The sequence below is a fragment of the Calothrix anomala FACHB-343 genome (assembly GCF_014696435.1).
GTDB classification, from domain to species: Bacteria; Cyanobacteriota; Cyanobacteriia; order Cyanobacteriales; family Nostocaceae; genus Aulosira; species Aulosira anomala_A.
Genome location: NZ_JACJQG010000012.1, coordinates 1 through 57,671, shown reverse-complemented (window position 1 = coordinate 57,671; position 57,671 = coordinate 1). Strand labels below are relative to the sequence as shown.

Annotated in this window: 47 protein-coding genes and 1 pseudogene (1 of these 48 running past the window's edge); 33 read left to right on the top strand and 15 right to left on the bottom strand. The window is 40.1% G+C overall.

The genetic code is table 11. From position 1 onward, the window contains the following. On the bottom strand, positions 1 to 248 hold the 5' portion of the coding sequence (locus tag H6G08_RS08945; RefSeq protein ID WP_190540634.1) for a YggT family protein. It extends 46 nt beyond the left edge of the window; 248 of the gene's 294 nt are visible here — the first part of the coding sequence; its start codon is at positions 246 to 248; the stop codon falls past the left edge of the window. Positions 249 to 504: 256 nt separating this feature from the next. Here H6G08_RS08945 and psbX point away from each other — a divergent pair, with 256 nt between their 5' ends. The 3 genes from psbX (at position 505) to H6G08_RS08930 (ending at position 2,390) form a co-directional block, all read left to right on the top strand. Continuing rightward, entirely contained in the window at positions 505 to 624 is a 120-nt protein-coding gene (gene psbX, locus H6G08_RS08940) for a photosystem II reaction center X protein (RefSeq protein WP_086681980.1), read from the top strand. Positions 625 to 878: 254 nt separating this feature from the next. Continuing rightward, on the top strand, positions 879 to 1,790 hold the full coding sequence (locus H6G08_RS08935; protein WP_190540632.1) for a Ycf66 family protein: 912 nt from the start codon (positions 879 to 881) through the stop codon (positions 1,788 to 1,790). Between the two features lie 30 nt (positions 1,791 to 1,820). Beyond that, complete coding sequence (locus tag H6G08_RS08930) at positions 1,821 to 2,390, top strand: TolB family protein (protein WP_190540630.1); 570 nt, start codon at positions 1,821 to 1,823, stop codon at positions 2,388 to 2,390. Between the two features lie 168 nt (positions 2,391 to 2,558). Here the strand turns inward: H6G08_RS08930 and H6G08_RS08925 are convergent, their stop codons facing one another. Next, positions 2,559 to 2,654 (bottom strand): hypothetical protein, encoded by a 96-nt coding sequence (locus H6G08_RS08925; RefSeq protein WP_242045746.1) that lies wholly within the window; start codon positions 2,652 to 2,654, stop codon positions 2,559 to 2,561. Positions 2,655 to 2,730: 76 nt separating this feature from the next. On the opposite strand from H6G08_RS08925, the gene H6G08_RS08920 reads away from it, so the two are divergent. Both H6G08_RS08920 and H6G08_RS08915 read left to right on the top strand, forming a co-directional pair. Next, positions 2,731 to 3,855 carry an RNA-guided endonuclease InsQ/TnpB family protein gene (locus H6G08_RS08920; RefSeq protein WP_190540776.1) on the top strand — a complete coding sequence of 375 codons (1,125 nt, stop codon included), beginning with the start codon at positions 2,731 to 2,733 and terminating at the stop codon, positions 3,853 to 3,855. A 67-nt stretch (positions 3,856 to 3,922) separates the two neighbouring features. After that, entirely contained in the window at positions 3,923 to 4,447 is a 525-nt protein-coding gene (locus H6G08_RS08915) for a TolB family protein (protein ID WP_190540773.1), read from the top strand. Positions 4,448 to 4,602: 155 nt separating this feature from the next. Here H6G08_RS08915 and H6G08_RS08910 read toward each other — a convergent pair whose 3' ends face one another. Further along, entirely contained in the window at positions 4,603 to 5,610 is a 1,008-nt protein-coding gene (locus H6G08_RS08910; protein WP_190540626.1) for a succinate dehydrogenase/fumarate reductase iron-sulfur subunit, read from the bottom strand. Positions 5,611 to 7,297: 1,687 nt separating this feature from the next. On the opposite strand from H6G08_RS08910, the gene H6G08_RS08905 reads away from it, so the two are divergent. The 4 genes from H6G08_RS08905 (at position 7,298) to rpmB (ending at position 11,677) form a co-directional block, all read left to right on the top strand. Next, a complete protein-coding gene (locus H6G08_RS08905; RefSeq protein ID WP_096644565.1) occupies positions 7,298 to 7,741 on the top strand; it encodes an AbrB/MazE/SpoVT family DNA-binding domain-containing protein in 444 nt (147 codons plus the stop codon). Positions 7,742 to 7,931: 190 nt separating this feature from the next. Beyond that, positions 7,932 to 8,813: a CPBP family intramembrane glutamic endopeptidase gene (locus H6G08_RS08900; RefSeq protein WP_190540624.1), complete on the top strand. Its 882-nt coding sequence runs from the start codon at positions 7,932 to 7,934 to the stop codon at positions 8,811 to 8,813. 352 nt (positions 8,814 to 9,165) lie between these two features. Further along, positions 9,166 to 11,154: a molecular chaperone HtpG gene (gene htpG / locus H6G08_RS08895; protein ID WP_190540622.1), complete on the top strand. Its 1,989-nt coding sequence runs from the start codon at positions 9,166 to 9,168 to the stop codon at positions 11,152 to 11,154. 286 nt (positions 11,155 to 11,440) lie between these two features. After that, positions 11,441 to 11,677, top strand: coding sequence for a 50S ribosomal protein L28 (gene rpmB, locus H6G08_RS08890; protein ID WP_096644563.1), 237 nt, complete (start codon positions 11,441 to 11,443; stop codon positions 11,675 to 11,677). Between the two features lie 483 nt (positions 11,678 to 12,160). On the opposite strand, the gene H6G08_RS08885 is transcribed toward rpmB, so the two are convergent. From H6G08_RS08885 to hpsC, 3 genes are all read right to left on the bottom strand, one after another. Further along, a complete protein-coding gene (locus H6G08_RS08885; protein WP_190540620.1) occupies positions 12,161 to 13,120 on the bottom strand; it encodes an ATP-grasp domain-containing protein in 960 nt (319 codons plus the stop codon). Positions 13,121 to 13,228: 108 nt separating this feature from the next. Beyond that, positions 13,229 to 13,825 (bottom strand): pilus assembly FimT family protein, encoded by a 597-nt coding sequence (locus H6G08_RS08880; RefSeq protein ID WP_190540618.1) that lies wholly within the window; start codon positions 13,823 to 13,825, stop codon positions 13,229 to 13,231. A gap of 167 nt (positions 13,826 to 13,992) precedes the next feature. Then, complete coding sequence (gene hpsC, locus H6G08_RS08875; RefSeq protein WP_190540616.1) at positions 13,993 to 14,979, bottom strand: hormogonium polysaccharide secretion pseudopilin HpsC; 987 nt, start codon at positions 14,977 to 14,979, stop codon at positions 13,993 to 13,995. Between the two features lie 270 nt (positions 14,980 to 15,249). Between hpsC and cas5 the strand changes: the two genes are divergently transcribed. Further along, positions 15,250 to 15,417, top strand: a complete 168-nt coding sequence (gene cas5, locus H6G08_RS38660; RefSeq protein ID WP_190540770.1) for a CRISPR-associated protein Cas5 — start codon at positions 15,250 to 15,252, stop codon at positions 15,415 to 15,417. A gap of 1 nt (position 15,418) precedes the next feature. Here the strand turns inward: cas5 and hpsB are convergent, their stop codons facing one another. Together hpsB and hpsA are read right to left on the bottom strand one after the other, a co-directional pair. Continuing rightward, positions 15,419 to 16,090, bottom strand: coding sequence for a hormogonium polysaccharide secretion pseudopilin HpsB (hpsB, locus tag H6G08_RS08865; protein WP_190540614.1), 672 nt, complete (start codon positions 16,088 to 16,090; stop codon positions 15,419 to 15,421). A gap of 57 nt (positions 16,091 to 16,147) precedes the next feature. After that, positions 16,148 to 20,863, bottom strand: coding sequence for a hormogonium polysaccharide biosynthesis protein HpsA (hpsA, locus tag H6G08_RS08860; protein ID WP_190540612.1), 4,716 nt, complete (start codon positions 20,861 to 20,863; stop codon positions 16,148 to 16,150). A 795-nt stretch (positions 20,864 to 21,658) separates the two neighbouring features. Here hpsA and hpsE (H6G08_RS08855) point away from each other — a divergent pair. The 10 genes and pseudogenes from hpsE (H6G08_RS08855) (at position 21,659) to nusB (ending at position 32,110) form a co-directional block, all read left to right on the top strand. Continuing rightward, positions 21,659 to 22,651 (top strand): hormogonium polysaccharide biosynthesis glycosyltransferase HpsE, encoded by a 993-nt coding sequence (gene hpsE, locus H6G08_RS08855; protein WP_190540610.1) that lies wholly within the window; start codon positions 21,659 to 21,661, stop codon positions 22,649 to 22,651. Continuing rightward, positions 22,644 to 23,612 (top strand): hormogonium polysaccharide biosynthesis glycosyltransferase HpsE, encoded by a 969-nt coding sequence (gene hpsE / locus H6G08_RS08850; RefSeq protein WP_190540608.1) that lies wholly within the window; start codon positions 22,644 to 22,646, stop codon positions 23,610 to 23,612. Before hpsE (H6G08_RS08855) ends, hpsE (H6G08_RS08850) begins: the two co-directional genes overlap by 8 nt. A gap of 36 nt (positions 23,613 to 23,648) precedes the next feature. Next, the gene (locus H6G08_RS08845; protein WP_190540605.1) at positions 23,649 to 24,605 is read left to right on the top strand and encodes a glycosyltransferase; all 957 of its coding nucleotides are present in this window, start codon (positions 23,649 to 23,651) and stop codon (positions 24,603 to 24,605) included. Positions 24,606 to 24,788: 183 nt separating this feature from the next. Then, entirely contained in the window at positions 24,789 to 25,307 is a 519-nt protein-coding gene (locus H6G08_RS08840) for a GspH/FimT family protein (RefSeq protein WP_190540603.1), read from the top strand. An 86-nt stretch (positions 25,308 to 25,393) separates the two neighbouring features. Beyond that, positions 25,394 to 26,062, top strand: a complete 669-nt coding sequence (locus H6G08_RS08835; RefSeq protein WP_190540765.1) for a TIGR04282 family arsenosugar biosynthesis glycosyltransferase — start codon at positions 25,394 to 25,396, stop codon at positions 26,060 to 26,062. A gap of 335 nt (positions 26,063 to 26,397) precedes the next feature. Next, positions 26,398 to 27,237, top strand: a complete 840-nt coding sequence (hpsJ-B, locus tag H6G08_RS08830) for a hormogonium polysaccharide biosynthesis protein HpsJ (RefSeq protein ID WP_190540601.1) — start codon at positions 26,398 to 26,400, stop codon at positions 27,235 to 27,237. 264 nt (positions 27,238 to 27,501) lie between these two features. Continuing rightward, positions 27,502 to 28,392, top strand: coding sequence for a glycosyltransferase family 2 protein (locus tag H6G08_RS08825; RefSeq protein WP_190540600.1), 891 nt, complete (start codon positions 27,502 to 27,504; stop codon positions 28,390 to 28,392). A 533-nt stretch (positions 28,393 to 28,925) separates the two neighbouring features. Beyond that, positions 28,926 to 29,630: pseudogene (locus H6G08_RS08820) on the top strand (DUF502 domain-containing protein); the annotation flags it as partial. A gap of 233 nt (positions 29,631 to 29,863) precedes the next feature. Then, positions 29,864 to 31,108: an RNA-guided endonuclease InsQ/TnpB family protein gene (locus H6G08_RS08815; RefSeq protein ID WP_190540599.1), complete on the top strand. Its 1,245-nt coding sequence runs from the start codon at positions 29,864 to 29,866 to the stop codon at positions 31,106 to 31,108. 372 nt (positions 31,109 to 31,480) lie between these two features. After that, on the top strand, positions 31,481 to 32,110 hold the full coding sequence (nusB, locus tag H6G08_RS08810) for a transcription antitermination factor NusB (RefSeq protein WP_190540597.1): 630 nt from the start codon (positions 31,481 to 31,483) through the stop codon (positions 32,108 to 32,110). A 24-nt stretch (positions 32,111 to 32,134) separates the two neighbouring features. Here nusB and H6G08_RS08805 read toward each other — a convergent pair whose 3' ends face one another. Then, positions 32,135 to 33,328, bottom strand: coding sequence for an RNA-guided endonuclease InsQ/TnpB family protein (locus tag H6G08_RS08805; protein WP_190540595.1), 1,194 nt, complete (start codon positions 33,326 to 33,328; stop codon positions 32,135 to 32,137). A gap of 309 nt (positions 33,329 to 33,637) precedes the next feature. On the opposite strand from H6G08_RS08805, the gene ftsY reads away from it, so the two are divergent. After that, the gene (gene ftsY, locus H6G08_RS08800) at positions 33,638 to 35,380 is read left to right on the top strand and encodes a signal recognition particle-docking protein FtsY (protein ID WP_190540593.1); all 1,743 of its coding nucleotides are present in this window, start codon (positions 33,638 to 33,640) and stop codon (positions 35,378 to 35,380) included. Between the two features lie 1,301 nt (positions 35,381 to 36,681). Next, positions 36,682 to 38,073, top strand: a complete 1,392-nt coding sequence (locus tag H6G08_RS08795) for a PP2C family protein-serine/threonine phosphatase (RefSeq protein WP_190540591.1) — start codon at positions 36,682 to 36,684, stop codon at positions 38,071 to 38,073. Positions 38,074 to 38,157: 84 nt separating this feature from the next. On the opposite strand, the gene H6G08_RS08790 is transcribed toward H6G08_RS08795, so the two are convergent. Then, positions 38,158 to 39,156, bottom strand: coding sequence for a DUF2278 family protein (locus H6G08_RS08790; protein WP_190540589.1), 999 nt, complete (start codon positions 39,154 to 39,156; stop codon positions 38,158 to 38,160). A gap of 300 nt (positions 39,157 to 39,456) precedes the next feature. After that, positions 39,457 to 40,095, bottom strand: coding sequence for a hypothetical protein (locus H6G08_RS08785; protein WP_313941625.1), 639 nt, complete (start codon positions 40,093 to 40,095; stop codon positions 39,457 to 39,459). A 155-nt stretch (positions 40,096 to 40,250) separates the two neighbouring features. On the opposite strand from H6G08_RS08785, the gene psbP reads away from it, so the two are divergent. Both psbP and H6G08_RS08775 read left to right on the top strand, forming a co-directional pair. Beyond that, on the top strand, positions 40,251 to 40,796 hold the full coding sequence (gene psbP, locus H6G08_RS08780) for a photosystem II reaction center PsbP (protein WP_190540587.1): 546 nt from the start codon (positions 40,251 to 40,253) through the stop codon (positions 40,794 to 40,796). A 111-nt stretch (positions 40,797 to 40,907) separates the two neighbouring features. Further along, positions 40,908 to 41,522 (top strand): Maf family protein, encoded by a 615-nt coding sequence (locus tag H6G08_RS08775; RefSeq protein ID WP_190540585.1) that lies wholly within the window; start codon positions 40,908 to 40,910, stop codon positions 41,520 to 41,522. A 7-nt stretch (positions 41,523 to 41,529) separates the two neighbouring features. Here the strand turns inward: H6G08_RS08775 and H6G08_RS08770 are convergent, their stop codons facing one another. After that, positions 41,530 to 41,787, bottom strand: a complete 258-nt coding sequence (locus H6G08_RS08770; RefSeq protein WP_190540583.1) for a hypothetical protein — start codon at positions 41,785 to 41,787, stop codon at positions 41,530 to 41,532. Between the two features lie 1,001 nt (positions 41,788 to 42,788). Here H6G08_RS08770 and H6G08_RS08765 point away from each other — a divergent pair. The 3 genes from H6G08_RS08765 (at position 42,789) to H6G08_RS08755 (ending at position 46,459) form a co-directional block, all read left to right on the top strand. After that, complete coding sequence (locus H6G08_RS08765) at positions 42,789 to 44,207, top strand: HlyD family efflux transporter periplasmic adaptor subunit (RefSeq protein ID WP_190540581.1); 1,419 nt, start codon at positions 42,789 to 42,791, stop codon at positions 44,205 to 44,207. A gap of 165 nt (positions 44,208 to 44,372) precedes the next feature. Continuing rightward, positions 44,373 to 45,566, top strand: coding sequence for an ABC transporter permease DevC (devC, locus tag H6G08_RS08760; protein WP_190540579.1), 1,194 nt, complete (start codon positions 44,373 to 44,375; stop codon positions 45,564 to 45,566). A gap of 167 nt (positions 45,567 to 45,733) precedes the next feature. Then, a complete protein-coding gene (locus H6G08_RS08755) occupies positions 45,734 to 46,459 on the top strand; it encodes a DevA family ABC transporter ATP-binding protein (RefSeq protein WP_096644540.1) in 726 nt (241 codons plus the stop codon). A 213-nt stretch (positions 46,460 to 46,672) separates the two neighbouring features. Here the strand turns inward: H6G08_RS08755 and H6G08_RS08750 are convergent, their stop codons facing one another. Next, the gene (locus H6G08_RS08750) at positions 46,673 to 47,488 is read right to left on the bottom strand and encodes a hypothetical protein (protein ID WP_190540577.1); all 816 of its coding nucleotides are present in this window, start codon (positions 47,486 to 47,488) and stop codon (positions 46,673 to 46,675) included. A gap of 108 nt (positions 47,489 to 47,596) precedes the next feature. Here H6G08_RS08750 and H6G08_RS08745 point away from each other — a divergent pair, with 108 nt between their 5' ends. Both H6G08_RS08745 and H6G08_RS08740 read left to right on the top strand, forming a co-directional pair. Further along, positions 47,597 to 48,409: an HAD family hydrolase gene (locus H6G08_RS08745; RefSeq protein WP_190540576.1), complete on the top strand. Its 813-nt coding sequence runs from the start codon at positions 47,597 to 47,599 to the stop codon at positions 48,407 to 48,409. A 166-nt stretch (positions 48,410 to 48,575) separates the two neighbouring features. Beyond that, a complete protein-coding gene (locus tag H6G08_RS08740; RefSeq protein ID WP_190540574.1) occupies positions 48,576 to 50,141 on the top strand; it encodes a HEAT repeat domain-containing protein in 1,566 nt (521 codons plus the stop codon). Between the two features lie 186 nt (positions 50,142 to 50,327). On the opposite strand, the gene H6G08_RS08735 is transcribed toward H6G08_RS08740, so the two are convergent. Further along, complete coding sequence (locus H6G08_RS08735) at positions 50,328 to 50,810, bottom strand: hypothetical protein (RefSeq protein WP_190540572.1); 483 nt, start codon at positions 50,808 to 50,810, stop codon at positions 50,328 to 50,330. A 382-nt stretch (positions 50,811 to 51,192) separates the two neighbouring features. Between H6G08_RS08735 and H6G08_RS08730 the strand changes: the two genes are divergently transcribed. Further along, positions 51,193 to 52,842 carry an alpha/beta hydrolase gene (locus H6G08_RS08730; RefSeq protein WP_190540756.1) on the top strand — a complete coding sequence of 550 codons (1,650 nt, stop codon included), beginning with the start codon at positions 51,193 to 51,195 and terminating at the stop codon, positions 52,840 to 52,842. 205 nt (positions 52,843 to 53,047) lie between these two features. Here H6G08_RS08730 and H6G08_RS08725 read toward each other — a convergent pair whose 3' ends face one another. Next, positions 53,048 to 53,473: a GNAT family N-acetyltransferase gene (locus H6G08_RS08725; protein ID WP_190540570.1), complete on the bottom strand. Its 426-nt coding sequence runs from the start codon at positions 53,471 to 53,473 to the stop codon at positions 53,048 to 53,050. Between the two features lie 267 nt (positions 53,474 to 53,740). Here H6G08_RS08725 and argZ point away from each other — a divergent pair, with 267 nt between their 5' ends. The 3 genes from argZ to H6G08_RS08710 all read left to right on the top strand — a co-directional run bounded on the left by argZ (position 53,741) and on the right by H6G08_RS08710 (position 57,601). Further along, positions 53,741 to 55,852 carry a bifunctional arginine dihydrolase/ornithine cyclodeaminase gene (gene argZ, locus H6G08_RS08720; protein WP_190540568.1) on the top strand — a complete coding sequence of 704 codons (2,112 nt, stop codon included), beginning with the start codon at positions 53,741 to 53,743 and terminating at the stop codon, positions 55,850 to 55,852. A 36-nt stretch (positions 55,853 to 55,888) separates the two neighbouring features. Continuing rightward, positions 55,889 to 56,392, top strand: coding sequence for a DUF2085 domain-containing protein (locus tag H6G08_RS08715; protein WP_190540566.1), 504 nt, complete (start codon positions 55,889 to 55,891; stop codon positions 56,390 to 56,392). 462 nt (positions 56,393 to 56,854) lie between these two features. Beyond that, a complete protein-coding gene (locus H6G08_RS08710) occupies positions 56,855 to 57,601 on the top strand; it encodes a PEP-CTERM sorting domain-containing protein (protein WP_190540564.1) in 747 nt (248 codons plus the stop codon). The last annotated feature ends 70 nt before the right edge of the window (positions 57,602 to 57,671 follow it).

Genomic DNA, 57,671 nt, shown 5'->3' with positions numbered 1-57,671 from the left:
AGAATTTCCCGTAGCAAACTGAAAATCCCGACCCAAATAATCGGGGTAATATCTACTCCACCGATGGGTGGTACTAGCTTTCGCAACAATGCTAAAAAGGGTTCGGTAGGCCAAGCTACAAGATTAGTGGGGAACCGATTTAGATCCACTTGCGGATACCAAGTGAGAATGATGCGAAAAATGAACAAAAATATCATCAATCCCAATAAAGGATTGAGAATCCAAGTAATTAGGTTAACACCAGTCATTAGTTTGAAGTACTATCTGTGAACGCAGAAAAAACCTGGGCGAGATTGGAAAAATTTTAAGCATTGTAAAGCACTCTCTATAATTTTAACCAAATGCTGTCACTTCCTTTGAAGCATTGAAAAGTAAATATATGCGAGCGTTCAGTTCATCATTTACCAGGGGACTGGTGTGTTGTATCTCACGATCTAGTGCCTTCTCAAGGAACTGATACACCATTAGAATTATGATGAAGTATGTAAAAAATGGTTGAGAACTATGACACCTGCTTTAGCAAATTTTCTTTGGAGTCTGTTTTGGGGTGCTGTGATTGTCGTTATTCCAGCGACAGTTGGTTTGATTTTCATTAGCCAAAAAGATAAAATCCAACGTTCATAATCTTGGCAGGAGTCAGTTTGACTCTGATAACTGCTGGTCTGTTAGCTATATACCTAATTGCAGCGTACACAGCAATTTCTCTTACAAGAGACAGGGTATACTTAGCTGACAGACACAAAATTGTTTAGCTTGTGGTGAATAGCTTCAAAGCTTCTTTACCTGATGCTTTGAAGCTTAAATATTATTGTGCCTAATTAGAGTAGTGATTTTAATTGTGACTCGCTAACATAGATTTGATATTGGGATATAGATCAATGATAAATTTTGGGCTGAACTCAGTCAGTATTCTGGCTCAGGTAAATTTTGGGACAAACTCAGCCAGTATTCTAGGAATTTTCCTGGCTGTGTCTGGGGCAGCACTGTATTTTTTGCGGACTGTGCGTCCTGAGCTGTCTCGAGATCAAGATATATTTTTTGCAGCAGTAGGCTTACTTTGCGGCTTTATTTTAATTTTCCAAGGTTGGCGACTAGACCCAATTTTGCAATTTGGTCAGCTACTTTTAGTGGGTACAACTGTATTTTTTGCCGTCGAAAGTATTCGCTTGCGTAGTATTGCGACTCAACAAGCCAAGCGCAATACTCCAATTGTGGATGAAGAGCGAGAGGTCAGCAATAAATATACTTATGACAGGCGGCGAAGACAAGGGTATCAAGCTGAGGTGGATGATGATTTAGATCCCCTACCTTATGAGGAAGAAGAACGCCCTGTACGTCCCCGAATTAGAGCTAGCAGAGAAGAGCGTTCCTCGCGTGATGATTACTACACAGATTCATCTCCCCGACGTTCAGAACGTCCTAGTAGTAGTGACAAACAAGATTCAGGGGATAGAAGCCGACGCCGTAATTCTGGGCGTTCTGTGAGCCGTCCCGCAGATACTTTGGAACAAGAAGACTGGGGTTCGGCTTCGAGAGAAGTTGATGATTGGGACAGTTCGGAATCAGAAGTCAGAAAACCTTCTCGTCGTCCAAATAACCGACCACAGCGTTCCGAACCCCGTGATGAAGATGTCACACCCAGACCAAGGAGACGCCGTCCAGCTACCGATTCAGCTCCACGCAGAGAACGTAATGATGATGAGGCGATACCAACTGATTACGTAGAATATAAACCTCTGGAACGACCAGATGTAAATTCTGATGATTCCAACAATTTTGATGATATTTAAAACTGTCAGGGGCGATGGAAATAAGGTGAGGTGAAAAAAGTTACACCAGTATTTTGGCTCCAAAGACCGATTCATTGGAGCCTAGTTTTTAGCTTGGCAACTGTGCTTGGATCTTGCAGTTCCGGTAACATACCAATTGGCCCTACTTCTCTCAACAGTCGCTACACAGAAGAGCAACCAAGTTTGAGTGGCAATGGGCGGTTTTTAGGGTTTGTTTCTAATCGCAATGGCAGTCACCAAATTTTAGTATACGACTTAGAAAGGCAAAGTTTTATACAGACTCCAGGCTTAAATAGACCGGAAACTATTGCTGAAAGTCCTAGCCTGAGCTATACAGGACGTTATATTGCTTATTTAACTAGCGACCAAGGAAGACCTGTTGTAGCTCTTTACGATCGCGCTACCCAACAGTCACAAATTATGACACCAATTTATCGCGGCTGGGTGAGAAAACCAGGAATCAGCCCAGACGGGCGTTACATAGTATTTGAAACCGCTAGCCGTGGTCAGTGGGACATTGAAGTTCTCGACCGGGGGCCAAATATTGAGTTAGATATTCCTAATGGTGCCACTGTCGCTCCACCACCTACAGCACCATAGGTAATGTATTGTCATTGGTCATTTGTCATTGGTCATTGGTAAAGATTTCAATTTTATTAAGCTTTATTAAGCTAGTTTGGTTGATTTTTATTGGCTTACTTTAGAAAAAATATGAGTTATTAGTTACTAGACTATTTACCAAGAAACTGTGTCTAAAGCCCCGTGCTTCTAGCACGGCTTGATCTTGAGCTTCCTGATCGCTTCCCTCAGAACGTCTGTTTGAGTTCTTCCAGTTTGATCGCAAAACGCTTTAAGAATCTTCATCTCTGATTCTTCAATTCTTATTGTCAAAGGAACTTTAGTCATGGCTTTGTACTTATTATTGCAGTACAATATTAGCATGAAGACACTGAAGTTTAAGCTCTACCAACACAAGCGCAATAAACATCTAAAACGCACAATTAACGCTGCTGGGGTGATTTATAACCATTGCATTGCCCTACATAAACGGTACTATCGGATGTTTGGCAAGCATTTACCCAGCGCAAAACTTCAGTCACATATTGCCAAATTGAGAAAGCGTAATTCTCTGTGGCAATCGGTAGGCTCTCAGGCAGTACAAGATATTTGTCAACGCATCGAAAAAGCCTACCAGTTATTTTTTAAGCACAACAAAACAGGAGTAAGACCACCGGGGTTTAAGAAGGTTAAGAAATACAAATCTTTCACCCTCAAGCAAGCAGGTTATAAGTTTTTGGGTGGGAACAGCGTAAAAATTGGCCTGCGTGTTTATCAATTTTGTCGGTCGAGAGAGATTGAGGGAACAGTCAAAACCCTAACTATTAAACGCACCCCATTAGGTGAGTTGTTCATGGTTTTGGTTGTTGACGATTGTCGCAACCCAGAAGTTGAAGTGAAGACAGGTAAAATCGCTGGCTTTGACTTTGGGTTAAAGACATTCCTCACTTGCTCGGACGGCTCCAAAATTGAATCTCCCCTATTTTTCCAGCAGTCGCTCAATGCTATTAAAAAAGCCAGCAAGCAGCATTCTCAAAAGTTAAAAGGCTCATCAAATAGAGAACGAGCAAGGAAGAATTTAGTCCGCAAATATGAGGAGATTTCTCATCGTCGGCGGGACTGGTTTTGGAAGTTAGCCCATGAGTTAACAGACAAGTTTGATATTCTCTGTTTTGAAACGCTCAACCTCAAAGGAATGCAACGGCTTTGGGGTAGGAAGATATCAGATTTGGGTTTTGGTGAGTTTCTTCAAATTCTAGAATGGGTTGCCAAAAACAAGAAAAAGAGGGTTGTTTTCATCGACCAATGGTATCCCAGTAGCAAGACTTGTTCTAGTTGTGGGCACCTTCTAGAGAGTTTAGATTTGTCCCTTAGAGAATGGCGTTGTCCTTCCTGTCAGTCAATTAATGGAAGAGATGAAAACGCCAGTCGTAATATTTGTGCAGTCGGGGCATCGACTGTTGGGTTAGGTGATGTCAGACTGGCTACGCCAGCAATTGCTGTTTGACCCCAGAATCCCCATGCCTTCAGGCTGGGGAGTATGTCAAGATTTACTAATGACTAATGACTGCTATATGAAAAAATCTATTTTTATATCTGTAATTGCCTGCGCAAGTTTATTGACTGGCTGTTTTGGCTATCCCCGCCTTTTGAGTTACCCGTTCGATCCAGGTGGGCGCAGTCTTAACAGTTTAGCCTCTGAATCAAACCCGCAAATGGCTGGCAGATATATTGTTTTTACTAGTGACAGACGGGGTAGCCAAGATGTTTACTTATTCGATCGCATAACTGGTAATTTAGTTGATTTACCTGGTTTAAATTCCTTAGATACGATCGCATCTCATCCCAGCGTATCTGAAGACGGGCGTTATCTAGTTTTTGCTGCTAGTCGTCAAGGGCGATCGGCGATCGTCCTCTACGATCGCGAAACACGCCAATCGCGGAACTTAACTGCGAATTTGCAAGCAGAAGTCCGCAATCCCACGATTAGCGCTGATGGTACCAGAATTGCTTTTGAAACTACTAATAATGGGCAATGGGATATTTTTGTTTATAACCGTTTCGGACAACCGATTAATGTCCCTCAAGATCCAAGGTGAGGGAATCAATGGGCATTGGGCATTGGGCATTGGGCATTGGGCAATTCAATTTTGGATTTTGGATTTGCGATTTTGGATTGGGTTTGAATCTAAAATCTAAAATTTAAAATCTAAAATTCCTTGTACCCCTGCACCCTGCCCCCTGCTTTATCTTCCTAGCCCCTAGCCTCTACAGTTTCCTGCACAGCTTCAATGAGCGATCGCACTTGTTGTGTACCTTCAGAAGATTCAAAGGAAAGTGGGAATTTGCCTTTGGCGATCATTCTTAAACCTAAAGGTGCCAAACTCAGTAATCCGCGCAGATCGCGAAAATAATTGCCGACAACATGTAAACCAAATTTACGTTCATCGATCCAGCCGCCTTCTTTCACAAGTTCGACTAACACTTTTCGGTGACGAATTGAGCGCCCATCGCTGGCTTGCTTGCGAGTGAGAATTTCTTGTTTAATTTTTGTAATTTGTTCTAGTGGTGCTACTTCCATTGGACAGACAGAATCACAGTACAAACAACGGGTACAACCCCACACTCCTTTAGTCCCTTCGTTGTAATTTTCTAGGCGATTTTCGGTGTCTTGGTCGCGGGAGTCAGCTACCATTCGGTAAGCTTTGGCGAGTGCATGGGGGCCGACAAAATCTGAGTTAACTTCCCGGGCATTGCATTCTGAGTAGCAAGCACCACACATAATACAATTACCAGTTTGGTCGAGCAGCGATCGCTCTTGGGGAGTTTGTAAAAATTCTCTTTCGGGGACTTGTCTGGCTGCTGTGCTGACATAAGGAGTCACCGCTTCTAAATTGTTCCAGAAGCTGCTCATATCCACAACTAAATCCTTAATGACTGGCATATTTCCCAGAGGAGCGATCGTGATTTCGGGAATGGTATTGTCAGAAAACGCAGGCGATCGCATTTTTTGTAATCTGCTAATTTCACTGCCAACATTTTCCTTACAAGCTAAAGCCGAGCGTCCATTAATTCGCATCGCACAGCTACCACAAATTGTATTGCGACAATTTTTGCGATACGCTAAAGTGCCATCTTGCTCCCATTTAATCCGATTGAGACAATCCAATATGGTATTGCCTGGTTCTACCTCTAAAAGGTAAGTTTGTAAAACAGGAGACGAATTGTGTTGCTGGCGAATAACCTTAAACAGAACTTCCATATATTACCAACCAAAATTTTTAAATTCTCCTACCTACCTGAGCAACTTCAACTACAGACAGGTGACTGTGAAAAATCGGCTATACTCTTGTTGCCCTGGATGAGAACTAGATGTTAATAGGCTGATGATTAAAGACCTACTGATTCTAGTACAGTAACCCAGCAATCGAGTCATCCCTACAAATACCTCAAAATACTAAAATATAAGTTTTTGTCTTTGCCCTGATACTGAGCGATCCCAAAGTATGATCAATTTTGCAGCTACCTCTAGCTTAGTTTTCCGCAAGATATTTTGCATCAGACACAGAAGTACCACTACAGCAAGCACGTCAATCAGCCCACCATTTAAAACCTGACTAGAGCCGAGAATCAAAGTCTTTTGACTTGTGAATCAGTGACTTTTGACTTACTTGAGAGTTCTACTAGTTTGAGGATAACCATTAAGATTTTCGTTTTTTAGGTCAGGCAGGTAATATTTGTCTAGTTCTCTTGAGCCTACATCAAAAAAATTATTACTGCTTTACATTTGATTGACCTGTTTGGCAGCATAGGTGAGAAATGATTAGCCACAGATGGACTTGTGTAAATTACCGTCCTAGCAAAAATTAACAAACGAAATCTACCTGAGGTTAGCACTACATCTTAATGTCAACAGCAGTCACGACCTGAGAGTATAGATAGCTCAAAAGGTTATGAATTGCGAACTTTTTGTAGATTTATAACTGTGACAGCCATAATCAACATCTAGTAGTGGCAATAATGCAATAGACAGATGGAGAAAAACTAATCTTCCCCTAGACAGACGAAAAGAATCCTCTGCCTGCTTTTTGTCCGTTGTCTAATAATAGGGAGGGACATCCTCATAACTTTTTGTGTCTTCACAATCAAGGAAATCTGAGATAAACTCACTTGTCAAAACTCACAGTCTAAATTAAAGTAATTTTGAGAAAACCACGGCTACAATCCTCATAACCCCAATCAAGCGCAAGAAAAATCCTCATCGTTTTTTAATTCCTGGAGCTAAGAGATTTCCATAAAAATTTACCAGTAAGTTTAATTATAAATAAAACAACTATTTTGCTATTATTAGTCCATGCTAGTATTTAATATAAAATTACGCAGGAACAAAACCAGTATCAAGAGCCGTATAAGCGCGGCTACTACTGCTTTGTTGATCTCGTAATGTAGAGACAAGAAATTTTACGTCTCTACTAGCAGGCCAAAAGGGTGTATGCCTGTATGACCATATTCAAATCTCATGCTGTCTAAAGCCTCAGAGTAATATTAGGGTAAACCCTATAACTTAAGGGCAATAATGGCAAGCATTGATAGTGGAAAATCTGCAATTTATTGGTCTATTGGACTGATTGCAGTACAACCCACAAAATTTGTAAAGGTGGCTTAAAGTTACACCGCTACATTAGCGCCAAAAGAAAAAATAATTTCATTTTCGTTGGCGAATCCTGGTTAAAAGTGACGTAAAATCACCAAAATTAATGCCTGCGATTACCAGGGCCTCCAATCTATTTATGGGCAACCATAAAAGAGGTGCTTGGGCTTACTCATAGCAGCAGGAATTTACCCAAAAATGTCATGACCAGATTGGCTCTGTGCAGATGCTAAAAGGCTAAATTCTGGCAGAAGATACCGTTTGTTAGTTTGGAGAAATTAAGGAAATTTTGAGCATAATGACTGAAACTGCAACCGCACCATTAACCGGAAAAGCATTGCTTGCTAAAGTGAAAGAGCTTTCCAATTTACCACGTCGAGAACGAGCAAAGCAGTGCGGCTATTACACGGTCACTAAGAATAATCAAGTTCGTGTTAATCTCACCGATTTTTATGACGCTTTGCTATCTGCTAGAGGAATTCCTCTCAGCCCAGAAGCACCCAAAGATGGCCGGGGTCGCGAACCGACATATCGAGTTAGCGTTCATCAAAATGGTCAAATTGTCATTGGTGCTACATACACCAAAGCAATGGGCTTAAAACCAGGTGATGAATTTGAAATCCGCTTAGGATACAAGCACATTCACTTGATTCAACTTGGTGAAAGTGACAAAAAATTAACCTCAGCAGATTTAGATGTTGACGATTTAGACGAAGAAGATTTAGAAGACGACGAAGATTAAGTTGTTTTGATGATAGGGATAGGTTAAAGCTAATGCTGAATAACTTATCTCTAGCAACATAACAAACTGACCACTGTCGTTGGAAAACTTGTCGTATCGGAAAAAATACGATTATACCTCTTGCATAAGTGACTAATTTTATTAGAGTCTTGATTAAAATCAAGAAATCTATTGTTGCAAGAAGTTAGTCGTGTTTTTTGTGCCTATTTTTATCACATTGTTGCAGCCATCAGCCGACACTCTACTGGTATTTCTCAAAGATGCACCAGTATTAGTTGTAGTGATGGCTTTTTTTAGCTTGTGGGTATTGTGTTGGTTACCAATAGCAGTAGTAATAGCGATCGCACTTAAATGGCAACCTGGTAAAAGTTTACAACCCGAACAAAAGCTACCCTTATTAATACCCCTGTATTTATTAGCACCATTGATTTTATGGGGTATGAATTCTCTCGCTGGAGGATCTTTCGCTAATTATGGCTTGGTTGTTAATCTTTCCCTTTTCACTTCTTTACTTTTTGGCTTTGGCTTAGGAGTAATTAGCCTAGCTATTGTCTTTGCTGGACAATTCTTGCTAGGTTGGTGCCAATGGCAAACAGAAAATAACAAGTTAGTACTAGCCAACTTACTACCAATTCCCTTGATAGCCTTATTAGTAGGTGCTATCGAAGAATTAATTTTTCGCGGCTTCTTAATCACAGAGTTAACTCAACAATACCCAATTTGGTTAGCAGCAGTCATTTCTAGCGTCATTTTTGCCCTGCTGCATTTAGTTTGGGAACAAAAAGAAACCATTCCCCAACTCCCAGGACTGTGGCTAATGGGGATGGTGTTGGTATTGGCGAGGTTAGTTGATGGCGGTAATTTAGGTATAGCTTGGGGATTACATGCTGGTTGGGTATGGGCGATCGCTACTTTAGACACAGCAGAACTAATTACCTACACAGGTAAAGTATCCGAATTGTTTACGGGTAAAAACAAAAAACCCCTAGCAGGTGTAGCAGGAATTGTCTGTGTCTTGCTAGCTGGGGGAATTCTCTGGTTACTTTCTAGTTTGGCGATCGCCAAATCATAACACGAACAAGAAATCATACTAACAGCAGATTGAATAAGCTAATCATCATTTCAATTGCTCAATTTTTATGCTTGTGAAAGCTGCAAACCCTCTCCCTTGCTCCTTGCTCCCCTACCGTCTCAATGTGCAAATTCAATGGTTAACATGCTTATTCTTGCTCTAGGGTAGGGAAATCCGCATCTCAGTATGGGGGAAACAATGCTGAAAAAACAAGCGATCGCCTAAGTTATACATTTAAAATCCTAATTGGTATCATCCCCTGATCCATTTTCCGGATCGCTCCTAGAAGCAGAGGGGTGAGTTGTATTTGCTATATTCATCATTTAGATCCTTGCATTGAAGATTACCCAACATGCTAGAACAAGGCACTATCAGTATTCATACTGAGAATATTTTTCCCATCATCAAGAAATCCCTGTACTCAGATCATCAAATCTTTCTGCGGGAACTGGTATCAAACGCTGTAGACGCAATTCAAAAGCTAAAAATGGTATCCCGCGCCGGAGACTATGCGGGAGAGATTGGCGAACCAGAAATTGAAATAGCCATAGATAAAAACAACAAAACCCTCTCTATCTCCGATAATGGTATCGGCATGACAACAGAGGAAGTAAAAAAATATATCAATCAGGTTGCTTTCTCTAGTGCGGAAGAATTTATTCACAAATATGAAGGAAAATCAGATCAGCCGATCATCGGTCACTTCGGTCTAGGTTTTTACTCCTCCTTCATGGTGGCGCAAAAAGTCGAAATCGATACCCTCTCCTACCAAGAAGGAGCGCAAGCAGTACATTGGAGTTGTGATGGTTCCCCAGAGTTCACCTTAGATGAATCATCCCGCACAACTCGCGGTACTACCATTACCCTCACCCTGCAAGCGGAAGAAGAAGAGTATTTAGAATCATCACGAATCAAAAATCTTGTTAAAACTTATTGCGACTTCATGCCAGTACCCATCAAACTGGATGGTGAAGTCTTAAATAGACAAAAAGCACCTTGGCGGGAATCTCCAAATAACCTCAGCAAAGAAGATTATTTAGAGTTCTATCGCTATCTCTATCCGTTTCAAGAAGAACCCCTACTTTGGGTACATCTCAACACTGACTACCCCTTCATTATTAATGGGATTTTGTATTTTCCCAAAATGAGACCGGATGTTGATGTCACAAAAGGTCAGATTAAGCTATTTTGTAACCAAGTGTTTGTCAGTGACAACTGTGAAGAAATTATCCCACAGTTCCTCATGCCCATGCGAGGGGTAATTGATAGTACCGATATTCCCCTTAATGTATCCCGGAGTGCATTGCAAGGCGATCGCACTGTCCGCAAAATTGGTGACTACATTGCCAAAAAAGTAGGCGATCGCCTTAAGGAACTTTACCGCGACAACCGCGAACAATACATCAGCGCTTGGAAAGACTTAGGCACTTTTGTTAAATTTGGCGTACTCAACGATGACAAGTTTAAAAAACAAGTAGAAGACATCATCGTTTTCCGCACTACCGCAAAAGTTGCTGAAAAAACGGCAGATACTCCAGCCGTAGAAGTACAATCTGCTGAAGGCGATGTTTGGCAAGATGTGACTCCATCTGCATCCAGCAAAGATAATTTAGCTACCAGCACACCTTATACCACACTCAAAGAGTACTTAGAACGTAACAAAGAACGCCACGAAAACAAAGTATTCTACTGTACCGATGAAGCGACCCAAGCTACATACGTAGAATTACACAAAAATCAAGGATTAGAAGTCCTATTTATGGACTCCTTCATTGATACCCATTTCATCAACTTCTTGGAACGGGAATATAACGATGTTAAATTTACCCGTGTAGATTCCGACTTAGATAATACCCTGTTGGATCAAGATAAATCTGGGGAAATCGTAGATCCGACAACCAACAAAACCAAGAGTGAAGTCATCAAAGAATTATTTGAGAAAGCCCTCAACAAACCCAAAGTCAATATCCGTACCGAAGCTTTAAAATCGGATAATCCCCAAGGAACTCCACCAGCAGTGGTATTGCTACCAGAAATTCTGCGTCGTTTGCGGGAAATGAACGCCATGATGCAGCAGCAAACCACAGAATTCCCCGAAGATCATATTTTGTTGGTAAATACCGCACACCCCCTAATTCAAAATTTAGCTAATCTCAGTCAAGGTAGCATTATTCAAGGTGAGGGCTTATCTCCCAGCGCCCAACTAGCGAACATGATTTGCCAACATGTCTACGATTTAGCCCTCATGTCACAAAAAGGATTTGACGCTGAAGGGATGAAATCCTTTGTCGAACGGTCAAACGAAGTACTTACTAAACTCACAGAACAGGTAAGTAAGTAAATCTCTTACAGCGAATTATAAGTTGGTGAGGTACAGATAATCATTTATTGTAGGGGCATTGGCACTGCCATGCCCCGAAGCGCGTACCTCATTTACCTGAAATATGCTGTAGCATCAATCATGACAAATTATCGGGGCGGGGGTTTCCCGTTCTGAAAGATAACAATCCTGGTAACCTGATAATTGGGATATTTTATCTATTTTCCCATTTCCCGATCCAAATCTTCATCACAAACCTCTTAGAATAGAAAGGTTGTATTGAAATAGCAATCTGGAGAAACAGGCTATGTCTCGTCGCTGCGAACTAACAGGTAAAAAGGCAAATAACGCCTTTGCAATTTCCCACTCCCACCGCCGTACTAAACGCCTTCAGCAAGCTAACTTGCAAATCAAGCGCGTTTGGTGGCCAAGTGGAAATCGCTGGGTTAAACTCAAGCTATCTACCAAAGCAATTAAAACCTTGGAAATCAAAGGTATAGAAGCAATGGCTAAAGAAGCTGGAATTAACCTCAATCATTACTAATCGCGATTTCCCGCAAAACCGCTACATATTTTATCCTCTCATTACCTCCTCAGTACTGTTGCCAGAGAGATTTTTTCTCATGGGGAGGTTCGGGGGAAAATAGCAAACATTTCCCCTGGCGATCGCAATTCACGAAAATCTTGATACATATAGATTTTTCGTAGGCGCATAGTAATACCATCGGTGTAAACTTAGCGCCAAATTTCTTTTAGATACAGATGTGAGAGATTCTCTCGTTCCCAGTCCCAGACTGGGAATGCTATCATCCCAAGTTATACCATTTGCGGATGAATGAGTAAGCCAAACATCCTCTCAATGCTTGATGAAATCAAAATTTCAGAATTTGGCTTTGATTATTGTTTTTTGAGAGTGACAAAATAGAGATCAAGCCTTTGACTCTAGACTCTGGATTTTTGACAACCTCAGTGCAAAACATACAATTTAAATGCCTAACAGCTGATGCTTAATACTATCAATGGAAACTTATGCACAAGCATTAGTCTTTGAATCTATAAATATTATCTTAAATGATTTGCTTAATTTGGTTAGTGCTATTTTTTCTAAGCTTTTCGACATATGATCGGAATTCAGTCCCCAAGGTGTATTATTAGCATCAATGATATAGATTTTATTGTCTTCCCTATCTCTGAGAATATCTAAATCGCCATAATCCAGACCTATTGTGCGGGCAAAATTAATTATTTTTTTAATTTCTTCCTGTGTAAATATCTCTTCTGGCGCAGAGATTTTAGCATAACTTTTTATATTAAAACGATTTTGAATAGGTCTGTATTTAAGGGCTAAATAGGTAATTTTATCCTTAAAAATAGTTACTCTTATATCCTGGACAAAATTTTCATCTACTTCGTTATGAATCAATTTTTGATATAGGTATCCACTTTCAGTTTCTTCTAACGGGGCATCTATAATCTTGCCATCATGAGTAGCATTCATGTTAGATTTACGAACTATTTTCCCTTTAAATGTAAAAGGATCAACTAGAGAACTATAGCCAAAAATATCTTTAAATATTTTATCAACATGATTTTTGCTAATATCATTGCAATTAATATTGAAAACTTCAGTCCGAGCGGCTAGTTTTTGTAAAAAATTATCTGGTTGTGAAAACGTTGAATCCTGCCATTTAAAAGCCAAATCAAATTTTTTAGTAGGGTCATTGGTTATAGAGTACCCTAAATGAAGACATATTTTATATATTACTGTCCCTGGATAAGGCTTATCTGGATAAAAAAGAATTGTCTTTCTAGCTAAAAAAAAATTTACAATGGTGATTCTAATGATGTATGAAATAATAATAATAATTCCAGTAACATCTTTTTTATCAAGCCAGTGATAGTAGGTTCTATAAATTATTTTATATTCACTAAAAAGTTCAGCAATACTTTTAGGCAAAAGCTCTTTAAATTGCTTTGTTAACTCCATTTTTCTGAACCAACATGTTTCTATACTCTGCCTTCATTCTCTACTTAATATATTTTTCATAGTTCAGTGTTTATACTTATTTTTTATTTTGATTAGCACACAATTAACTCAATTACAGTCACTATCTTTAGCAGTCCGCATTCCCCCAATTAAAGTTTCTATAATTACGCATCGTTTGCTATTGCTAGGATTTGTAGAGTTTGCAGGCCGAGGATTTGCTACAACAATTTTAATACCCGTACTAGGACTAGTACCTGCCAAAGCACCCATATAGTCAAAAGTAACAGTTTTGGCAGTACTTAAATTATTAAAAACAACAGTAGCAGGGGATGTGACAGTATTCGCTGTTGTATCTAAATTTGTTCCCACAATAACTTCCCCTGATTTGATTCCTAATTCTTGGGTTAAATTTCTCCACTTGGGTGTAGAGCCAAAATACACAGACATTTGGGGAATACCGCTATTAGTTTGAAAACTCACACTGTAATTCCGCTTATTTTTTTTAGCTTCTCGTTGTGCTTCTTGTAAAGCAGCTAAAACTATGTCGTTAGCCTTGTTTAAACGCTGTCGCTTGAGAAAGCCAAGCCAACCAGGAGATGAAATTGCTGCTAAAATTCCTACCATAAATACCACTACCAAAACTTCTAACAATGTAAAACCATCATCTTTTGATTTAGAGAAAATTTTCCAAGTATCTTGACTCATATAATTTGCAGAGATTAATCTGGTTTAGTAGTTTATTGAGCGAAATTTAAATTCTTATCTGTCAAAACAGCAGATAGATATTTTCCTTTTTTTAAAGTTTATTTCCCAGTTGATTATTGAACTAAAGGATATTAGTGCAAGTTGATAGATGTCAATTAACCTAACATTTACTGTGTAAACAAGAATCCTCGTCCTTGTACCCGTACAGTTACTTCAGGGAAATAATTTTTTTGACTACTGCTGTAATTGATGTTGCTGCTTTTTAGCCTAGCTAAGGCATTACCTCGTAAGAATACTTGTGCAGCCGTATTAGTTGTATCTACACAAGCATAAAAGCTAGTCATTTGTCCGGTAGCTCTAGTATTAAAACTTGCAGGCGTGACTTTTGATGTTCCGGTGGGACAGGTGATTGCAGCAGGTGCGCCGGTGGTAGTCTGGTCGATGTAGTCTATTAACACGAAAGGAGCACCTTGATAACTAACATTGGTTGTAGTTGGCACATTGTTAACCGTTGTCGTGTAAGAGCTAAGTCGCGTCCAACTATTCATTTTCTGTGCCAAAGTCCCAACCCCTTCTAGCTTAAAGGGCGCATAACCAGTACTTGGACAATAACCGCTAACATACTTGTCTGTATAGCCTGAGCAAGAAACACCACTAGAAAGTTTTACCCCATCGCGAATTTGCCATCTAGCAATGCGAGCTGCTTTAGACCAAGGTGCACTATCATCCTTAATCAAATAGTAAGCAACTAATGAGTAAACAAAAGTATCATCTTTATTGTTATCAGCTGCGGTGAGTACGCCATTGATAAACTCACGCTTCCAAAACACAAGTACCGGAACCAGATTGGCATCATTAGGACTAGGTAATTGGGCTTTAATAGCATCTACACCAGCCTCATTATAAATATAAATTGCTTGCTGTAAATCGCGGGCAATATAATCTATTGCTGACTGAATTTCCTGTTCTGAGCTACCTTTGGCTTGTTCTTGTCGGTCTGTATTTACAATGTTGATCATAAATCCAAACAGAGGCGTAATCACTAGCACTGCTACAATGCTAGCTACTAGTAATTCTATGAGGGTAAAACCATCATCTCGAATCACTGTTGGTCTATTTTTATATTTAATCAGTAAAAATTTGATAAGATTCATTTGATATATTTTCTCTTTTTATCTATAAACAACAATTGATACTAATTATGTGAATTAATTAGGTCTGCGTAATTAAATAAAACTGGCGAGTTTTGTCATTTGTCATTGGTAAGGGTTTCATGCCACTTTACTCAAGGTACATAGTTTATTTTTTTTCAACGACTTATTTAAATCTTATTTAAATGATGAGATTTGCTTCTTCCAAATTCCCGATTACTGATTACAAAAGTTGGGGATTTTGTTTATTAGATATGGTGTGAATTAACCTAACTGGTAAGACAGAGCATAAACTTATATCTTTTTACTTATAGAAGATGTAAATTTCTTGCCAGTCAATCATGGAAAAAACCCACAACCAAACAGAAAAATCTGTCTTTCCCATGCCCCATGCCCTATGCCCAATGCCCATTTCACGCTAGGACAGACACCCAACAATAAGTTAGTTACAACTGTTATTAGTACCAGTAGTACCTGTTTTCAAGCGATTGCACAAATCATTAAATGAGCCTGTTTGGCTGCTGATTTCTGAGATCATTTCTACTAAAGGTGTTTTGCGTTCGCCTAACCCCCCAGTCACAGTTTTTTGCTTTGCCGGTGCTTTCTGCAAACTACCATCATTGGTAAAGCCATCTGCTCGGTAAACTCTGACTCCTAAAAGATAACCAGTAGTAGGATTAGTGGAGTTTTTATTGTAGCGAAACGCCTGAATTACAAAGTCTTTACTATTATTTGTGGTACAGCTACCATTATTGTCTCCATCTATACAATATAAATTGGCAGCCGGAGCGGAGCAGTAACTATTATTGCTGCAAGTTAAAGCGCCTACTGCTGGTGCAGGAAATGCATTTATGGAAGTATAGGTAGTTGTATCAACTTGTAATGCAGCATTATCAACAAGAATCGCTCCTGTTCGCACTCCTTCTATATATGTTTTCGCAGCTTGGGTAGCTAACTCAATACGTCGAGATTGGACGCGAGTTGCAGTAGAGAAGACAATTACCGGTGCGATCGCTACCATTAATATTGCAACAACCACCATTGCAATCAGGGATTCAATAATGGTAAATCCAGACTCTCGAGATGTTGGTGGTATTGGGTACTTTAACATCATAATTATTTTGTTGCTCACTTTTAGTGGTTTGTAGGGTGGGCAAAGCCCACCTTACAGCTACGATTGACAGCTACTAGGACGTTGACTGCCAGCAATAGCATAAGTATCATTGCTAGGATCTGTATCGCCATCGACCTTTTTGGCACACAGTAAGTTTTGTACCCAAGTATCATCGCGCCCAACTTCCCGATAATACTCATCTGGTCTATCTGTTGGGATTCTCACCAGTTTCAGCGCAAATAAATCTGGTGACTGCGATAGCAAAGCAACATCATAACCCCATTGTCTTCTTGAAGGTCGGTAGTAAGGGAGTTTGCCGTTAGTATTATTGTTGGCATATATATTGGTGTTATCCAATGACGTAAAAAATGGAGCGCTGGCATAGGCACTGCGACCAATTTGCATAAACGAACCATTAATTCTAGTTGTCTGAAGAGTACCTGGTTCCCAGTTTTCTAATAAGCGGGGAAAGTTGTGTAAACCACCACCATGTTCTGAAGGACGACCGGGAACGTCTCCCGCCGCCATAATCACATTAAAAGTAGTGTCGGTAGCATCTTGTAACCAATTACCGTCTTGTGTACCAGTGATCTGGGTAGTGTTATTAGGATCAGCAGGGCTAGCAAAGGGTTGGTCAAGTTGTAAAACTGGTTGCATACCTGTGATCGCGCCGGCAGTGGTTATTGGCTTTAACCAAGGCATGAAGGCATCATTGGGCGGCCCCATTAGTGTTTGATTTGCCACTGAACCTGTTACACCTGACACAGATACTGATTTTGTTGACCCGAAATTAAAAATTTGGACTTTCCCCCCCGTCTCAACTCCTAAAACTTGCAGAGGCTGTATAGGTACTCCAGTAGTGTTATTTCGGATTAAAGCTAATCTGCGAGGAGCATTACTATCAAAACACTTGGGGCCTGTATTATTATCTGCTGCAAAAGCCGCAGGATCGTCAAATAAATATCCGGTTTTGATTCTACTATTACTAGGGTTTCCATTCTTGCCCACAATCTTATCATTCAGATAAGTATTTCCACCGCCGTTATCACTACAGGAAGTCTGAATAGTCCAGTTTTTAGGATTGCTACAGAATGTTGCTACATTGACTGTGACTCCATTCGCTGTCCCTTGACCATTCGTGATATTTTGTACAGGGCAAACCTCTGTTAAATACGACCCTGGTGGTATTTGTAGCGCCACGGGGGTAACAAAGTTATTGAAGTAAGAACTACCCTGGAATCCAGTTTTTGTGGTGTCCAAATCTTTGGGTAAGTTAGTGCTAGGATCGCGCCATCTAGCTACAGGTACGTAACTGTTAGTTTTGGAGAAATAGGTTTCTATTGTTGTCCCTGTAATGGTAGAAGCATCAGGCTTCCAATCATAGTCTCCCTCATTGCGGTAGCCTAATCTATAGTTATCCGAAAGGATAGTTATTGCATCTGCTAATACAGCTGCTGGTCGCCATTCGTCGCCAACAGTACAGTTAGGCAATCTAGAGTCATTTTTGCGACAGGCAAAGTTAGGATTGAGTTGAGCTTTGGTACGGTTATAGAAGTTGTCCCAAGTAGATGTGAGTTCGTTGGTGAATTCCTCTTGAGTATCGCCACTAAAATCACCATGCAAATTAAAGTTGCCATCAATATATACAGGCAAATTCGTAGCTAAAATAAGCCCCTTCTCTACATCGCGATAGTCATCGTCACGCCACAACTTTTGACCATTGACTAACATAATGGCATTGGGTCGGCGATTAGCGTCAAGTCTATGGTCTACTGCACTGATTCGCTTTTCTGATTCTGTTGGTGAATTTATATTACTTACAGCACTCCAATCTGGCAGCGCATCATCACGAGAAGCATAGATAATTCCGCTATTTGGTAGTAAGTATTCTTGTGTACTTGCAGGCCCCGAACCTATGGTTGTTATCCGTAATTGATTGAGATCTAAGACTGTGGCGCGGATTTCCTGTGGTTCTCGATCTTTTTTGTCTAGATCGAAATCAGGTGTTGTTGTTGTTGATTTATGAATGGTTTTAATTTGTCTGGCATCTAAAAAGGCAGTTTCTCGAATCGCACCGTGGGGAATCGGAGGAGTAGCGGCTACAGTAATACTGCCATCTAAAATTTGTAAGCCACAAATTTGAGCATCAATTGCTGACTTCTCAGATAAGGTACGATTGGCGGCTGTTTTGGCTAAAGCTCTGGCTAATAGTCCATCATCTATTAATCGTCCATTGGGATATTTTAATTGGGAGATGTAAGTCAAGGCGTCGCTATAACTAGTAACAGTCCCAGTAGGTGGCCCATAAACAATGCCGTTGTTGGATCTACCGTTAGTATCCTTGCCTATACCGTCTACAGTCACAGTGTCAGGGAGTGTAGATAGATTTTTGGCTGTAGTGCTATTAGTTGGTACATAAAAGCTACTCACACAAGCTATGGGTGTGGGGGATGACTGATCGTAGTTAGTTCCTTTGTAGTGATAAACAGCTGTAGCCCGCATCCTTAGATATGGAGTTGTTGTCCGGTCAGTGATGGTGTTGTATTTATAAGTAATATTGGCGTAATCTGTTGCACCCTCGGTATAGGCATACATCCAATATGGTTTAATTGTTGTGCTGGTAGGTGTTGGTGCTTGGGGTACGGGGTTCTGATCTGACCAAATATTACCCGGTGTGGGCAAACTAGTATATTTGGGTGCAGTATCAGATGCAGATGTATCAGGCAAGTAAATTCCCGCACCAGTGATAACTCGCAAACCGCCAACAGGTTCTAGTGGGGTGCTTGGTACTTGGGCTGCCGATAGTTCCCAATCCCCATCTCTGGAGATGTTACCTAAATTAGGTAGTTGCTGAATTTCGCTATGGCGAGTCCGAATATTATCAGAAGTAGTAGTGTTAGGATCGTCCCAGTATCTACCACTGATATTTTGCGTATCTTCTTCGTTAGGGCCAACAAATGTAGTTCCGTTCCACCACAATTCAGGTAAATTATTACCAACAGAAATGCGATCGCCTACAGATTGTTCAACACCTTGTAATGTTTTTTCTAGTCTCTCTGGTTTAGTGGCACTGGGTCGCAGTCTATTAGTATTATTAGTGTTCAGGTCTAAGTTACTGAAAGTGACTGTACTACCATTTATAGTCCCAGTTTTACTCCTACCATCTGTTGGTAAAAAGGGATATATCCACTCATCCGGTGGGCGTAGGGTATTACCACTGCCTTGTAACACTTGACTGGCTTTGCTACCGCTAGCTGCGTAATCACTTAAAGCATCTACACCGAAACCAACCTCTTGATAAGGAATGCGACGAGTACGTCTTTTAAAATAAGCTGTTAACTGTTGGTTACGTAACTGATTTTCTTCTGCCGTTGTATAACTTGATAAATTAAGAGCCTGTTTTGCTTTTGTAATGCCTTGCTTCACCTCATCGGGATCGGTAGTTGCATTATTCGCCATTTGAGCTTCAACTAAGCGATTGATCCGTTGGGTATAAGCCAAACTATTGTATAAAATTAAATTTGGCTGATTGGTTACTGATTTATTAGTTTTGGTATTATTTTCGGTTGCATCTGTTTCCGGAGCAACACCTTTACCTTGATATAAATGTACTTCCGTGCCATTTGCTCTATCAGCAGTGTCAGTGTAACCACCAGCACCTAAGTTACCAGCAACAAAGATTTTGCTATTGTCAGCTTCATAAAAACAGGAATCTTGACTACTGATTTGATATAGTTTGGCTGTAGCGCCGCTAGCAGTACCAAAGTTACTATTAGTAACAATTCGCCCATTGAGGTTCATATCTTCTGCAGGAGTCAGTATTAGATCGTCCTCAAAAACAACGGCGTTATTAACTAGAGGAAGTTGTACCCGTTCCTGCTGATATTCCATCGCCGAAAAGCTTTTATTACCCTTGTAGCTTTCATAGGTGGTGTTATTGGGTGGATTTGTAATCGGAACATTGGCAGTATAAACGAAGAAACTTTTTTTCAACTGACTACCAACCTTAAACCAACCAGAGTTACCTACTAGAGTGGCACTTGTACCAGCCGCACTTCCGCAATTGCTACCAACATTACCACCCATCATTGGTATGGTTCTTGCTTCTAGAGGATTTCTAGAACGTTCATAAGCGCCGTTAGTAACTGGTGGATTTTTAAAATAAATCCCATACATGGTATAAGTATCATACTTTCCATTATTGTCAGTATCTACCGGATACATCCATGCTGATTGAATTTGAGTTAAATAGGCTTTTTCTTGAGCACTAGCTGTAGAATTTGCAGCTAATTTACTTTTTTCTCCTGTAGTTAATTTATTTTGATCTGTCGTACTTAATTGAACTTTGATTTGTTGTTCATCCCCAAAGGTATATTCATTAATATATGAGGCAAAATGACCTGATAATGCTGTATCTGTGGGTGTTGCTCGTGGCAATCTAGAATCAGAAAATAGCTTATTTAACTTGGTTTTAGCTCTGTCGAGTGCTGGTGTCGCAGCGTTGAGTACAGCCTCATTTACTCTCACATTGCTGGCATTTTTTGCCCGTTCAAATGAGCGAAACAGAATAGCAGTTGTTAGCAGGACAACTACCAAAGAGACCATGACAACTGAGGGTAGAACGAAACCTGAATTACGCCATTTTTTTTGGTTTCTATTAATGAATAAACTTCTCAAAAGCCAAACTAATTGCTTTTTAATTACAAATCGAAATTGGCGTAATTTTTGAGAAAATTTTCTGATTTGCTTGACTAAACGGCGTTTTATAGACATAGCTATTTTCCTGTCAAGTGTAGATATGAAATACAGCGTGATGAATATTGGGAGATGATTTGTAATTTGGTTGGTACTTTACCAAAAAACTGATTTTAATATTAGTTGGTTAATTGATAGCCGACGAAGAATAAAAATGGCAGAGATCGATCATCTGTGTATATAGGAGTTGCAGCATAGTTTTCGCGCACTGACTTTTCCCGCTATCTTGTTGGCGGAGTGATTTCTACGACAAGCTGCGCCTGCGCTGATAATACCCCGATACAAAAGTCTTATTCTCTGGGTGCTAATTCTCAATAAATTTATTTAATGAGAATAAAATGTAGGTTGAAACCCTTACTATATCCAGGTTTTTAGACTTAACAGGAAAAGTTAGTTATCACTAATGGGAGAGTAAGCTTATATTACCCACCTGAAGCGGAAAATATATCATCTGGGAGAAAATAATAGTTAAGAGCTAGAAGCACTCCATCAGTATTTTTACCTTCTACTCTCTCTACTTATGTAAATATTACTCAAAATCTGCTTGTCAAGGCAGATATTAACTGCTAAAAATACTGACGGTAATTAAATCAAGTTAGCAACCTAATATTAAAAACCACTATAAATACTGAACTGGAAATAACATACCTAAAGCAGAATAGAAATAACAAATGGGTGTTTTAAGTTGTTGACTATTGACTGTTAACAGTGAACCGTCAACAGTCAACTTGGAAGTATCTGAGTTTTCCTCTATAGATACTTAGGGGTTAATTATTCACGTATATCGCTGTAGTTTTAACTGGGAAATTACCGATGAGCGAAAGTGTAGACTTTACTGTAGCTATCCCTACTTATAACGGTGAAAGTCGTTTACCAGAACTATTAGAGCGACTACGTAATCAACTCTACACCGAAACATTTGTTTGGGAAATTATTGTTGTAGATAATAACAGTACTGATAATACAGCAGTTCTTATTAAAAACTATCAAGCTGGTTGGGAATGTCCCTACCCTTTAAAGTATTGCTTTGAAGCCAAGCAGGGTGCAGGTTACGCAAGAAAACGTGCTGTTGAGGAAGCTAAAGGTAAATTCATCGGTTTTCTTGATGATGATAATTATCCAGTATCTAATTGGGTAGCAGTTGCTTATGCTTTTGGTCAAAAATATCCTCAAGCAGGAGCTTATGGAAGTCAAATTCATCCAGATTGGGAAGTAGAACCACCAAAAGATTTTCAGCGAATTGCTCCGTTTTTAGCAATTACAGAAAGAGGAAATTTACCTTTACTTTATGAACCTCATCAAAGATTACTTCCGCCATCTGCGGGGCTTGTTATCCGCCGAGAAGCTTGGTTAAAAAGTATTCCAAATCAGATGATTTTAACAGGTCGAGTTTCTAATAATACGCTGACTGGTGAAGATTTAGAAATGTTGTCTTACCTGCAAAAATTTGGTTGGGAGATTTGGTATAACCCGGAAATGGAAATCTATCACAAAATTCCTAGCTGGCGCTTACAAAGAGAGTATTTAATTCCTTTTTTTCGCGGTATTGGACTCAGCCGCTTTGTTACTAGGATGATACCGCTCAAGCCTTACTATAGACCATTAGCATTTTTATTTTATTTAATAAATGATTTGCGTAAAATTATTTGGCATTTAATTAAATATGGTAAAGGTTTAAAAACTGATTTAGTTGCCGCTTGTGAGATGCAATTATTTTACAGCAGTTTTATCAGTCCTTTTTATCTTTGGAAACAAGGATCTTTAACCAAATACCATAAAGAAAGTAAATTTATTTTCGATGATTGATATACTCACTAAAAAAATAAACATCTCTGTAGCTATCCCTACATATAACGGTGCGGAAAGGTTGCCTAAAATTTTGGATATGCTGCTATCGCAAACTGGATTAGAAAAGTTAAGTTGGGAAATTATTATTGTTGATAATAACAGTGTTGATTGCACAAATATTGTCATTCATAATTACCAAGAAATCTGTAATCATGTTTGCCCTTTAAGGTATTTTTTAGAACTTAACCAAGGAGCAGCTTTTGCACGTATCAGAGCAGTACAAGAAGCTAGAGGTGAGATAATTGCATTTTTAGATGATGATAACTTACCAGCACCAGATTGGCTAATCGCTGCTTATAATTTTGGGCTTGAACACCCGCAAGCTGGTGCTTGGAGTGGTCAAATTCATGGTAGTTATGAGGTGAATCCACCTAAAAATTTTGAAAGAATTCAAGGTTTTCTCGCTATTAGAGAACTTGGGAATCAACCACAGTTATTTGAACCAGAAAATTTGCGCCTTCCCCCTGGCGCGGCGCTAGTTGTTCGCAAACAAGTATGGTGCGATCGCGTTCCTGAAATACCCATGCTGACAGGAAAATTACCTGGTATATTTGTGCAGGGTGATGATTATGAACCATTGCTATATATTCATAGTGCTGGTTGGGAAATTTGGTATAATCCCAATATGCATACTTATCATCAAATCCCACATTGGCGATTAGAAAAAGATTACTTATTAAGTTTAGCTCGTGGTTGTGGCTTGTGTATTTTTTATTTACGCACGATTAACACTAAAAGCTGGCAAAAACCAATAATATTTTTTAGGACTTTTTTAGGGAATTTATATCGGCTTATCAAACATATTATTCAATACAAAACATCTTTAAAAATTGATATAGTTGCGCTTTTTGAATTTGAATTTTATTTAAGTAGTATGATGAGTCCTTTTTATTATCTGAAAAGTTTTAATATTTTTTAGTGGATTTTATAAAAGAAGTTTTTTATTTAAAAAAACATGTATTATGACAACCAAAATAATCCAATTATTTCTGTAATTATACCAGCTTATAATTGCCAAAAAACTATTAAAGCCACAATTGCATCAGTTTTAAATCAAACTTTTACCAATTTTGAATTAATTGTTATTAATGATGGTTCGCAAGATTCAACTTTAGAGATTATTTCTAAAATTGAGGATTATCGGTTGAAAATATTTTCTTTTGAAAATGCAGGAGGAAATGTTAGCCGCAATCGGGGATTAAATTATGCAGTTGGAGATTTTGTCAGTTTCTTAGATGCAGATGATATTTGGACACCTGAGAAGCTAGCAAGTCAGTTACAGGCTTTACAAAATAATACTGATTGTCAGGTTGCTTATAGTTGGACTGATTATATTGATGAAAAGGACAATTTTTTGGTGTCTGGTAGACATTTTATAGCCAATGGTGATGTATATGAACAATTATTGCTCAATAATTTTTTAGAAAATGGCTCTAACCCCTTGATTTGTAAAGAAGCGATCGCTCTCATTGGTGGATTTGATGAATCTCTAAGTGCTGCTCAGGATTGGGATATGTGGTTAAGACTAGCCAACAAGTTTAATTTTGTATGTGTACCTGCTGTTCAAATATTATATAGAGTCAGTGCTAATTCACTTTCTTCTAATCTTATTCGCCAGGAAACAGCATGTTTGCAAGTGATAGAAAGAGCATATAAAGCCAGACAATTTGATAAACATATTTGGTATATGGCTATGACAAATATTTATAAATACCTGGCATGTAAAGCTTTACAAGAACCATTTAATAGATATAAAGGTATGACTGCTGCTTTATTTATCTGGAAGTACTTCATTAACAATTCATCGCGATTCTACCAAATAAAATTTATAATTATTTTGTTATTAAAAGCCGTGATAATTATTATTTTTCCTGCTGCTATATCTACATCATTATTGGCAGGAAAACCCTGATTGTCAGACTATAAGATATGATTACAGCATATTTCAGGTAAATTAGGTACGCGCTTCGGGGCATGGCAGTGCCAGTGCCCCTACAATCAACGATCATCTGTACCTTACCAACTGGCAATCTGCTGTAAAAATATTTTTTTACATAACAAATAAACTTTTTTGAATACTCAGGTAAAAATTGTTATGAAAAATCACTCTAACAGTGGCTTCACAGTGCTGGAACTGTTGGTAGTTATTTTAGTGCTTGGGATTTTAAGCGCGATCGCAGCCCCTAATTGGTATGGTTTTGTAAATGTTCGGCGCTTGAATGTGGCTCAAGATGAAGTTTACCGCGCCATGCAACAAGCCCAAAGCGAAGCGAAAAAACAAAAGTTAACTTGGCAAGCAAGTTTTAGGGAAAGTAATGGTACTGTTCAATGGGCTATTCACCCAGCAATTATGAATCCTGCCAATGCTAAATGGAATAATTTAGATGCTGCTGTTCGCTTAGACCAAGAAACGACTTTAGCACAATCAAATGGAGTCAGGCAAGTTCAATTCGATCGCATGGGTATGGTGGAGCAACCACCGCTTGGGAGAATTACTTTATCTAGTAAAAAAGGAGGTAAAGCTAAACGCTGTGTTTTTGTATCAACAATTTTAGGGGCAATGCGAACTAGTAAAGAGCAGAATACAGCCCAAGATGGGAAGTATTGTTATTAGTTTTGGGCATGGGGCATGGGGCATGGGTTAAGAAATTTTATAATGTTGATGGTTGACGGTTGACGGTTGACTGTGGACTCTTGACTATGAATTGTTGGGCGTTGAAATCAGCAGAGAAGTTAAAACAGCATTTGATTATTTTTACGCGCTATCCAGAACCGGGGAAGACGAAAACCCGAATGATACCTGCTTTAGGCGATTTAGGTGCTGCTAATTTACAAAAGCAGATGACTGAATACACGGTATCTCAAGTTAAAGAATTGCAAAAAACTGTGTATATATCTTGCGAGGTGCGCTTTGCGGGTGGAAATTTACAATTAATGCGAGATTGGTTAGGTTTGGATTTGGTTTACCAGCCTCAAGGGGAGGGAGATTTAGGCGATCGCATGGCGCGATCGCTTAGTGATGCTTTTCAATCTGGTAGGGAACAAGTCATAATTATTGGCACAGATTGTCCTGGTGTGAATTCTCAGCTATTAGCAAAGGCTTTTGAGCAAGTCTGCAACTACGATCTAGTTATCGGCCCGGCAATTGATGGTGGTTATTACTTGATTGGTTTACGTCAACTAATACCAAATTTATTCGCTAATATCGATTGGGGAACATCTCAAGTATTGCAACAAACTGTTAACATTGCTGAAAAACTTAATTTATCTAAGATTTATCTACCTGCTTTGAGTGATGTTGACTATCCAGAAGATTTACCAATCTGGGAACAAACTATTCAAAGACAAATGGAGAATTTTAGTAACTAATTATACTAGTATTGTAAAAATGAGACTTTGCATCTGGTTTTTAGCTAATTTATCAGTTTATTAAAACACTAAGTAAATTCTGAGGACACCGAAGATGACAGATGCTACTGTGGTGTAGTTTCATCCTCAAAAACGGAAAACTCTAAGCTACTGACAATTAATCATGGTAGAAAGTTTTCTTTGCAGTCTGATACGGAATGGATCGTTAAGCTTTCCTATTCTGTCGTTTTGTTGCATCTGCTTTTTGTTGCCATATAACAGTAAGGTTATGGGAACAATATTCAAGTAACTTGATATAGGACAATCACTCTGATTTATCAAAAGACCGAACAACTATGGTGAACCGTTTTACTTCTGTTAGCACTGCCCTTACATTAAAAGTAGTGGGCGTAGTTTTAATTTTGTCCTTTTTGTTAGACTTTTTACTGCTGTTGTTCCCTTTTCTACCAACCGATCGCACATGGCAGATAGGTTTGGCAACAAATCTTGTAGATCGAGGGATTGTGCCTTTGGTAGGATTAGGGATACTGTTTGCTGGGCATTGGATTGAGAGTGCGGATAGCGATCGCCCGCCAAATTTAGATTTAAGATTTCCAGCCCTTGTACTAGCAAGTATTTTAGGGTTAATGTTTTTGCTAATTTTTCCACTGCATCTGAATAATGTAAATCAAGCAAAAAATCAGACAGTCACGAAAATTAATGAAGATGCAGAACAAGCAGAAAGGCAATTAAATAATCAATTATCGCAGTTGCAAGCACAACTAAATACAGAGCAGGGAAAAGCTCAATTACAACAGGCGAGGAATCAAACCAAAGCACAGTTGACTGAAATACTCAACGACGAACAAAAATACAAGCAAGCATTAGCTAGTCCTCAAGTTCCCCCAGCAATAAAAGAAGTACTGAAAAAGGCGAAAGCAGATCCTAAAGAACTAGACAAAGCTATTGAAAAGCAAACAGATATTGAGGGGTTACGTACCCAACAAATTAGCCAAGTCCGCCAACGTAAAGAAGAAGCTGAAAAACAAGCTAAAGACAATGCGTGGAAATCTGGCTTGCGAACGGGAATTAGCAGTTTACTGTTATCTATTGGTTACATAATTATTGGTTGGACAGGATTAAAAGGGATGGGTACTTTACAAAGTGGTCAGAAGAAAACTCCTGCACCACGTTAGGTAATTCGTAATTCGTAATTCGTAATTCGTAATTACAAATTAGTCTAAAGTCTAATACCAATTCATTATTACAAAATTTCACTGAATTTAGTGGTTAAATTGTAGAGAATTGGTATTACACTGATTGAAAATTTCTGGGGTATAGGCTGGATTTGGCAATATCAAATAGTAATAATTGATTTTAAATTTGAGATTCGTTAAATTAAGCTACAAATAATTAACCAATATATAGTTTAAACAAAGAATTTTATTGAGAGTTTTAGCATGTTCTCAATTTATATACTGACATATAACGAAGAATTAGATATTGCTGCTTGTATAGAGTCAGCGATGCTATCGGATGACATTATTGTTGTAGACTCATGCAGTAGCGATCGCACTGTAGAAATAGCTAGTCGTTATCCGATTCGTGTTGTACAACATGCTTTTGAAAGTCACGGACGCCAACGTACTTGGATGCTAGAATCTATTCCCCCAAAGCATGAGTGGGTTTATATTTTAGAAGCTGATGAACGGATGACACCAGAATTGTTTGCAGAATGCGAACAAGCAATTCAGCAGTCAGATTACATTGGCTACTATGTTGCGGAACGTGTCATGTTTATGAATCGTTGGATTCGCTACAGTACCCAATATCCACGTTACCAAATGCGGCTGTTTCGTCACGGTCAAGTTTGGTTTACAGACTACGGACATACTGAGAGAGAAGTGTGTCACGGTGCAACCAGCTTTTTAAAGTCAACTTATCCTCATTACACTTGTAGCAAAGGTTTGAGTCGTTGGATTGAAAAGCATAACCGTTATTCTACTGATGAAGCAACAGAAACATTGCATCAAATAGAACAAGGAACTGTTAACTGGCGAGCTTTGTTTTTTGGTAAATCAGAAGTAGAAAGACGGCGCGCCTTAAAAGATTTATCTTTACGGTTACCTGCTAGACCATTAATCCGCTTCTTCTATATGTATTTTTTATTAGGTGGCTTTTTAGATGGACGGGCTGGTCTGGCTTGGTGTACATTACAGGCATTCTACGAATATTTAATTTTACTTAAGGTTTGGGAAATGAAACATCTGCCTGTAACTACCTTAGATACACAGTCTTCAGTTTCCCAAACCAATACACAGACTGATGCAACTTCTATAAATTTCAGCTAAAAAGCTATTTGAAGAGGAAGTGGTTTCTCCGTTATCTTCTTTTTGTGGCTCATACAGGCATATTGTCAAGATTAACAGTCTCAGGTGCGAAACTGAGTAGTTTTTCTTGGTTAAGTTAACTTAATATTTTTATAGGCTTTTATCAGAAAATAGTTTTAGATTAATTGTAGTTTTTCAGGAGTCAAAATACCTCTTAAGACTATCTGCAAAGAATTTTAGCAACATTAAGCTAGTAATGCTGATGTAGGTTAACATTAGTGCGATCGCAATATTTGCAACAATCATTTACAAGTCCGATAAAGAAAAGTAACATCATCTGAGAAGAATCGCTGTAATTTCGGTTAGTAGTTACACCAAATCCATGTAAAGTTGCATCTTATCTATCTAGCGGCCGATCGGCTGATTTAATGGCAGAAAAAATCTGGATTTCTGGCGCTGAAACGCCTATGTTCGCAGCTGTGGTTCAGCTGATAGTGGAGACAGCTACTTGCAGTAGCTTGTGCTTCAAGTAATGTCTCCTTTGGTTAACGAATATATTTGAGAGCCTAAAAAAGGAGAATAGGAGTTTGGCACTTAATCGCTTAAAACAGGACTTAAAAAATGACCTGATTGCTGGACTGTTGGTTGTAATTCCGCTAGCAACTACAATCTGGCTGACTATTACTATTGCTAGTTGGGTAATCAACTTTCTCACTCAAGTTCCCAAACAACTGAATCCCTTTGAGGGGCTGCATCCTATATTAGTAAATATCCTGAATCTGGCAGTAGGATTAGCTGTACCGCTATTAAGTATTCTGTTGATTGGCTTGATGGCGCGGAATATTGTGGGGCGCTGGTTGCTGGATTTTGGCGAGCAGGTTTTGCAGGCGATTCCCTTAGCCGGACAGGTATACAAAACCCTCAAGCAGCTTTTAGAAACCATACTTAAAGATTCTCCGGGCAAATTTCGCCGGGTAGTTTTGTTAGAATATCCCAGACGCGGAATATGGGCGATCGCATTTGTTACAGGTATTATCAGCAATGACATTCAAGCCCAAATGTCTGTCCCAATGTTGAGCGTTTTTATCCCGACTACACCCAACCCCACAACAGGATGGTACGCAGTAGTTCCTGAAGATGAGGTAGTGAACCTGTCAATGTCGATTGAAGATGCTTTTAAAATCATCGTCTCTGGGGGAATTGTTGCGCCTAATACCCTGTCGCCAACTCTAGAAACCAACTCCCAGGTCATCCCTCTGGTAGAAAACATAAATCATCTAGCACCCCAGGAGACTCCCACCACAGCGTCAGCTTCTTTGCGAGACGCTTCGCGAAGGCGGCGAGAGGAATGGGGACGAGCGAGAAGCTTCACCCCTGATCCGAATTGCTGCGAAGCAGTAACAGGTGATGGGGTGAGCGACGAGTGAGTAGTTGAACTTTGGTGCATAGCGGATTGTACGTATTTCACAGATTTAATGGTAAAATGTGAGGTATGGAAAAAGCCTATTGCTACCGTTTTTACCCAACTACCGAGCAAGAACAAATATTGCGTCGGACAATTGGTTGTGTGCGGTTGGTTTTTAACAAAGCCTTAGCAGCAAGAACTGAGGCTTGGTACGAAAGACAACAGAAAGTTGACTACGTTCAGTCTTCTGCTATGTTGACGCAGTGGAAAAAACTTGAAGACCTCCAGTTTTTGAACGAGGTTAGTTGCGTACCACTGCAACAGAGTTTGAGACAACTGCAATCTGCTTTCACTAATTTCTTTGCTGGTAGGGCAAAATACCCCAACTTCAAAAACAAGCGTAGTGGTGGTAGTGCAGAGTTTACCAAGTCTGCTTTCCGGTGGAAGGATGGGCAAGTCTACTTGGCTAAGTGTTCTGAGCCACTGCCAATCAAGTGGTCTAGACAACTGCCCAACAGGTGCGAACCTAGTACCATCACCGTTAGGCTTGAACCTTCTGGTCGCTGGTTTGTGAGTTTGCGGATTGATGACCCGACAGATGAAACCATGCGACCTGTTGATAGCGCGGTGGGGTTGGATGTGGGGGTAAGTAGCCTTGTTACCCTGAGTACGGGTGAGAAGATTGCTAATCCTAAGGCTTTTGACAAGCACTATCAAAAGTTGAGGAAGGCGCAAAAATCTTTGAGTCGTAAACACAAAGCCTCTCGCAACCGAGACAAAGCAAGACTCAAAGTAGCTCGTCTTCAAGCTAAAATTTCTGATGCCAGAATTGACCATCTGCATAAACTGACAACTCGACTGATTCGTGAAAACCAAACGATAGTAGTTGAAGATTTGGCAGTTAAGAACATGGTGAGCCAGCGCGTTGGGCGGGTTTCCCGACTTGAAGCGACTGGCGAACCCGTAAGGGTCAACAATCCCAAGCTTGCCCGTGCCATCAGTGATGCTGCATGGGGTGAACTGGTAAGACAACTGGAGTACAAAGCTCTTTGGTATGGTCGGAACTTGGTAAAAATTGACCGTTGGTTTCCCAGTTCTAAGCGTTGTGGGAATTGCGGTCACATTGTTGATAAGCTGCCGTTGAGTATCAGAGAGTGGGACTGCCCCAACTGTGGGACGCACCATGACCGCGATATCAACGCAGCTAAAAATATCTTGGCGGTGGGGCACACCGTTGCAGTCTGTGGAGCGAGCGTAAGACCTCATAGGCATAAGTCTAAAGGGCTGTTGCGAAAATCCAGCAATGGAAAGAAACAGAAACCTAAGTCGTGAGTCTTAGGTTTCTTCCGCTACATCCGTCAGGATTAGCGGGAGAGGATGTCAATCGGACAAAGTTACCAGCAAGTAGATAATATAGTTGTCTGATCGTGCGAAAATCTACTGACTAACTGAAAAATGGGCATGGGGCATGGGAAAGACAAATTTTTATGCTTGATTGTCTCCGGACGTGAAGAACTAGCTTGAAAATAGGGGCTAGGGGCTAGGGGCTGAGGAATAAAGGAATACAAGAGAGAAAAATTACTGTTTTCTATTACCTTGTTGACAAAAGACGCGATGAATCGCGTCTCTAACAATTGTACAGACGCGATTCATCGCGTCTGTTGACAACTGACCACTGACAATAATTAATCCAAACTTAACTTTATGCAAGACCGTAAACCGCAACAACTGGCGCGTGAATTAGCGCTGTTAAGCCTCAGTCAGCTACCAATGAACCCAAAGAAACTGACAGAGGAACAACTACCTAAGTTAGTCCTAGCAGCTGTACGCACTTTGCGATCGGAAGTGCAAGATACTTTAGATAATGCGGCGGGTGAATTGCAACGCAGTCACGATCGCATTTTGAGTAGTCAAACTCGTGCTTCTGATTTAAATACTGCCAGAACAATGCTGCAAGAAGCGATCGCATATACGCAAACAGCTATCAATCAATTAGGCGCAGCTGTAGAGTTTCCCGAATTAATTCAGCTGGCGACTCAAGATAAAACAGTCAGCAGATACGCCATCGAAATTGTGAAGACAGTCAGCGAAGAACGCAATGCGGTCGATGAACACATTACCGCCGCCCTCGTAGATTGGCAAGTTACTCGTCTGGCTCAAATCGACCGGGATATTCTGCGGATTGCTGTGGCAGAAATGCTATTTTTAGGCTTACCTGATAGCGTCGCCATCAATGAAGCTGTAGAACTAGCTAAACGCTACAGTGGTGATGAAGGTCATCGGTTTATTAATGGTGTGCTGCGCCGATTTACAGAACAAAAAAAGACTGCCTGATGCCTATGGGTGTTAAGTTGTAAACTACCCACACTGATTCGGAGTACCGAATACAGTGAGGGCTTTCAGTAGCCCTGAAGAGTCCGTACTGAGATTACAGTACAAACCGTTCGGGCCTCTAGGCTGGCTTACAGACAGCCCCAATAATGCAATCATCTTTGCTCCATTCAAGTCCGCATCACAGGATAACCCGCAATTGCCGCACTTGAATTTTTTTTCAGAGCGCAAACCAATGTGTAGACAACGGTTGCAGGTTTGACTCGTGTAGGCAGGAGGGACGGTGATCACTTCTACACCGTCTTTCAATCCCTTATACTCCAAAAACATCCGCAACTGGTAGAACGCCCATGAGTTACTTCTACGGCGTTCTGTATTGTTACGTGGTTTCTGATTAGTCCTTTCACGAATGCCAGTCAAATCCTCAATAGCTACAAGCGCTTTTTCACTTTTGGCTTGCTGGATGATTGTCTTACTGATATTGTGGTTTACCCACGCTTGAAATCGTCTCTCGCGCCCCGATAGCCGTACCAAGACTTGCCGACATCTACGCCGACTAGACCTTGTGCGTGTGGAAGCTTTTGTTTGGAGAGACGCTCTGGTTTTGTTGTATTTATCCCTCGTTTGTGTTAACTTTTCACCGCTCCATGAATCACCCTTGCTGGTAGCAGCAATATCGCGTCTACCAAAGTCTACGCCAATAACTTTGTTGGTTGCTTGTGGGTCGGGAACCTCGTCTTTTAATTGAATATGGATGTAGTACTGACCATCGCGGTGTTTGCATAATTGAGCGCTTGTTGGTTTACGTCCTTTGAGTTTACCTCGTTGATAGTTGCCGACATCTATCTTGATGTGTTCCCGACCAGACAGCGTGGTTAAGCTAACCGTCCAATCCTTTTCTCTAAATGCAAAAATTCTGGCATCGTAATCAGCACTAGTTGGTTTAAAAACGACAACTGGCTGATTGTTTTGTTTAGCCGTTTTACGATTAGCCCCAACTCTGGCACAAGCTCTGACAGCCAAATTAGCAGGCAAACCAAACTTAGCCCTCAAGTCTTGATAAACAATTCCCTGAATAGTTAACTTGCTTGTCACATCCGCTTTAATTATTTGGTTGGTATAGTTGCAAGCTTCGGCAAATGCATGAAGAACTATTTCCAGCTTCTGAGATTGCGTTGGTGTTGGGTTGAGTTTACAAACTAGCGTCAGTACTTGTTCCATGAGTTCGACCTACTCACGATGTGATGAAAATTATATACTACAATACCTCGTGGCCTGTTCCCGGAGATTGTTAAAAACTCAACTGCTATTTTCCCTGTCCTTGCTGTGCAAGAAATCGGTCAAATAGCGTTTCGTTTTTAACCCACAATTCCTCTCACCACTCAATGGAGTACCATTTCAGTGGGAGCCTCCTTGTGGAAATAGGTGAGGAGATCCTGGCGGTTTTCACACCAGGCAAAAGTCAGGAGTTCAATTAAACTCATAACTTATAACTCATACTTAATTAACAACTAATATTCACTAGCTGCAATGGTTTTTAATTGGTTCCGCCGTCAACATAACGAATCCTCTGAGCTTCCCGCCGATCAACAGCAGGGAGAAACTCCACCTACCCAAGAACCCCAACCAGAAACAGCCGAATCGTCAACGTCAACAGCCGATACTGCACCGGAAACATCGGCCGATTTGTTGGCTTTTGCTAAAGCTGCTTACAAAAATATTCAGCAAAAACAGCAATCTCAAGCAGTTGAGCCAGAATCACCCGCAGAGGTGGAAATTGAAACTGCACAATCGGTAGCAGCACCAGAAGTTGAGACACCAGAAGTTGAGACACCAAAAGTTGAGACAACTGTTAGTCAAACGACTGCACAAGAAGTACCTGCTGAAGTTACAGAAACTGCACCAAGTTTAGAAGTTGATGCAACTGTTGCGCCTACAAGTACTGAAGAGGTAACTACTGAAGAAGCACCAGCTGAGGAATCATCTGTTACAGAAGAAGTGATTTCAGCTACTTCTGCGATTGAGGAAATTGCAGAAGCGCCAGATGTCGTCAGTCCAGAAGCTACTGTATCGGTAAGTACTCCAGAGGAAACCCAGCCAACAGCACCAGGCAATTTATCATTTTTAGAACGAGCGGCGGCGGAACGACAAGCGAAGCAGGAAAGGTTAATCGCCAGCGCGATTGAAGTTCCAGAACCGGAAATAGTGCAACCAGCAGCTACTACCACCACCACGCCAGAAACTACAGAGGAATTTGCTGGACTGGCGTTTGATGAAGGGTTTGTCTGGTCAGCAGAAATCTTAGCCGCCCAAGGTAGGCGTGCTGAGGATGTTTCTATTGAGGAAATTACCTGGCTAAAAAAGTTACGCCAAGGTTTAGACAAAACCCGGCGGAATATACTGAACCAACTCAAAGCAATTGTTGGTCAAGGGCCTCTTAACCAAGCGGCTGTAGCGGAAATCGAAGCTTTGCTGCTACAAGCTGATGTGGGTGTGGAAGCCACAGATTTTATTATCACTTCTCTACAGAAAAAACTGCGGGAAGAAGTAACGCCGCCAGAAGAAGCGATCGCTTATCTCAAACAAATTCTCCGGGATATGCTGGATGCTCCGGTACAAAAAAATTACCAGCCTGCTTTTGCTCCTGATAAGGATACTCTGAATATTTGGTTGATTACAGGGGTTAACGGTGCAGGTAAAACCACAACCATCGGTAAAATTGCGCACCTTGCTCAAAAATCCGGTTATAAATGCTTAATTGGTGCGGCAGATACTTTCCGGGCTGCGGCTGTGGAACAGGTGAAAGTTTGGGGAACTCGTAGCGGTGTCGAAGTAATTTCTAACCCTGGTAAAAATACTGACCCGGCTGCCGTGGTGTTTGATGCGATCGCCGCAGCTCAAGCTAGAGATACAGAATTACTTTTAGTCGATACGGCTGGGCGCTTGCAAAACAAAAAGAATTTGATGGACGAACTCACAAAAATTCGCCGCATTATTGACAAAAAAGCTCCTAATGCCAAAATAGAATCACTTTTGGTTCTAGATTCTACCTTGGGTCAAAATGGATTGCGGCAAGCGGAAGTATTTTCCCAAGCTGCTCAACTTAGCGGTGTGGTATTAACTAAGCTGGATGGTACAGCCAAAGGTGGTGTCGCCCTCGCTGTCGTCCAGCAATTAGGCTTACCAATTCGCTTTATTGGTGCTGGTGAAGGAATCGAGGATTTACGTCCTTTTTCAAGCTACGAGTTTGTGGAAGCACTATTAAGTGGCTGATTTTGGATTTTGCGGTTAAGATTTTTCTTTGAAAAGTCATCAATTGGAGAATCACCGCCATCAGTGCGATCGCTTAAATTCAGTATTAATAACAATACCTTCGCCAATTTCCTCAACCGCTACTAGCTGGAACTGTGTCAGTAAACTCACTGATAAGCTAATACGCATCTAAATTGCGTAACTACTGATAAGGGCTGTCAACAGTCAACAGTCAACAGTCAACAGTCAACAGCCCTCACAATAGATTGTGCAACTTCAAAGCAGATTAGCTTATTACCTATATGGACTGCAATCATTACAGTCTGTAAAGACATCTGTTAAGCGGTTATTAACACACTTGGTAGGTGTGGTATTTTGGCGAAGGTATTCAACAAATGATGGAAAAAAGCTTAATTCATTAGATAGAAAATTTTTTTACACAGATTGAACTACTTTTGCTAGAATTCTACTCTAATACTGCATTTTTAACTCTTTAATAAAAGAGTTACTCCAAGATTACAGTATAATTTCCGCCCAGACATCTATGTAGATAACCCGGCGGTGCTATTTGATAAATCTGTCTGTTGCCAAAATTCTCTCGTCAATGAATATTCTCTGGAGAAAAATTAAACCTGTAAAATATGTTTATGAAACTACAAAATTCTGCATAAGCTTCTAGTCATATATGTTATGAGTTATTCTCGGTGTTTGAGAACTTAAGACAAGATCCGGTGGGTTTTGAACTAAACTGATGCTGAACGCAAACTGTTAAAAACTTAGGTAATAAATCCTACGACAACAGGACGTAAAGCTAGCACCGCGAGCCATGTCTAAACCTTCAGCACAGAGGTAATTACATACATGACAAATTCTTGACAACAGTACTGATGCAAACTTTAGAAATCAGTGTATTCTCAATGGTATCTAAAATTGCTGAGAGTACCTCATACCCATAGACCCCCAGACCCCTCACCCCGATAAATCAAGCCGGCAACGTAATATATTATTTTCCTGATGAAGGATTTTTACTATGCAAGAGATATAACTGAGTAAATAAGTGATGAAAGAACCATAATTTTGTTAAACCCTGCCAGAAATTGCTGAATTTGACCCAGTAGTTTCTCTAAGAGAATACATTTTTTAGAATTACTATCTTTAGTAAGAAAATAAATCAGCAAATGCAATACTTATATAATTCTGGTCTTACGTCTTTCTACTCTTGCTAAAATGACAAATCTTATCCCAATATGGTTTAGCAATCCCAAAAGCAAGAGATTAATCAGTAATCAAAAGTTTGCCTATCTAAAAATGCAATAGAACCTGTGCCTGTGTCTCAACTGCCCTCTCAACCCACTGACAGTAATAGTAGTGCTGCAACGGATGTCACTCCAGTCGTAGCACTAAAAGAACTTGTGTCAAGGCTGCACCGGGAACAGAACAAAATTCAGGATTTGTTAAGTTCTTTAGGATTTGCCCTCAGAAGTTTCAACAATTTAAATCAATTTTTGGAGCTAATTCCTCTGATGGCAACTAGAGTTACAGATGGGGATGGTAGCGCCCTATTTCTCTATAAACCTAACGGTCAAGTCAGATTAGAACAATTGCACTGGCAAGATAGCGGACAGCGCAAAAATATTCGTAAAGCCTTAGAAACAGCTACTAGTCAAATTACACTTTTGCCAAATACTGCCCCTCTGGCTACTGCTACAGGGATTTTAGACGATCAAATGCATCGTTATTTGGGGCCAGATGTGCAAATATTTGGCACTGCTATTTTAGTAAAACATACAGAAAGAGGATGGCTATATGTTTTAAGTCGCGATCCGGAATATAGCTGGACAGAAACTCGACAAAAATTAGTCCGGTTAGTGGCAGATCAAACCGCAGTCGCGATTGAAAATGATGAATTAGCAGTAGAACTTAGGAAAAAAGAACGCCTAGATCAAGAATTAGAAATTGGTGCAGAAATTCAACGGCGACTTTTACCCCGTCAATGTCCAATTGTTCCCGGTGCAGTATTAGCCGCAAGATGTAAACCAGCTAATCGCGTAGGTGGAGATTATTACGATTTTATTCCCACAAACCAAAATCAGAATATTCTTCACAATAAAAATGGTTTAGAAACTGGGCCTTTGGGTTTAGTAATTGGCGATGTGATGGGTAAAGGTGTCCCGGCTGGGTTAATTATGACGATGATGCGGGGAATGTTAAGAGGAGAAGTATTACACGGTAATTCTCCTTCTAAGATTTTGCAAAATTTAAATCGCGTCATGTTTGCGGATTTAGAAAATTCGCACCGCTTTGTGACACTATTTTATTCAGAATATAATCCCCAAACTCGCGTTTTATCTTACAGTAATGCTGCCCATAATCCGCCTTTGTGGTGGCACGCAGCTACAAAAACTGTCACCAGATTAGATACCCTGGGAATGTTAATTGGTTTAGATGCTAATAGCCAATATGAAGATGCCCAGGCACAATTAGAACCTGGGGATACAGTGATTTATTATACCGATGGCTTAACTGATGCCGCAGCAGCAGGAGGCGATCGCTTTGACGAAGAAAACTTTGTTTCTAGTTTTAGCGCTGCTTGTCGATATTGCGATGGCCCAGAGGAAATTGTCGATTATTTATTTGACCAAGTACAGCAATTCATCGGTGATGAAAAACAAAACACCGATGATATGACGCTTGTGGTTTTGCAGATTAAATAGTCAATGGTCAATGGTCAATGGTCAATGGTCAAAAGCTTTTGGACTATTGACTTTGGACTCTGGACTTTTGACTATTGACCAATATCAAAACACTATTGTCCAACCTTGCTTGCGGGAATCTTCCTTTGTATAGGAAACACCATCAACTTTGATGCCTTGGTTATCCAGTAGGGTGATAATGCCGCCATTATTATCTAATTGGATACCGTCTTTACCTAAAGGCACTTTCAGCGCTTCTCCTGGGTTAATGGTACCACTGAGGCGCTGTTTGCGTTTGAGACGATCGGCGATCGCCCAACCACTTAAATCTACTTGATCTGGTGAAGTGTTAATTAAGGTCACTGTCTCCTTACCAACATCATCGCCGCTTGGATTTACTAAAGCTGCAACAATTCGGACTGCACCTGTTACCGGAATTGGCGAAACGTCATCTATTCTATTACCAGTGGTGTCATCGGTATGGAAAGATTGAGACTGGAAGGCTAAAAAGATACCTACCCATTGATTGCGTGCGGGATAGTGAATTAACAATCCGCCATCTTGCCAAACACCATTATCTTTTTGGAATTGACCAACGCTACCCTGGTTAAAGTGGATGTCATGAATACCATTACCAGGAAGAAACCCAAAATACTTATCCTTCACGCCTACTTCTGGGCCCCATCTTTCGCCAAAGGGGTAAAGTACGGCTTCTGGTGAAGCGATCGCTCGTGCGATGTATAATTCCAACAACTCGTTCAGGTCGTTATCTGGCCCAGGAACGTTGTACGGTAAAGGTTTCATCTGGGTTGGGTCGAATAAGTTACCCCGGATATAGTCTAAAGCGGCACCTCCGGGTTTACGAGGTAACTCATTAAAGCCAAAATCTAACTCTTGTAGTTCCTTAGTAATGGGGTGAGAAAAGTTCTCATCAACAAAGTACAGTAATTCTGACGGACTTTGTTTTGATTTAACGTTGATGGCAATGCGATACTGAATATTTTTGTCGTCAGTGACTAGAACTTGGTAATGGGGAGTCGGGCCTTCTCCTAGTTTGCGCTCCACAGCTTTGCATTTGAGAACCCCGTAATTTTTTAATGGCATCTGTAATTATCCTGAATTTCTCAGTGTTAGATTTTTAGCTTGAGACAAAGCAAGTTTCAGAGTTTACTTATACTGTAGCTAGATAGATTAGGACATCAAGCCAAGATAAAACCCTGAAACTAAAAAGCTTTTAAGTCTGTCAACAGTCAACAGTCAACTGTCAACTATCAACAGCTATACTTTGTCTGAGATAATTTAAGTCAAAGTTAATTAGCTGGATCAATCAGCTATTATGCTCAATTTTGGCTTTTATCAGATGAAATCAACTATTACCCTGTAGGGTAATTTTTTCTGAAGTTATCAGTGAGCAATTATTCCTAGCCAATGGGGATAAGCGTAAGAATGTGCGATCGCTAATTGGGAATTTTGGTAAGTTTGGAATACATGATTGGCTGTCGCTTTGAGATTATCCAATATGCGGCTATCTTCCCCAAAAGCTTCAAAAGCCAAACTCCACCAAGCATTTTCTCGAACCGTCAAATTAGTAATTTCCACACTACAGCCGTTATCTATACGTTCATTCGTGGCGACAGTTTTTACCGAAAAATCCGCGAAAACTTGAAAAAGCTGAGAATAGCGAATCTTATGCACATTCACCCATACAGGATTAGCTAAAACCATCCCAGGTTGAAAACTTTCACCTTGGGAATCTTCACACAGCCATTTACCCCATTTTTCCGCCTTACCTGTGACTAATTCGCCAAAATCCAGCACACCAAGTTCTGCTTGTCGCCATTTTACTTCCAGCCTTCCCTGTCGCAGCTTGATTCCCAAATAATCACATCCAGGCGAGTAAAGATAAACATCTTCTCGCGCTTCTGGCGATTTTAACGGGTCGATTAGACAATTTTGCTGAAACCAAAGTTGAATATTGTCTGGAAGATTGCCAGGATAAAACCAGCGTAATTCATTACTAATAAGCATAGTGTCATTGGTCATTTGTCAGAGACGCGATTAATCGCGTCTGTACAATTGTCTTCCTTACCAATTCCCAAACATAACTAGATACGTTATTTAACAGAGTCCCGGTTGATGGGACAATGAGAAATTGTGCTTGCTTTATTTTGCTTCCAGTCCAAAGGAATTTATAAAAAATGTGGAAACGAATCGCATTAATATTGCTATTGGTATTGAGTTTCAGCCTAAGTAATCCTGGTATAGCGGCTGCGGCTGGATTCAAAAGCTTCGTAAACACTGATAATGGCTATGAGTTCTCATATCCTAATGGCTGGGTGCAAGTGAAAGTTGCTAACGGCCCTGATGTGGTGTTCCACGATTTAATAGAACTTAGTGAAAATGTCTCGGTAGTAATTAGCCCTGTTCCTGAAGGAAAAACGTTAGCAGAACTGGGAACACCTACAGAAGTTGGGTATAAATTAGGTAAGGCGGCTCTCGCTCCCCCAGATTCCGGTCGGACAGCTGAATTAGTCAATGCTGCTCAACAAGAAGTGAATGGTAAAATTTACTATTTACTAGAGTATCTGGTGAAATTACCCAATAATCAACAGCGACACAATCTTGCTAGTGTTGCTGTCAGTAGGGGTAAACTTTTTACTTTTAATGCTTCAGTTCCCGAAAGACGTTGGCAGAAACTTAAAAATGCTATAGACGAGGCTGTAAGTTCGTTCTCAGTTTATTAATTATTGGGCATGGGGCATGGGGCATGGGGCATTGAGTATTTTTATTTACCGTCCTTATCCTTAGCCTCTAGCCTCTAAGTTAAAGCTTTAATTCATACTTGATAATTTTCTATGAAAATTCCGCAGTTTGTACTTGCTTCTGCTTCGCCAGCGCGACGACGTTTATTGCAAAGTGTTGGGATTGAACCCATAGTTTATCCAAGCGATTTTGATGAATCGCAAATTCAATTAGACGATCCCAATCAGTTGGTGCAAACTCTTGCGCAACGCAAAGCGGAAACTGTGATTCCCCAATTTGAATCAGCTTTGATTATGGGTTGTGATTCGGTTTTGGCTGTGAACGGTCAAATTCATGGTAAACCAGCTAACCCGCAAGAAGCGATCGCTCGTTGGCAGATTATGCAAGGTAATTTTGGCGATCTCTACACTGGTCATACTTTAATAGACTTGACGCAAAACCGCACTGTCACTAAATGTCAGGTAACTAGAGTTTACTTCGCGCAAATGAGCGATCGCGATATTCAAGCTTACGTAGCTACAGGCGAACCCCTCAAATGTGCTGGTGCTTTTGCGCTGGAAGGTTTCGGTAGTTTATTTGTCGAAAAAATTTCTGGTTGTCACAGCAACGTCATCGGTCTTAGCTTACCCCTGCTGCGCCACATGCTCAAAGAACTAGGATACAACGTCGTTGACTTCTGGCAGTCACAAATGACAAATGACAAATGACAAATGACTAATAACTAAACTCCCCTGAATGGAGGATTACTTCCCCATGATCGGGAATCCAAGCTACCCACTCATCATCCGAAACCTGGCATAATAACAGCGCTTCATCAAAACTATATGGATTGGGGAATTGTAGCAGCTTCACCCAACGAGAAGTTCCCAGCCTCTGTGGTAACCTCTTAATGCTGCAAGAGGGAGTAGTAACATCCAGATTCCGCCTTCTGAATTGTGTTGCAAAATGTGGTCTGTGAGAATCTAGTTTCATAGCTAAGGGGCAATATCAAAATATTTCTGTAACTAAGGATACAAAATAAATAATACTATTGAAAAGTAGCCGTTTGATAACTTTACATAAGTTTATTGAAAGCGGCGGAAAACTCAATGATCGTGGATGCATAGGGTGTGCGCCCTGCTGCTTGGGGCTTTGGGCATTGGTATGTTATTTCCCATGCCCAAAAAATCCACCCACAGGGGGATGGAGTTTTTCATACTTGGTCGTGAAATTTTTTCGTGAATAACTGAGTTGTTTCCCTTATTCCTCTCATTTGCCATCTGTAGGTTCTGTTACGTTTTCCCGTAACTGATGAATGTAGAATTCAGTTAAGCAAAGTTTGATGGAGTGATTCAAAAACAGTCAATAACTCAACTGCGTAGGGTGCGTCAGTCCTAGAGATTGAGAATGTAGCAGATGTATTATTTCCTGACACATCCTACAAATGAGGTATTTTTTCAATTTTCATTATCTAAGTTAAAAACATTAGATAAACGAATTCTTTGGATATCTACACCAAAGAAAGTTAGTTATCTTTGTTAATTAAAGCTAATACAGTTTATTGAACAGAAAAACTGTAATTTTAGCTTGGCGAAACTCTACAACATTATCTAAAAATCACAGCATCTATCACAACGATAAAAACTGCTAAAGTCTAGAGATTTTTGCAAATACAATACACTTTCAACATCACAGAATATGTCAAGATAATTCGTAATTCGTAATTCGTAATTGCTACCTTCAGTAATTACTTTCTTAATCAGTACTTCAGTCATTTGGCTTTGAAGTAATAAAGCGATCGCTACAAATATATCAAGGTTAATGCGCTAGAGAATAATTCGACTAAGCGTAATAGTAATTATTGAGAAATATTTCACAGATTCAAACTTTAACACTTCGATTCTGTGCGAATTCTATAATTACGAATTACGAATTACAAATTACGCTTTGCTTTTCCTTCCATCAGCACAATTCAGATAAACGGGCAATATATCATGTCAAGGGTGACTGAAAGGCCAAAGCTCGCGGAGCAATCAGTTGAGCAACCTAAAGTTTGGTGGAGTATTGCTGTAGCCCTACCAATAGTAATCGCTGCTGGGGTACTCGGTACAGCCAAAGTTGAACAATTAAGAAAGTTAGCTTCTTCTGTATCCATCAGGCCGATGGCTAACAGTGTAACTGCTGTTGGTCATTTAGAGCCACAAAGCGAAGTAATTAAATTATCTGCGCCAATGGGGGGGCTACAATCTGCATCGCGAGTACAAAAACTCTTGATTCAAGAGGGTGATAAAGTCAAGCAAGGTCAAGTAGTTGCGATTTTAGATAACCACGACACCCAAACAGCCGCACTGGAAGAAGCAAAAGCAAAATTGCAAGAATCTCGTGCAAATTTAGCACAAGTAAGAGCCGGTTCACCCAGAGATATTCAAGCCCAAAATTCTGTAATTGCACGTTTAGAAGCTCAGTTACGCGGTGAAAGGGATGCACAGCAAGCCACGATCGCGCGGATTGCGGCGCAATTAAGTGGTGAAAAAATGGCTCAACAAGCCATGATTAACCGTTTAGAGGCGGAACTGAGCGGACAAAAAGATACTTTAAGAGCTACTGTCACCCGTATACAAGCTGAACAGCGTAACGCCCAAGTTGATGCGCAACGTTATGAGATGTTGTACCGAGAAGGCGCAATTTCCCAGCAAGAACGAGATAGAAGACGCTTAAGTGCAGTTACCAGCAATCAGCAGGTTGCGGAAAGCCAAGCGACTTATAAACAAACTGTTGCAACTTTACGCCAACAAATTGCGGAAGCGAGAGCAAATTTGGTGAAAACCTTATCCACCTTACAACAGCAATTAATTGAAGCTAAAGTTAACCGCGATAAAACTGTAGCTACTTTACAAAGACAAATCGACGAAGAAAGAGCTAAACTCAAACGACTGATAGAAGTCAGTCCGGCTGATGTACAGATGGCGCAAGCTCAAGTGAGTAATGCGATCGCAATGGTGAGAAAAGCTGAAGCAGAACTCAAATTAAGCTATGTTAGAGCGCCCATTAATGGAGAAATCTTAAAAATTCATACCAAGACAGGAGAAGCCATTAATCAAATGGGAATTGCTGAACTTGGACAAACCGATCAGATGATTGTGATTGCTGAAGTCCCTGAAGATTCTATTGGTAAAATCAGTCTCGGTCAAAATGTAACTGTTACTAGTGATAATGGCGCTTTTAGTCATGAATTACGAGGAAGCGTCACAGAAATTGGCAGAAAAATTGGCAAGAAAGATGTTTTAAATACAGATCCGGCTGCTGATGTAGATGCCAGAGTTGTAGAAGTAAAAATTGCCTTAACTCCAGAAGATAGTGCAAAAGTTGCAGGCTTAACCTATGCCAAAGTTGTTGTAGAAATTAGCAAATAATAGGTTTTGTTATTGGTCATTTGTCATTGGTCATTAGTCATTTGTCATTTGTTATGAGTAAGGGTTTAACTGGGCATTTAAATAAATCGCCTATTGTACATTTATGAACATCTAAGTAAAAAAGTAATTACGAATTACGAATTACGAATTACAAATCAATACTCAATGCTTAAACAATTCATTAGTATTTTTCAATTTTCAAATCCTAACAAGAAAATTCCTTTATCATGGCTGCAATTAACCAGGGAAAGAACTCGTTTAACCGTGGCTCTGGCAGGTATTGGCTTTGCTGATATCTTGATGTTTATGCAACTTGGGTTTCGCGATGCTTTGTATTATAGTAACGTTCGCTTCCATACAAGTTTGCAGGGCGATATTATTTTAATTAATAGCCAATCTAATGCTGTATTGTCGATGAAAAGTTTTTCTCAACGACGGTTATATAGAGCTTTAGATTTACCAACAGTGCAATCAGTACATTCTATATATTTAGACTATACAAGCTGGAAAAATCCCGAAACAGGTCGCCCTCGCAGTATTTTAATATTTGGATTTAATCCAGAAGTTAATATATTTAATTTACCTGGAATTCAAGAAAATATCGAGCAATTAAAATTACCTGATGTTGTTTTATATGACCGTTCTTCGCGTTTGGAATACGGGCCAATTGCAGCAAATATTGACGCAGGTAAAACTGTAACCGCAGAAGTTAGGCGACGACGCATCAAAGTAGGTGGATTATTTACTTTAGGTGCTTCATTTGGAGCCGATGGTAATTTAATTACCAGTGATGTTAATTTCTTAAGGATATTTAGCAACCGCCAACGGGGTTTAATTGATATTGGTGTGATTAAATTAAAACCAGGTGCAAATACAAGTGCTGTAGCTGAAGATTTAAGAAATTATTTACCTAAAGATATCAATGTTTTAACTAAACAAGAGTTTATCGATTTTGAGCGTAATTACTGGGCTACTAGTACGGCGATTGGGTTTATTTTTACCTTGGGTACAATTATGGGTTTTATTGTGGGAACCGTAATTGTTTATCAAATTCTGTATACAGAGGTTGCCGATCATTTAGCTGAATATGCAACCTTAAAGGCAATAGGTTATACACAAAATTACTTATTAAATGTGATTTTGCAAGAAGCGTTAATCTTAGCTTTAATGGGTTATTTACCAGGATTTCTTTTTGCTTTATTCATGTATAAAACTGCCAGGGAAGCTACTTTGCTACCAGTATTCATGAGTCTCGATCGGGCTGTATTAGTGTTAATTTTGACTATATTAATGTGTTTTATTTCTGGGGCGATCGCTGTGCGTAAATTACGTTCTGCCGATCCAGCAGATATCTTTTAAATCAAATAAGTTAAACAAAGGCGGATGCTGCTATTTTGACAAAATAACAGATATAAAATAATTATAAATGCTCAATACTTCTCAAAAAGAATACTTTATTATTAATAAGTGAGAATTTATTTTCAAAACCTATAGCCAGGAAAAACTAAATTCTAGGTAATTAATTTATGATCAACTCCGAGCCTGTAATTGCCATTAAACATCTCAATCATTACTATGGTAAAGGCGTACTCAAAAGACAAATTTTATTTGACATTAACCTAGAAATTTATCCTGGTGAAATTGTAATTATGACTGGCCCTTCAGGTTCAGGGAAAACCACATTATTGAGCTTAATTGGTGGTTTAAGGTCTGTACAAGAGGGAAGTCTGAAATTTTTGGGAACAGAATTATTAGGTGCGAGTCAAAATAAATTAGTACAAGTTAGACGCAAAATTGGTTATATCTTTCAAGCGCATAATTTGCTGGGTTTTTTAACTGCCAGACAAAACGTACAAATGGCAGTAGAGTTAAATGACGAAATTGCCCAAAGTCAAGCGATCGCTAAATCAGAAGCGATGCTCAAAGCAGTTGGCTTACAAGACAGAATGAATTACTATCCAGATAATCTATCTGGGGGTCAAAAACAAAGAGTTGCGATCGCTAGGGCGTTGGTAAATCATCCGCCGTTAGTACTAGCAGACGAACCCACAGCCGCCTTAGATAAGCAATCTGGGCGTGATGTTGTAGAAATTATGCAGAGTCTTGCTAAAGAGCAAGGAACCTCGATTTTGTTAGTCACCCACGATAATCGGATTTTGGATATAGCCGATCGCATTGTGGAAATGGAAGATGGTCTTTTAACCCGTAATTCCCAAGGTATCGCCAGGAATCAGAACTCCTCAAAATCATAAAACTGCATCTGCAACCCGAAAACCTTGGTAATTATCTAGTACAACGCAGCGTAAATAAATACACTATTGCCAATGTTGCAAAAGTTCAGAAGATAATTCTTTTGACTTTTGACTTTTGACTTTTGACTTTTGACTTTTGACTTTTGACTTTTGACTTTTGACTTTTGACTTTTGACTTTTGACTTTTGACTTACTTGCCAGAGGTAATAGTAATTATTTAACAGAACGGGATTCTTTAATCATCGACTCCTGCAAATTTTTGGGAGCATTCGCTTGACGGCTAGTCCTAAATGTGACATTCACCCCTTCATTTGATTGCTCAAGTACTAATAGAGGCGTAGGTTTAGCCTTTTGATCCCACTGCATGTGAGCAACCCTTCCTTGAATTGTTGGTTGCCAAGTATCTTCATCATCGGTGGGACTGAGGTAAGTTTCAATACAATCAATAATTTGACTAATAGTCGCAGAAGTCGCTTGTGTTGGTAACTTCATTAATCTAATTTGCACGCGAAATAGTACTCGCTTGGCAATATTTGGTGGAGTACCAGTTTCATACTCAACATCAAACATTTCATCCACTTGGCGTCCTGTATTACTAGCAATTCCTACCATCCCCTGTTGGGATTGACTTGGCCGCAAAGCTTGAGAAATTTTTTCCTTAACTTGGATTTTAATTTGATTAACGATCGCAAAATGAAATACTTCTTCTGACATCCGCATCCGCAGATAGTCTAAGTTAAAGTCCCGTGAGTTGACTAAGTCGGGATTTGTTTCCATTTTGCGGATTGTGTCTAGGGCTAATTTAAACTTTTTTTCTAGCTCCCGCGTCCGAAATTGCTCAAATTTAAGTTTTTTCTCTAACTGAGCCATCAATACTTTGCCGTAAACAATCACAGCAATTAATGCTATAGCTAATCCGCCACAACCTAACAATAGTATTGGTGTGATTTGTGAATTATTAGCGGGTACTTCCTGAACAGCCTTTTTTGGCTTTGGCGATGGTGCCGCCATAAATATCAAATTTGACATACTTAGCAAACAGAAAAAATTTATTCCTGATGTATAGGATGCCCAAATTTTGGTTGCAATTTTGCGGTATTATTACTGTTTTTTAGCACCCCTTTGACAAATTCGTATATGTACATATACCCTAACCAATCTGGTGAAGTTTTGATAAATACTGTACCCCTGTCTCAAGCCAAATCCATTGACTGGAAAAATATTCGGCTGATTGCTACAGACATGGATGGTACTTTAACCAGTAAAGGAAAATTCACAAATCACTTGCTGCAAGCTTTAGAGCATTTAGCAGCAGCAAAAATAAATGTGTTAATTGTTACTGGTCGTTCTGCGGGTTGGGTGAGTGGAATTAGTAGTTTAATGCCAGTAGTGGGTGCAGTAGCGGAAAATGGTGGCCTTTTTTACATTGCAGGAAGCGATCGCCCAATTCCCTTAACACCAATTTCTGATTTAGCTAGCCATCGTCAGCAATTAGCTGCGGCTTTTGGGGAATTACAAACTAAATTTCCCCAAATTCAAGAATCTGCGGATAATCGCTTTCGCATCACCGACTGGACTTTTGATGTAGCTGGATTAACTCCTCATGAAATCCAAACTCTTAGCCATCTTTGTCATGATATGGGGTGGGGATTTACTTACAGTAGCGTGCAATGTCACATCAAACCCCAAAACCAAGATAAAGCTACTGGATTGTTACAAATATTGCAGCAATATTGGCCAGAATATTCATTAGACCAAGTTGTCACAGTCGGCGATAGTCCGAATGATGAAAGTTTATTTAATCGCGATTATTTTCCCTTGTCTTTTGGTGTCGCCAATGTTTTGGCATATATTCATCAATTAAAGCATCAGCCTGCTTATGTGACGCATGAGGCGGAAGGAGAAGGATTTTGTGAGTTATCTAACTATATTTTGCAATGTGTAAATTAATTTTTAGTCAGGGCTTGAGTGCTGTTTTAAACGCAAAGGAACACGGAGGTTAGCGCAAAGTTTCGCAGAGTATTTTCCAAGCTAATTTGCTATGAATTAATGAAGTGGTGTATTTAGCAACCTTGTATAGTATTTATATACTACAAGATATAATTCACCGGAAGTTATGTCTCCAGCAGATGATACAGCAGAAATTTTATACCAACAGTTACAGATTTTAAGCGATCGCGAATTACAGGTTGAGTATTTGAACTCCTGGAAATGGACAGAAGCGATCGCGCTAATTTTACCAAAAGTAGATGATGAGACTGCATTACGAGTGGTGAAGTTAGCCCTAGAAGTAGATTTGTGTCTAGGAGCCAAACTTGCAGGAGCAGTGAAGCCCGAGTTACAAAGCACTACAGTAGATTTACTGCTAGATACTGATGTTTATCCAGCATTTTTATTTAAGCTTTTGGGTATGACTGGAACTGATGCAGCGATTTCCTTTCTAGTCAATGCTTTGAATGATGACGAAGACTATGCATTTCTGATAACTCCAGCAATAGCAGAAATTGGCACAGAAGCAGCAGTGCTAGCACTCACAGAAATTATCAACGACGAACAGAGGTATGACTATGAAATATCAGGAACCTGCGTAGAAGCAGCACAGGCTTTAGGAAATATCAATTCTGAGTCTGCGAGACAAGCGCTAATGAGTTGGTGTCTGAAATATTTCGATTGGTCAGATTTTAGCAGTACTGCGGCTAATATTCTGATTCCAATTGCTACTCCGGAGATTGTGCCGGAACTCCTAAAGTTTGTTGAAAATGAAGAATATGATGATTACGTGCGTGCAGATGCGACTATGGTGTTGGATGCGATTAATGCAAAAGCCAGCATCGCCACAGTGCCATTAAATACAAGTGATGAAGATGAGCAGCAAGTCAATCAAAGCAACTCTCAGCTAGACTTGGTAACCCTGGAACAACTTTTACAAGATGAAGACGAATCAGTTCGGATTAGCACAGTTAAAAAATTGGGTGAAGTTGGTTCTGAGGCGGTAATACAATTGTTGCAACAAGCATTGAACGATGAATATGTTGGAGTACATCGCTGTGCGGCTGAACAATTAGGGAGTCTTGGTACAGAGTCAGCAGTAGCGGGATTAATACAGGCTTTGAGCGATGAAAATTCTGCGGTACGTTGGTCAGCAGCTGAGGGATTGAGTAAAATTGGTGCGGAATCAGCAACAACAGCGCTAATTGCAGCATTAAACGATGAGAGTGCAGGCGTGCGATCGCTTGTTGTCGAAGCATTAGGTAAAATCCAAACAGCAAGCGCAGTGTTGGCTGTACAGCAAGCTTTGAGCGATGCTGATATTTGGGTGCGTTTGAATGCTGCTCAGGCTTTGGGAAAAATCGGTTTTGAAGAATGTATAGAAATATTACGACAGGCTCTGAGCGATCGCAATTTTAACATTCGTTCCCATGCTGCTTTTGCTTTAGGAGAAATTAGTGCAAAATCTGCAATTCCAGAACTCATTGTGGCATTAACAGATGAAAACTCGAAAGTGCGTACAAATACAATCGCGGCTTTAGGCAAAATTGTTGCTCCAGAATCATTATCTGCGCTGTTACGTATGTTAGAAGAAACTCAAGATTACACAGAATTAGCAGCAGTAATGAATACAATTTATGCTCTACAAAAATTTTTTGGTTATTACAACCCTAATTATTGTACGAATAGCTAATATAGCAGAAGGCAGGAGGCAGGAGGCAGAAGGTAAAACTCTTGCTATTCCTATTATTCACGCTTTCAAGATGTCCTAACCTATGTGACTACAGCTATATCACCTAAGTTCGCGATCAGCTCAAACCCTAAATTGAAAATAGGATTAACAAATGACTATTGACTATTGACTATTGACTCTTGACTCTTAAGAGAAACTTCCATATTTGGTTGTGACATTTTTTCGTGATTGATTAGCTTGAATTTCCGGATAGGTTAGAGTCCAGTTTTGTTTATCGTTAATTTGCCAATATAAACCTTGTAGCATGAGCCGCATTGCAGTCCGAGTTCTGATGTAATCTCTGACTAAATGTGTACCAGGGTGGGCAGAGATATCATCATATTTTTGACCATAGCCAAAAGGTTTGGAACATTCATGGCCAAATCCTTTTACAGTTAATACAAAAAATGGCGCTTGTTTATATTTATCGGGAACCATGAATATACCATATACATTATGTTCGCCTAACCAAGGTTGGACAACAACTTTAGTAGCTTGTACTTGAAATTTCTGGATATTTGATGCGAGGAAAGCTTCTGAATTACATTGAGAATCATTTACAGGCCACAACAAAGTTACAGTACTTAGAGAAACAATGAAGACTAAGACATAGATAAGTTGACGGTGCATAAAGTCAACAATGAGTATTTATTAAATTTATGAAGTGTGTCAGTAGATGAAACTGGTAATAGAAAATTAATCAGTAATTTGAGCCGCAATTTACCAAAATAAGGCTCTGATCGCAATCATTTTTTCAGCAGGGTTACATTCTTAAAATAAGTGATAATTAACTAAATTTTTGTGGCATTCAACACTGATTGGTCATTAGTCAGAGACGCGATGAATCGCGTCTGTACAATTGTCATTTGTCTTCCTTGTCCTCCTTGTCTCCCTTGCCTTCCTTGCCCTTCTTCCCTAGCCTCTGGTCTGCTGCTAAGATTTTTTACAATATGGGTAGTAAAAGGCACGAATATCAGTTATATTCCCCTAAGCGTGGGAAATAAAGATGTTAATGGGAAGAATTAGGGAAAGTTTCCAAACTATTACAGGTTGGTTTTGTGCATTAGCGATCGCTCAAATTTTGGGGGTAAATAACTCTGCAACAGCTGCTGATACAGTTGTGGTGCGATTTGGTCTGTTTGCAGAATCAATCTCAGTGGCGGATCTACAAACAGCAGCAGAAACGGGAAAATTCCCCAGAAACTTGGAATCTTTTACCAACAAGCTATCAGAACGAGACCGTAACTTCATCTTAGGAGCGCTGAGAACTAAGCTACCACTCAATGTGGTGACTATTAGTCGATTGCTGAATACCCAAATAGGGACAACGATTCTCAACGATTTAGCAACAGCTTTGGTGAGAAAAGACCAAGCCGGCGCACAAGCACTGAGAGCAGGATTTGTTTTAGGCTCTACTGCACCTCAAGGTCTTTCGATACTTTCGTTTATTAAAGCCTATCCTAGCCAACGCCTAGAAATTAATTTACCCCAAGTATTTGCAGTTGCGAGTAATTTAAACTCTGGCTTTTGGCTAACGCAACAGTTTATGCTAGCGATCGCGCCGCAATTTAACCCCACTACATCCCAATTATCTTTTCCCTTCGATCCCGGTTTGCGCGGAAACGAGCAATTCCAGGTTTTGAGTTTGCAGTTAAATGACCAAAAACGTAACCGCAAAATCCCCACTGATATTTATTGGTCAAATGCTTCTAGCATAGAAAAACCTGTAATTGTCTTCAGTCACGGTTTTGGTTCGGTGCGTACAGATATGCGCTACCTCGCAGAACATTTAGCATCCCACGGTTATATTGTGGTGGCATTAGAACATCCGGGAAGTAATGCAACACATACTGATTTAGCAATTAAAAATAATACGAGACTGCTCCAACCTCAAGAGTTTTTAGAACGTCCCAAGGATATTAGTTTTGTCCTCGATGAACTAGAAAAACTCAACCAAAAACCAAATCAGCCATTACAAGGTAAGATTGCGGCTGATAACGCGATGGTAATTGGTTATTCTTTTGGTGGCGGTACTGCTTTAGCTATTGCTGGTGCTGAGTTACAACTCGAAAATCTCAAGCAAAGATGTAAAAAGAATGTTACTGGCTTGAGTCTTGGGGAAACATTACAATGTGTGGCGCAAGAATTACCAGCCAATCGATATCAATTAGGGGATAGCAGAATTAAAAGAGCGATCGCTCTCAGTCCCACGACATCTTTAATATTTGGTAAAAATGGTTTGAGTAAGTTGCAAGTACCTACTTTAATCTGGGCTGCTTCTGCGGATAAAACTGTTCCCGCTTTACCAGAACAGTTTATCGGATTTACAGCAATGCCATCTCCTAAATGGTTAGTTGGTGTGCTGGGAGGTACCCATTTAAGCGTTAAAGATCCCAGTACCACCTTAGATCAAGAGCAAAGACTCAATACTCCTTTATCTGGTGGTGAGGTAGTTGGCGAGCAAGCTGCTGATATTCGTAAATATTTGCAAGCGATCGCTTTATCTTTCGCTGCACAACTAACTCCTGATGCTGAAAAATACGCGGTTTTTCTCACACCAGATTATGCGCAGTTTGCTTCAACTCAAGCCTTTCCTATTCGTCTAGTGACAAAAATTCCTCCACAAGCAATGTTTATACTCAGAGAGTTTACAGGTCAATAAAAGCAGCACATCAATATATTTTAGAGGGCATGGCAGTGCCATGCCCCTACAGCTTGGTCTATATACCTGAAAATTGCTGAATATTAACGTCAAGACACTGAAAACCATTACTATTGACAATTGACTTATTCTTGTTTATTAAAAATTGTTTTTGTAAAATAATTTTTGTCATCAAAGCAATCTCATTAGCTTTCACTACAAATAGCTAAATTTCTTTCTTTAAAAAATATCTTTGATGTCCAGGTGGGAAATTATCGAGAACGCCAAATATTTGATAACCAAGGCGTTGGTAAAAACCCAAGGATTGAAAACTAAATGTATCTAGATAAGCGTAACTACAACCGCGTTGTTTAGCTGCGCTTTCTGCTTGCAGCATGAGTTCTTTTCCATATCCTTGATTTCGCAATGCTTCCAGCACCCACAAGTGAGAAATAAATAACCATCCCCACTGAATTTTACCAACTAAACCCCCGACAATTTCCTGGTTTGGATCGCGGATAAAAACTGCTAAAGGTTGGTATACATCTTTTTCTATCTGTTGAGCATTATTGTACTCAATAAGTTGATTGATGACAGTACGAATATCCTCTGGCTGGGGATCGTCATCAACTGTAAATTTTAAGTTTGTCATATTTATTTCCCTGAACCAATTAGCGCTACAATGTCACCACACTGAACTTTTGGTTTTGTACCATTATTCCTTGGGTGATTTGACACCTGAACTTTTATGTGCCTTTTCTGCACTGGATTTCGTTAGCTAAGAGAAAAAGTAACAGCAAACTTTTGTATCGGATTGAACTAGCAGAATACAGACATTTTGTAGCAAAGTTGACAAAATAGTACAGCAAGAGTCTGTATCTAAAAGAACTTGTAGCATCTCAACGCTTGTAAGATTTTTATGACTTCCCCGATTCGCTTTTTGATGTGCGCTCCTGACCACTACGATGTGGACTATGTGATTAATCCCTGGATGGAAGGGAATATCCATAAATCATCGCGCGATCGCGCTGTGGAACAGTGGCAAAAACTCTACCACGTAATTAAAGAACACGCCATTGTCGATTTAGTCCCGCCGGAAAAAGGCTGGCCTGACATGGTATTTACCGCTAATGCTGGCTTGGTGTTGGGCGATAATGTTGTTCTGAGTCGTTTTTTACACAAAGAACGCCAGGGAGAAGAGCCTTATTTCCAAAAATGGTTTGAAGCCAATGGTTACACAGTTCATGTTCTCCCCAAAGATTTACCTTTTGAAGGTGCGGGAGACGCCCTACTAGATCGAGAAGGACGCTGGTTATGGGCTGGTTATGGCTTCCGTTCAGAATTGGATTCTCACCCCTACTTGGCGAAGTGGCTAGATATTGAAGTACTATCCCTACGGCTAATTGATGAGCGTTTTTATCATTTAGATACCTGCTTCTGTCCTTTAGCTAACGGTTATTTACTTTATTACCCCGGTGCGTTTGATTCCTACTCTAACCGCTTAATTGAAATGCGGGTAGCAGCAGAAAAACGCATTGCAATAGAAGAAGCTGATGCGGTGAATTTCGCCTGTAATGCGGTGAATGTAGACAGCATCGTGATTATGAACAAGGCGAGTGATAGTTTAAAATCTCGCTTGAAAAATGTCGGTTTCCAAATTATTGAAACACCGCTAACAGAATTCCTCAAAGCTGGTGGTGCGGCTAAATGTCTGACTCTGCGGGTAACTGAACCAGTCAGGGATGAAGTTCATGCAAATGTGTCTGTGGAAAGTCGGATTATCCGCTTAGAAGGGCATTTGCTTGATTCTGGCTTGATTAACCGCGCTTTAGACTTGATTGTTGATACAGGTGGTAGTTTCCAGGTTCTGAATTTTGACTTGGGAGAACAGCGCCAAAGTACCTCAGCAGCTGAAGTTAAGGTATCAGCACCATCCCATGAGGTGATGGAAGAAATTATCTCGCAGTTAATCGATTTGGGTGCGGTAGACTTGCCCCAAGATGAGCGAGATGCGAAGCTAGAGCCTGTAATTCAAACTGGTGTCGCCCCAGATGATTTTTATGTGAGTACAATTTATCCCACTGAAGTGCGGATTCATGGTGAGTGGGTGAAGGTGCAAAATCAGCGTATGGATGGCGCGATCGCAATTACTCGATCTGCTAATGGTTACGTTGCTAAGTGTAAAATCTTACGGGATTTAGAAGTAGGCGAACAGGTAATTGTCGATGTCCAAGGTATCCGCACCATCCGCAAAACCGAATCGCGGGAACAGCGCAACGCCCAAGAATTCAGCTTTATGTCTGCTGGGGTTTCCAGCGAGCGCCGGGTGGAATTAGTGGTAGAACAAGTAGCTTGGGAATTACGTAAAATTCGTGATGCTGGTGGTAAAGTAGTTGTCACAGCCGGGCCTGTGGTAATTCATACTGGTGGCGGCGAACATCTCTCAAGGTTGATTCGTGAGGGATATGTCCAAGCTTTATTAGGCGGAAATGCGATCGCTGTTCATGACATCGAGCAAAATATGATGGGAACATCTCTCGGTGTGGATATGAAGCGGGGTGTCGCCGTGCGTGGCGGACATCGTCATCACCTGAAGGTAATTAATACCATTCGCCGTCATGGCAGTATTGCTAAAGCTGTGGAAGCTGGCGTAATTAAGAGTGGGGTAATGTATGAATGCGTACAAAATCATGTCCCCTTTGTCCTCGCTGGCTCGATTCGCGATGACGGGCCTTTACCCGACACCCAAATGGACTTACTCAAAGCACAGCAGGAATACGCCGAAAATCTAGCAGGTGCGGAGATGATTTTGATGCTGTCGAGTATGCTCCACTCCATTGGCGTGGGAAATATGACTCCGGCTGGGGTGAAAATGGTATGCGTGGATATTAATCCGGCTGTCGTCACCAAATTAAGCGATCGCGGTTCAATTGAATCGGTGGGTGTGGTGACAGATGTGGGATTATTCCTCAGTCTGTTAACCCAGCAGCTTGATAAGTTGACAAGTCCTTATCGGGCAGTGGTACGTTAAGAAAAGTATCACGCAAAGGCGCAAAGAAAGGGAGTTATGAGAGTAGCTTTCAAACGAGAGTTGCAAATTAATTGGGTAAGTGCGATCGCTGATTTTCTGCTAGCGGGTATGGTCATAGGCCCGCTAGCCGCTCCCTTTCTTGCTGCCTCTGGATCGTGGCTATTGGGAGTAATTGCCAATATTATTTATTTTATGGGCGTTCATGTCTGTCCCCAACCCGATATGGGCTTAGATTTAGCGCCACCACATATCATGGCAGTATGTATGCGTTGTTACGGGACTGTCAGTGGTTTGTTGATAACGCGGTTGTTGTATGGGGTAACTGGGGGTAAAGGTTTTTATTGGTTAAGTCAGTATGGCTGGAATGGTGTCGCCTTAGCCATTGTTTTGATGATGGCTTATCCTGTGGAATTAGCCGCCCAGGTTTTAGGCTGGTGGGATTTTAATAATTATTTGGTTACACCATTTGGATTAATTACAGGTTTAGCATGGGGATTATTTACCATGCCTATTTTGCATGGGCAAAGCGATCGCGCTTGAGTAAACTACCATAAAAATGATGCAATTTAAATTACCATTAGCTGAATATCCGTAATCAGGATGTTGTAATCAAGCTGAAATCACTAAACCTAATAAGCACTTGTATTAAATATTATAAGTATTAGGCGATCTTTAACTGGGAAGAATGCTAAATTTGTACCTATGAACTGAAGATTCAACATTTGCTGCCTCTTACACGTACTCATTGTTTTGATATTCATGTATCTTGGTGCAAGATATCACTACAAACGCTTAAGTAATATTAACGAAATTATTATTAGTTAATTATAGATAAAATCAAGTTTTTCGTCACTTAGTAAAACTTTTATTTTTACTATTATTTTGATAAAAAAGTTATAAAATATACTTTCTAAGCGCTTTTGCTTCCGTATATAAGTGCTGGGTTAATGAATGTAGAGAAAAAACAGTTGGAGACGATAAATAGCTGAATTTTCTTTCTACATGACTAGACTTTTATTAAGCCAATCTACCGATATGAAATTTATTCCTGCTAGTCTTCAGAAACTATCAGTTGCTGGTGTTGTTGTTTGTTCAGTTTTGAGTGTTAGCCAAGTTAAGCCTGCAGCTGCTGCCAATCTGGTAGTTAATGGTAGCTTTGAACAAACCTTACTTACTGGTGGTACAGACATCAACAACGGCGGTTGGAAAACATACGATGAGATTTTAGGTTGGAAGGCTACCACCGGTGGCAAAATTGAAATTCAAAGGGGAGCAGCTGGCGCGGCTCAAGATGGGAACCAATTGACAGAATTGGATAGCCATAACTATAAAAATCAAGACAAAATCGGTATTTTTCAGGATATTGCTACCGAAATTGGTAGTAAATACCGCCTATCATTTTTCTATTCACCACGCCCTAAGACAGAAGCAACAGAAAATAACTTTAATGTTCTGTTTGGTAACGTACTCAACCAGACTATTTCCGGTGGTGCAGGTGGTGATAAAACAAATTGGTTACAGTATACGGTTGATATTGTTGCCAACAGTAAATTGTCTCGCTTGCAATTTGACTATGATGTCAAGAATGATTCGCAAGATACTTACGGTTCTTACATTGATAACGTTCGCTTAGAGAGAGTTCCGGAACCAGGAACATTATTAGGTATTGCACTGATTGGTTTAGCTTTAGCCTCTAAGAGAAAGTTTGCGGGAGCATCCCAAATGTGCAAAAACGCCCTCACCCTATAAGGGTGGGGCTAGAAATACGAAGCCTGCCTTCGCAGGCTATCAAACTTTTAGCCTGCGAAGGCAGGCTTTG

Excerpts from the sequence above, each read along its gene's own strand:
- H6G08_RS08920 (WP_190540776.1), top strand. The coding sequence starts at position 2,731 with ATGAAGACACTGAAGTTTAAGCTCTACCAACACAAGCGCAATAAACAT.
- H6G08_RS08710 (WP_190540564.1), top strand. The coding sequence starts at position 56,855 with ATGACTAGACTTTTATTAAGCCAATCTACCGATATGAAATTTATTCCT.
- argZ (WP_190540568.1), top strand. The coding sequence starts at position 53,741 with ATGACTTCCCCGATTCGCTTTTTGATGTGCGCTCCTGACCACTACGAT.
- H6G08_RS08925 (WP_242045746.1), bottom strand. The coding sequence starts at position 2,654 with ATGAAGATTCTTAAAGCGTTTTGCGATCAAACTGGAAGAACTCAAACA.
- H6G08_RS08790 (WP_190540589.1), bottom strand. The coding sequence starts at position 39,156 with ATGCCATTAAAAAATTACGGGGTTCTCAAATGCAAAGCTGTGGAGCGC.
- htpG (WP_190540622.1), top strand. The coding sequence starts at position 9,166 with ATGCTAGAACAAGGCACTATCAGTATTCATACTGAGAATATTTTTCCC.
- H6G08_RS08910 (WP_190540626.1), bottom strand. The coding sequence starts at position 5,610 with ATGGAAGTTCTGTTTAAGGTTATTCGCCAGCAACACAATTCGTCTCCT.
- H6G08_RS08845 (WP_190540605.1), top strand. The coding sequence starts at position 23,649 with ATGTATTATGACAACCAAAATAATCCAATTATTTCTGTAATTATACCA.
- H6G08_RS08725 (WP_190540570.1), bottom strand. The coding sequence starts at position 53,473 with ATGACAAACTTAAAATTTACAGTTGATGACGATCCCCAGCCAGAGGAT.
- H6G08_RS08785 (WP_313941625.1), bottom strand. The coding sequence starts at position 40,095 with ATGACCAATGACACTATGCTTATTAGTAATGAATTACGCTGGTTTTAT.
- hpsJ-B (WP_190540601.1), top strand. The coding sequence starts at position 26,398 with ATGGTGAACCGTTTTACTTCTGTTAGCACTGCCCTTACATTAAAAGTA.
- nusB (WP_190540597.1), top strand. The coding sequence starts at position 31,481 with ATGCAAGACCGTAAACCGCAACAACTGGCGCGTGAATTAGCGCTGTTA.
- H6G08_RS08730 (WP_190540756.1), top strand. The coding sequence starts at position 51,193 with ATGGGAAGAATTAGGGAAAGTTTCCAAACTATTACAGGTTGGTTTTGT.
- hpsC (WP_190540616.1), bottom strand. The coding sequence starts at position 14,979 with ATGAATCTTATCAAATTTTTACTGATTAAATATAAAAATAGACCAACA.
- H6G08_RS08750 (WP_190540577.1), bottom strand. The coding sequence starts at position 47,488 with ATGTCAAATTTGATATTTATGGCGGCACCATCGCCAAAGCCAAAAAAG.
- H6G08_RS08885 (WP_190540620.1), bottom strand. The coding sequence starts at position 13,120 with ATGGAGTTAACAAAGCAATTTAAAGAGCTTTTGCCTAAAAGTATTGCT.
- H6G08_RS08935 (WP_190540632.1), top strand. The coding sequence starts at position 879 with ATGATAAATTTTGGGCTGAACTCAGTCAGTATTCTGGCTCAGGTAAAT.
- H6G08_RS08825 (WP_190540600.1), top strand. The coding sequence starts at position 27,502 with ATGTTCTCAATTTATATACTGACATATAACGAAGAATTAGATATTGCT.
- H6G08_RS08915 (WP_190540773.1), top strand. The coding sequence starts at position 3,923 with ATGAAAAAATCTATTTTTATATCTGTAATTGCCTGCGCAAGTTTATTG.
- hpsB (WP_190540614.1), bottom strand. The coding sequence starts at position 16,090 with ATGATGTTAAAGTACCCAATACCACCAACATCTCGAGAGTCTGGATTT.
- hpsE (WP_190540608.1), top strand. The coding sequence starts at position 22,644 with ATGATTGATATACTCACTAAAAAAATAAACATCTCTGTAGCTATCCCT.
- H6G08_RS08835 (WP_190540765.1), top strand. The coding sequence starts at position 25,394 with ATGAATTGTTGGGCGTTGAAATCAGCAGAGAAGTTAAAACAGCATTTG.
- H6G08_RS08765 (WP_190540581.1), top strand. The coding sequence starts at position 42,789 with ATGTCAAGGGTGACTGAAAGGCCAAAGCTCGCGGAGCAATCAGTTGAG.
- psbP (WP_190540587.1), top strand. The coding sequence starts at position 40,251 with ATGTGGAAACGAATCGCATTAATATTGCTATTGGTATTGAGTTTCAGC.
- H6G08_RS08770 (WP_190540583.1), bottom strand. The coding sequence starts at position 41,787 with ATGAAACTAGATTCTCACAGACCACATTTTGCAACACAATTCAGAAGG.
- H6G08_RS08880 (WP_190540618.1), bottom strand. The coding sequence starts at position 13,825 with ATGAGTCAAGATACTTGGAAAATTTTCTCTAAATCAAAAGATGATGGT.
- H6G08_RS08840 (WP_190540603.1), top strand. The coding sequence starts at position 24,789 with ATGAAAAATCACTCTAACAGTGGCTTCACAGTGCTGGAACTGTTGGTA.
- H6G08_RS08905 (WP_096644565.1), top strand. The coding sequence starts at position 7,298 with ATGACTGAAACTGCAACCGCACCATTAACCGGAAAAGCATTGCTTGCT.
- H6G08_RS08775 (WP_190540585.1), top strand. The coding sequence starts at position 40,908 with ATGAAAATTCCGCAGTTTGTACTTGCTTCTGCTTCGCCAGCGCGACGA.
- hpsA (WP_190540612.1), bottom strand. The coding sequence starts at position 20,863 with ATGTCTATAAAACGCCGTTTAGTCAAGCAAATCAGAAAATTTTCTCAA.
- ftsY (WP_190540593.1), top strand. The coding sequence starts at position 33,638 with ATGGTTTTTAATTGGTTCCGCCGTCAACATAACGAATCCTCTGAGCTT.
- devC (WP_190540579.1), top strand. The coding sequence starts at position 44,373 with ATGCTTAAACAATTCATTAGTATTTTTCAATTTTCAAATCCTAACAAG.
- psbX (WP_086681980.1), top strand. The coding sequence starts at position 505 with ATGACACCTGCTTTAGCAAATTTTCTTTGGAGTCTGTTTTGGGGTGCT.
- H6G08_RS08745 (WP_190540576.1), top strand. The coding sequence starts at position 47,597 with ATGTACATATACCCTAACCAATCTGGTGAAGTTTTGATAAATACTGTA.
- hpsE (WP_190540610.1), top strand. The coding sequence starts at position 21,659 with ATGAGCGAAAGTGTAGACTTTACTGTAGCTATCCCTACTTATAACGGT.
- H6G08_RS08740 (WP_190540574.1), top strand. The coding sequence starts at position 48,576 with ATGTCTCCAGCAGATGATACAGCAGAAATTTTATACCAACAGTTACAG.
- H6G08_RS08805 (WP_190540595.1), bottom strand. The coding sequence starts at position 33,328 with ATGGAACAAGTACTGACGCTAGTTTGTAAACTCAACCCAACACCAACG.
- H6G08_RS08715 (WP_190540566.1), top strand. The coding sequence starts at position 55,889 with ATGAGAGTAGCTTTCAAACGAGAGTTGCAAATTAATTGGGTAAGTGCG.
- H6G08_RS08755 (WP_096644540.1), top strand. The coding sequence starts at position 45,734 with ATGATCAACTCCGAGCCTGTAATTGCCATTAAACATCTCAATCATTAC.
- H6G08_RS08735 (WP_190540572.1), bottom strand. The coding sequence starts at position 50,810 with ATGCACCGTCAACTTATCTATGTCTTAGTCTTCATTGTTTCTCTAAGT.
- rpmB (WP_096644563.1), top strand. The coding sequence starts at position 11,441 with ATGTCTCGTCGCTGCGAACTAACAGGTAAAAAGGCAAATAACGCCTTT.
- H6G08_RS08815 (WP_190540599.1), top strand. The coding sequence starts at position 29,864 with ATGGAAAAAGCCTATTGCTACCGTTTTTACCCAACTACCGAGCAAGAA.